Annotated in this window: 28 protein-coding genes (1 of these 28 running past the window's edge); 11 read left to right on the top strand and 17 right to left on the bottom strand. The window is 51.9% G+C overall.

The window, feature by feature from the left end:
- Positions 1-219: 219 nt before the first annotated feature.
- On the bottom strand, positions 220-3,831 hold the full coding sequence (gene smc / locus RC85_RS06730; RefSeq protein ID WP_068260244.1) for a chromosome segregation protein SMC: 3,612 nt from the start codon (positions 3,829-3,831) through the stop codon (positions 220-222).
- Positions 3,832-4,131: 300 nt separating this feature from the next.
- Here smc and RC85_RS06735 point away from each other — a divergent pair, with 300 nt between their 5' ends.
- On the top strand, positions 4,132-5,172 hold the full coding sequence (locus RC85_RS06735; RefSeq protein WP_068260247.1) for a nucleoside monophosphate kinase: 1,041 nt from the start codon (positions 4,132-4,134) through the stop codon (positions 5,170-5,172).
- 64 nt (positions 5,173-5,236) lie between these two features.
- Here RC85_RS06735 and RC85_RS06740 read toward each other — a convergent pair whose 3' ends face one another.
- The 9 genes from RC85_RS06740 to RC85_RS06780 form a co-directional block, all read right to left on the bottom strand.
- The gene (locus tag RC85_RS06740) at positions 5,237-6,436 is read right to left on the bottom strand and encodes a glycosyltransferase family protein (protein WP_068260250.1); all 1,200 of its coding nucleotides are present in this window, start codon (positions 6,434-6,436) and stop codon (positions 5,237-5,239) included.
- A 551-nt stretch (positions 6,437-6,987) separates the two neighbouring features.
- Complete coding sequence (ribH, locus tag RC85_RS06745) at positions 6,988-7,488, bottom strand: 6,7-dimethyl-8-ribityllumazine synthase (RefSeq protein ID WP_068260252.1); 501 nt, start codon at positions 7,486-7,488, stop codon at positions 6,988-6,990.
- A complete protein-coding gene (rho, locus tag RC85_RS06750; RefSeq protein ID WP_084422411.1) occupies positions 7,478-9,067 on the bottom strand; it encodes a transcription termination factor Rho in 1,590 nt (529 codons plus the stop codon). Before rho ends, ribH begins: the two co-directional genes overlap by 11 nt.
- A gap of 102 nt (positions 9,068-9,169) precedes the next feature.
- Complete coding sequence (gene coaE, locus RC85_RS06755) at positions 9,170-9,805, bottom strand: dephospho-CoA kinase (protein ID WP_068260254.1); 636 nt, start codon at positions 9,803-9,805, stop codon at positions 9,170-9,172.
- Positions 9,806-9,844: 39 nt separating this feature from the next.
- Positions 9,845-10,570, bottom strand: coding sequence for a zinc ribbon domain-containing protein (locus RC85_RS06760; protein ID WP_068260256.1), 726 nt, complete (start codon positions 10,568-10,570; stop codon positions 9,845-9,847).
- 145 nt (positions 10,571-10,715) lie between these two features.
- A complete protein-coding gene (locus RC85_RS06765; protein ID WP_068260259.1) occupies positions 10,716-12,050 on the bottom strand; it encodes a hypothetical protein in 1,335 nt (444 codons plus the stop codon).
- Positions 12,051-12,055: 5 nt separating this feature from the next.
- Positions 12,056-13,444, bottom strand: a complete 1,389-nt coding sequence (locus RC85_RS06770; RefSeq protein WP_068260260.1) for a hypothetical protein — start codon at positions 13,442-13,444, stop codon at positions 12,056-12,058.
- 3 nt (positions 13,445-13,447) lie between these two features.
- The gene (locus RC85_RS06775; protein WP_068260262.1) at positions 13,448-14,245 is read right to left on the bottom strand and encodes an SDR family oxidoreductase; all 798 of its coding nucleotides are present in this window, start codon (positions 14,243-14,245) and stop codon (positions 13,448-13,450) included.
- 69 nt (positions 14,246-14,314) lie between these two features.
- Positions 14,315-23,212, bottom strand: a complete 8,898-nt coding sequence (locus RC85_RS06780) for a type I polyketide synthase (RefSeq protein WP_068260263.1) — start codon at positions 23,210-23,212, stop codon at positions 14,315-14,317.
- 378 nt (positions 23,213-23,590) lie between these two features.
- Here RC85_RS06780 and RC85_RS06785 point away from each other — a divergent pair, with 378 nt between their 5' ends.
- The 7 genes from RC85_RS06785 (at position 23,591) to RC85_RS06820 (ending at position 33,776) form a co-directional block, all read left to right on the top strand.
- Positions 23,591-25,342, top strand: coding sequence for a B12-binding domain-containing radical SAM protein (locus RC85_RS06785; RefSeq protein ID WP_068260266.1), 1,752 nt, complete (start codon positions 23,591-23,593; stop codon positions 25,340-25,342).
- Between the two features lie 846 nt (positions 25,343-26,188).
- Positions 26,189-27,238: a glycosyltransferase gene (locus RC85_RS06795; protein ID WP_068260273.1), complete on the top strand. Its 1,050-nt coding sequence runs from the start codon at positions 26,189-26,191 to the stop codon at positions 27,236-27,238.
- A gap of 208 nt (positions 27,239-27,446) precedes the next feature.
- Positions 27,447-28,655 (top strand): O-antigen ligase family protein, encoded by a 1,209-nt coding sequence (locus tag RC85_RS06800; RefSeq protein WP_068260276.1) that lies wholly within the window; start codon positions 27,447-27,449, stop codon positions 28,653-28,655.
- 177 nt (positions 28,656-28,832) lie between these two features.
- Entirely contained in the window at positions 28,833-29,924 is a 1,092-nt protein-coding gene (locus tag RC85_RS06805; RefSeq protein ID WP_068260278.1) for a glycosyltransferase family 4 protein, read from the top strand.
- A gap of 368 nt (positions 29,925-30,292) precedes the next feature.
- On the top strand, positions 30,293-31,063 hold the full coding sequence (locus tag RC85_RS06810; protein WP_068260279.1) for a hypothetical protein: 771 nt from the start codon (positions 30,293-30,295) through the stop codon (positions 31,061-31,063).
- Positions 31,064-31,522: 459 nt separating this feature from the next.
- A complete protein-coding gene (locus tag RC85_RS06815; protein WP_238383099.1) occupies positions 31,523-32,770 on the top strand; it encodes a lipopolysaccharide biosynthesis protein in 1,248 nt (415 codons plus the stop codon).
- 52 nt (positions 32,771-32,822) lie between these two features.
- Positions 32,823-33,776 (top strand): glycosyltransferase family 2 protein, encoded by a 954-nt coding sequence (locus tag RC85_RS06820; protein WP_149752664.1) that lies wholly within the window; start codon positions 32,823-32,825, stop codon positions 33,774-33,776.
- Between the two features lie 30 nt (positions 33,777-33,806).
- On the opposite strand, the gene RC85_RS06825 is transcribed toward RC85_RS06820, so the two are convergent.
- Both RC85_RS06825 and RC85_RS06830 read right to left on the bottom strand, forming a co-directional pair.
- On the bottom strand, positions 33,807-40,439 hold the full coding sequence (locus tag RC85_RS06825) for a malectin domain-containing carbohydrate-binding protein (protein WP_162273178.1): 6,633 nt from the start codon (positions 40,437-40,439) through the stop codon (positions 33,807-33,809).
- 512 nt (positions 40,440-40,951) lie between these two features.
- Positions 40,952-42,346, bottom strand: coding sequence for an O-antigen ligase family protein (locus tag RC85_RS06830; protein ID WP_068260287.1), 1,395 nt, complete (start codon positions 42,344-42,346; stop codon positions 40,952-40,954).
- Between the two features lie 833 nt (positions 42,347-43,179).
- On the opposite strand from RC85_RS06830, the gene RC85_RS06840 reads away from it, so the two are divergent.
- Positions 43,180-44,481, top strand: coding sequence for a lipopolysaccharide biosynthesis protein (locus RC85_RS06840; RefSeq protein ID WP_338060571.1), 1,302 nt, complete (start codon positions 43,180-43,182; stop codon positions 44,479-44,481).
- A gap of 271 nt (positions 44,482-44,752) precedes the next feature.
- Positions 44,753-46,018, top strand: a complete 1,266-nt coding sequence (locus tag RC85_RS06845; RefSeq protein WP_162273179.1) for a cellulase family glycosylhydrolase — start codon at positions 44,753-44,755, stop codon at positions 46,016-46,018.
- Between the two features lie 315 nt (positions 46,019-46,333).
- Here the strand turns inward: RC85_RS06845 and RC85_RS06850 are convergent, their stop codons facing one another.
- The 3 genes from RC85_RS06850 to RC85_RS06860 are packed head-to-tail and all read right to left on the bottom strand — an operon-like array spanning position 46,334 to position 51,284.
- Positions 46,334-48,385 (bottom strand): hybrid nucleoside-diphosphate sugar epimerase/sugar transferase, encoded by a 2,052-nt coding sequence (locus RC85_RS06850; protein WP_068260298.1) that lies wholly within the window; start codon positions 48,383-48,385, stop codon positions 46,334-46,336.
- 37 nt (positions 48,386-48,422) lie between these two features.
- Positions 48,423-50,336 carry a UDP-N-acetylglucosamine 4,6-dehydratase family protein gene (locus tag RC85_RS28395; RefSeq protein ID WP_160148082.1) on the bottom strand — a complete coding sequence of 638 codons (1,914 nt, stop codon included), beginning with the start codon at positions 50,334-50,336 and terminating at the stop codon, positions 48,423-48,425.
- Between the two features lie 51 nt (positions 50,337-50,387).
- A complete protein-coding gene (locus tag RC85_RS06860) occupies positions 50,388-51,284 on the bottom strand; it encodes a sulfotransferase family protein (protein WP_068260300.1) in 897 nt (298 codons plus the stop codon).
- Between the two features lie 569 nt (positions 51,285-51,853).
- On the opposite strand from RC85_RS06860, the gene RC85_RS06865 reads away from it, so the two are divergent.
- Complete coding sequence (locus RC85_RS06865) at positions 51,854-55,528, top strand: right-handed parallel beta-helix repeat-containing protein (RefSeq protein WP_068260301.1); 3,675 nt, start codon at positions 51,854-51,856, stop codon at positions 55,526-55,528.
- Positions 55,529-55,883: 355 nt separating this feature from the next.
- On the opposite strand, the gene RC85_RS06870 is transcribed toward RC85_RS06865, so the two are convergent.
- Together RC85_RS06870 and RC85_RS06875 are read right to left on the bottom strand one after the other, a co-directional pair.
- Positions 55,884-56,888, bottom strand: coding sequence for an NAD-dependent epimerase/dehydratase family protein (locus RC85_RS06870; protein WP_084422417.1), 1,005 nt, complete (start codon positions 56,886-56,888; stop codon positions 55,884-55,886).
- Positions 56,840-57,671: the 3' portion of a sulfotransferase family protein gene (locus RC85_RS06875; RefSeq protein WP_338060570.1), read on the bottom strand. It continues 158 nt past the right edge of the window; the window shows 832 of its 990 coding nt (coding positions 159-990); its start codon lies off the right edge, out of view; the stop codon is at positions 56,840-56,842. The genes RC85_RS06870 and RC85_RS06875 overlap by 49 nt, the downstream gene beginning before the upstream one ends.

Consider the following 57,671-nt stretch of genomic DNA (forward strand, 5'->3'; position numbering starts at 1 on the left):
GGGATTTACATCCCCGGCAGAGAGCTTCCGTCCCTCCCGGGACTATTCACCAACGTTATGATCGCGGATCGATCAAAGACAATTTGCATTGATTTGTTCGACTTCCCTCGGGATGAGTGACGACACCAATCCGGCAGTAATTAATACGACGTCCCCCGCGAAAGTAGCGAATCCGCTGCTTTCGCGGAGCGAAAGGCGACTATAAAAAGTCGCACGTGCCTAAGCGGCTTCGCCGTCACTGATTTCGCCGTCGTCGCTGACGTCTTCAAAACGGATCGAAACCCGTTTGCTGACGCCCGATTCTTGCATCGTGACGCCGTACAGTGTTGTCGCGGCGGTCATCGTTTTCTTGCTGTGGGTGACGACGACGAATTTACTGTGGTCTAGGAATTCGTTTAGCACGGTGACGAAGCGGCCAATGTTGGCTTCGTCAAACGGTGCGTCCACTTCGTCCAGAACACAAAACGGACTTGGACGATATTTGAAAATCGACATCAACAGCGCAACGGCGGTCAATGCTTTTTCACCACCGGACAACAGTGAATTATTGAAACTCGGTTTGCCAGGCGGCGTGGCAACAATCTCTACGCCTGCTTCCAACGGATCGTCGGATTCTTCTAGCACCAAATCAGCGTGTCCACCGCCAAACGACTTGCGATAAAGCTGTTGAAAATTAACTCGAATCGCTTCGAGCGTATCCATGAACAATCGTCGGCTGTCCGCATTGATCCGGCCGATAATCCGCTGCAACGAATCCTTGGCCGCTGTCAAATCTTGGTACTGACCGTGCAGTTCGTCGTAACGTGATTGCAGTTCTTCCAATTCCTCCAACGCTTCCATGTTGATGCTGGTCGTTCGCTGCAATTGAGACCGCAAAGTATTGATTTCAGTTTCAATCTCATCGCGACTTTCGGGTTCCTGGAAATCCTCGGGCGGTTCCGACGCCTGCAGGTCGATTTCGTAATCTTCCAGCAACCGCGTCACCAACGTTTCGCGGCGGAGTTTGGCATTGTCGTGCCGAGCGGTGATTGCATGAACGGCTTCGCTGGCGGCGGCGGCATCCTTGATCGCCCGTTCGCTGGCCTTCAAAATGTCACGATTGCTTCGACGCACTTCCGCCGCCGCCTGAGCCAACTCACCGAGCGATCGATCACACTGCTCGGCGTCCCAATTCAGCGAAGCCAATCGGTTGGACGCGTCCAACATTCGCGTTTTCAAATCCGCGATTCGCGACCGACCGTGATCGGCTTGCTCGCGAACCTCAGCAACCGCCGCTTCGCGTTGACTCTGATCGCGGCGTTGTTGCTGCATCGCTGCGGACAGTGCTTCAAATTTTTGTTCCGCTCGGGCAAGTTCGACGCTGATCGACATCACGCCAGCGGTCGCGGTTTGCAATGCGTCCTGAGTCTCGGAAAGCATTTCGTCAGCTTCGGCCGTTTCCAGTTCCAACCGTTCGACTTCTTGTTTCCCAGAATGAATTGTTGACGCCAGTTGATTGTTTTCGGCGGTGGCCGCTTCGCGAAGCCCCGTCGATGCAGCGATCTCGGCATTGATTTCATCGCAGGCCGCTGACTGAGATTGCAGCCGCTCGTCGCAGTGGCGGCGTTCGGCTTCGGCAGCAGCCCGATCGGTGATCAGTCCGCGGTGCGTTTGTTCGGCACGGCCAAGCATCGCGGCTTCTTCATCGACGCGAAGACTCAATCGTTCGGTTTCCGCTTCCGCTTCTTGCAGTTGATACTGATAGTGTTTGATCTCGTCGCCAGCGGCCAACAACTCGCTTCGACGGCTGACCAATCCGGTCGCTGCCGCAGCAGGACCAACGACCGTCGAACCGTCGTTTTCAAGCAACTCGCAAGCCGAACTGACAAACCGCAACCCGGCACCGCTGAGCTTGCGAAGGCCGAGTGCCGTTTCCAGCGAATCAACCAACCAAGTATTACTAAGCAGATGGCGAACCAATGGCTCGAACTTCTCGTCACACTTCACCATGCGGTCGCCACGTCCGACGACGCCACGAAGCCCATCCAAGCGGATGCGATCACCAGGCCGACGGGCCGGCAATTCGTCGATGCGGATCAGCCCGACACGATGACTCAGTTTCAATGAACCGCCGACGATCGCCTTTTGAACTTCGCCACCGGTAACGATTAGATACTGACTCTTTTCGCCCAAAGCGGCATCGATCAGCGGAGCGACGTTGACGTCAACATCAAAGCAGTCGGCTACGATTCCATGAACGTGTTTCGAGACAATAGAACTCGATCGGTCGGCCCCCGGTTGATTGATCTGTTTCAGGATCGCTTGAACGCCGCCGGAAATTCCGTCCTGACGACGCTGCAAATCATCCAGCACCTTTTGTCGCTCGGTAACGCCTTGCAGTCGGATCTTCAGCGCAGAAACTTCTTCGCGGCGACGAGCCAATGTTCGGCGGCTTTCGGCCAGCTTGGCATCCGCTAATTCAACTTCCTTCGCGGCCGCTGCAATCGATTCATCCAGCTCGGTAACTTTGGTGCGACCGGTTTCGGCTTCGGCGGTCGCCTCGGCAAGCGACGTTTGCGCGGTTGCAATTCGACGAGACAGATTCGCCATCGTTCGGGCAACTTCGGCGAGTCGTTGTTCCGTCCGTTGCCGCTTCGCTTCCGCATCGGCAACGCGGCGAACACCGGCCAAATGCTTCTGGCCCAATTCGTCACGCAGACGCCGAACTTCGCTCGCCTCGGCCTGAATTTTGTCTCGATTGGATTCCGCTTCTTCGCTTCTGCCTCGAACGGCTTTCAATTCAGATTCATAGGCCTCTAATTTCTCGTTCGCACCCCGCAGTTCAGCCGCCGCCGATCCCGCCTGGGTTTGCAGCAATCGCATTCGGCGCAGAGAAGATGCAACACTCTTGCGAAGGTCCACGATCGAAGCTTCGTCAGCATCACGGCGTCCTTCCAAGCTGGCGATTTGACTGAGGTGACCGCTGCGAGTCTCTTCGATCGACCGCGCGTCATCGGCGATCTGTTGCAACTGAGCGTCAGCAGCCTGACGCTTTTCGGTCATTTCACTGCGAAGCTTTTCCAGCTCGGTTTGATTCTTCAGCGCCGTCGCAAGTTCTGATTCCGAGTTTTCCAATTCAGATGAAAACGATCGCCAATCAGTCCAAGCAATCTGTAAACGCAGCTCCTTCATCCGCTCGCTTGCTTGGCGATAACGTTCCGCCTTGCTGGCTTGGCTGCGAAGACTTTTCAGCCGCGAAGCAACTTCGTCAACGATGTCGCCCAAACGAGTTAGGTTTGACTGAACACGAGCCAGCCGTCGTTCGGCTTCGATCTTTTTCGCTTTGAAACGGCTGATACCTGCCGCTTCTTCAAAGATCGCACGCCGATCTTTGGCGCTGGCGTTTAGCATCTTATCGACCTTGCCCTGTTCGATCAGGCTGTAAGCGTCGATACCAATGCCGGTGCCGCGGATCAGGTTTTTCAGATCCTTCAGCCGCACGGCTTGGTTGTTGATCAGGTATTCGCCTTCACCGCTGCGATAGACCCGCCGCGTCACATGGACTTCGGGAGCATCGACCGGCAATTCGCCGCCGGAATTGTCGAAGATGATTGTGACTTCGGCCGAACCCGCTGGCCCGCGAGTCTGCGACCCCTTGAAGATCACATCCGACATGTCTTTGCCACGAAGGCTCTTGGCACTCTGGGATCCAAGCACCCACTTCATCGCATCGACGATGTTGGACTTTCCGGATCCATTGGGGCCGACAACGACGGTGATGCCGTCGGGAAAGTCAAAGCGTGTGCGATCGGCAAAGCTTTTGAAACCGGCCAGCTCGAGTGCTTTTAGCATGCGATAGGTCTGTGATCGGTTTCAGAGTGAGGAAAAAACGTCAGAATGGGTCCGTAGCTGGACTTTCCAGAGTAAATAAAACCGATAACGGAGCCTAGCGTGATTCCGAAATTTAGCAAAACACGTAAATCACGCGGTTTGCGGGGTCTTTTCGGCCGTAATTGGCAGTAAAAATCGCCATTTGGCCCTGTTGAACCGCGCGAAACGCGGCTTTTTGCGAGTTGCCGTGTGTCGCACAGCTCCACACGGCCTACTTTCTGATTTTTGCCAGCTCCGCCCAAATAGCGATAGAAACCACTTATGACCGAAACCAATCCACTGCGAACCAATACTTTTTACATCACGGTTTCTGGATCCGGTCTACCCGAGGTGGATGGGCTGTTTGTTCCGTCAACCGCACCGCCCGCGAAGTCTGAATCCGGGACCATTTCAAGTCTCGGATATTGGAACGGCAAAATGGCCTGGGATCGGGCGGATGGTAAAAGCGAGCGAAGCCCGGCATTGTCCTATTCCAACACCTACAAGTCGTGGCGAATTTGTCGGCTGGATGGTCACCTGGCTTATGACATTACCAGCGACGACGAAATGCCGCCGACGGAAAGTCAGTGGCATGTCTACAAGAAAGGCGTCGCGCCGGCACCCAAGGTCACGATTCATCACTATGACCCGCGGCAACCCTGCCCGCCGCCCAATGTTGTCTTCGTGCTCGGCGGACCAGGTGCGGGGAAGGGAACGATGTGTGAACTTGCCCAATCGCAGCTCGGCTGGACTCATTTGTCGATCGGCGAATTGTTGCGAGCCGAACGCGAAACAGGCGGCCCGACGGGCGAAGCGATCGAAAAGATCATCGCCGCAGGACAACTTGTTCCCAACGAGATCACGGTCACGTTGTTGAAAGACACGATGGAGAAGTTGACCCGGACGACGGGAAAGAACAATTTCCTACTCGATGGTTTCCCACGCTCTCTGTCAAACTTGGAAGGCTGGTACGACGCATTCGGTCGAGACACGGAACTACCCAAGATGCTGTTCTTCGAATGCCCTTATCCAGTCTTGGAAAAGCGCATCATGGCTCGGTCCAAGTACACCGGACGCAGCGACGACAATGTCGAAAGTCTGAAACAAAGGTTCGACACGTTCAAGCAGGAAACTCTGCCGACAGTGGAATTGTTCCAAAGCAAAAACAAGTGCATCAAGATCGACACCAGCCAAGACCGTCAAACGGTTTTCGCCATCGTCCGCGACAATCTAGCCGAACACACCGACGAAGATTCCGCAGCAAAACCACTGACTGAACGAGCAGAGATGCTGCTCGGGTTAAGACCGTTTCCAAAGTCGTAGGCCGGAACAAGCAAAGCGCAGTTCCGGCAATTCAATACCGCATCATGCAATTGCCGGAACAGGATCAATTCGCGATGTCGCGTAGTCTTTGCGTCAGGTCCGGGAATGCTGCTCGTACGCGAGTCCAGTTTGGGATCGCGCCTGCACCGGATGGATCGTTACGGTACAGTTCTGCTGCGGTCGTCACACAATCGGCGAACGCGTCAATCGTTGTTTCTTCGGTGTGTCGATCGTATTGCAAATCGTTCACCAAAGCATCAGCAGCATATTGGCGGATACAGTTTTGTGCCGTCCGCAAATAGTTTGCACGCAGCGTGATAAAACTATCACTGCTCATGATCACGCCTTGGCTAGCCAAAGTCCGATAGATCGTTGTGATGATGTCGTTGGCCATCCGAATCAGGCCGGTGTTCTTTTCCTCCAATGACAACGCCTGGTGTTTGTGTTCGTACAGGCGACACAAATCGGTTTGGCAAACACGCTTCAAAGAAGTGTTCCGATAGACCTCCGCAAGCGTGCCGACTTCCAGTCCCCAATCACTCGGGATTCGATTCGTCCTGGCCAAATTACGAGTCAGTGAAAACTCGCCGGACAACGGATAACGAAAACTTGCCAAGAACCGAACGAACTCGCTGCTGGGATACATCAACCGCAGCGCTCGGACCAACGGATTGACCAATAGCCGCACGACTCGTCCATGCATGCGGTCGGTCACGCGAGCGTAATAGGCTTTGCAGAATTCAAAGTCGAGTGCCGGGTGAACCATCGGCAAACAAAGCCGCGTCAGCAAAAGCCGATCGTAATCGACGATGTCGCAATCGTGCAGCACAAACGTATCGATGCGTGGATCCGCCAAAAGATACCCAAACGCAGTCCACACGCTGCGGCCTTTGCCAGGAGTGGAAACCTGAATCCCGGCGTCGATCAGTTCGCTGTAGATCGATTGAACCTCGGGGCCATCGGTCCATAAAACTTTTGCACGATCGCCAAGCGGTGCGATTTTGGCAACCGTTTCGTCATAATCTTTTTGGTCAGGTGCAACACCAAGCGATACGCAGATCGTATCGATGTAGTCGGCATCAGCAAGTTCTTTTACGATCACGTCAAACGGTTCGGCACGCATGTCCGACGCGGTAACCGGCAATACTAACCCAATTCGGTTATCCTTGGCGGCGTCGCGAACCATCTCTTCCAAACGACTCTGTTGCCCCGTACGAAGGTCATGAATCGCGGTCACTAAATCATGCTGATAAAAGTCTGGCATTGCACAACTATCCTGGGCTATTGGTAGCGGGAATTAGAAACAATCGCCCGCCGGCGGTGCTGGATAATCTAGCCCAATGCGACGATCTCGGCTATCGGCGTGAACAAGTTGAATTGCCGTAACTCGCTTTACTCGCTACGGCCTACTTGTCAGTCGAGGTAGGCCGGAACAAGCGGAGCGAAGTTCCGGCAATTGCATTGACCAGCATTGCATTGCCGTAACTCGCTTTACTCGCTACGGCCTACCTACCAGTAGAAGTAGGCCGGAACAAGCGGAGCGAAGTTCCGGCAATTGCATTGACCAGCATTGCATTGCCGTAACTCGCTTTACTCGCTTCGGCCTACCTATCAGTAGAAGTAGGCCGGAACAAGCGGAGCGAAGTTCCGGCAATTGCATTGACCAGCATTGAATTGCCGTAACTCGCTTTACTCGCTACGGCCTACTTGTCATTAGAAGTAGGCCGGAACAAGCGGAGCGAAGTTCCGGCAATTGCATTGACCAGCGTTGAATTGCCGTAACTCGCTTTACTCGCTACGGCCTACTTTGTGGGTTTACGCTGGCAAGCATTCGTTCAACTTGGCTTCCAACCTCAGCAATTCCAAAATCGCTTCGGCGGATTCGTTTCCTTTGTTGCCGACCGTGCCACCGCTGCGTTGGATCGCTTGTTCCAAGGTGTTGCAGGTCAACAAACCGAAGGCGATTGGACGTCCCGTGCGAACTCCCATTTCCATCAACGACAGACTGACGCTGCGGTTGATGTGTTCATCGTGAGTCGTTTCGCCACGAATGACGCAGCCGAGTGCAATCGCGGCAATCGCATCCGCGTTTTGCAAACACCGATCAACAATCGATGGCAGTTCCCATGCACCGGGAACTCGAATCACCGGTGTTTGTGCCGACGCGTATCCAGCCGCCGATAGCGTTTCCAACGATCCGCTGACCAGTGAATCGCAGATCGCGGGATTGTACCTGCTGGCGACGATGACAATCTTCCCCGCTGGCAACGTTCCATCGATGCCAGAAATTTCCCCTTGGTTATTCTCAGTCGTCATCTTTCACACTCATTAAGTATTCAACATTGTTCTGTGATTTCCCGAGCCCTTTGACCAAGGTTCGCATCGCTTCGGCTGGCGATAGTTCGGCCAGATTGCGACGCAGTGCCGAGATCTTCACGTACTCTTCCGGATCAATCAACATCTCTTCGCGACGCGTTCCGCTGCGAGCGATGTCAACGGCCGGCCAAATTCGTCGATCAACCAGGTCGCGGTCCAGGATGATTTCTAGGTTACCGGTCCCTTTGAACTCTTCAAAGATGATGTCATCCATGCGGCTGCCGGTATCGACCAGTGCGGTTGCCAGAATCGTTAGCGAACCGCCTTCTTCTACCTTGCGTGCTGACCCAAAAAATGCCTTCGGTTTCTGCAACGCTCCCGCATCCAAGCCACCGGTCATTAGCTTTCCGGTCGATTCGCCTTCGCTATTATGAGCTCTTGCGAATCGCGTGATCGAATCGAGAAAGACGACGACATCGATGCCAGCTTCCACCATTCGCTTAGCCTTTTCGATCACCATTTGCGCGACTTGAATGTGTCGCTGGGCAGGTTCATCGAACGTGCTGCTAATCACTTCACATTGCGACCCGCGGACTTCACGTTCCATATCCGTGACTTCTTCAGGGCGTTCGTCAATCAACAAAACAAACACGTAGGCTTCGGGATAATTCTTTAGCACCGCCCGCGCCATCTGCTGCATCAAAATTGTCTTTCCAGCACGTGGTGGACTGACGATCAATCCCCGTTGGCCGAAACCGATCGGCGTCAACATGTCGATCACTCGTGTCGAAAGCTCGCCCGATTCGTGCTCCATGATGATGCGGCGATCCGGGTGCAGCGGCGTCAACTCATCGAACGGAACCAGCTTCTTGCGAGACGATGGATCGCGACGATTGATCGCCTCAATCCTAAGCAGCGCAAAGTATCGCTCGTTTTCCTTCGGTGGGCGAATCTGTCCGGCGACGTGGCTGCCAGTCTGCAATCCAAAACGCCGTATCTGACTTGGCGAAACGTAGATGTCATCGGGACATGACAGATAGTGATAGGTGGACGATCGCAAGAATCCAAAACCGTCCGGCAGGATCTCCAGCGTTCCCTCGCCATACATCAGCCCGCCCGCTTTCATGCGAGCTTTCAGAATCTGAAAAATCAAATCCTGTTTCCGCGTGTCCGGGTTTACATCAATCTCAAACTTTGTCGCCAGCAAACGCAGCGATTCTAAATTGGATTGCTGCAAGTCCGAGATGTTCCAGGACGCATCGGTACTGGTGACATCTTTGGCACTGGGAATCCCAACGCGTTGGCCGGCCTTGCTGGCCTCGCTGACGATTTCTTCGGGAAGTGATAAAGGATCACGTTCCGCATCAAGTTCTCGGACCCGCTTGTCCACATCTTCGTCAGGATGACGAGGTCCGGAATTGCGGTTTCGATAGTCACGGTATTCACTTTGCCCGCTGCGACGTCGGCCGCCGGAGTTGCGGTCACTGGAACTGCGGTCACTGGAACTGCGGTCATTGCCGCCATTGGGTTTCCCAGATCCGCTAGGATCGCCAGGGGATGGCTTTCGAGGAGATGGCATGATTCATCAGGATTCGATGTGGAGGAGATTGCCATGCGATCGTTGCGTGGCAGGCGGGAAGAGAAGAGAGGAGGATGGGTTGATCAGAAAAGGAGGAGAGGTCTATCGACAATGGGTGTCAGAATCTGTCTCGACGTTCTTAGTCAACAAAGACTGCCAATGTTGATCGACTCGTTGGTGGAGTTCTTCCATCGATCCATTGTTTTGGATGACACGATTACTGAGCTGAATCTTGGTTGCGATCGGAAGTTGGCGTTGTTCTCGTTTGACAATTTCGTCTGGATGCCAACCACGGTTCGCAGCACGGGCAGCACGGATTTCTGGATCAGCATCAATGCACCAGACTTCGTCACAGCACCGATCCCAACCCGATTCAAACAACAGTGGTACGTCCAACAAGCTTACTTGGACGCCGCTGCTTGCGTTCGATTTCAGCTTTTGCAAAACCTGATTTCGGACAATCGGATGGACGATTGATTCAAGGTACCGCAATTCCGCTTGGCTTGCTTGGTCATTCCCAAAAACAATCGATCCTATTTCGGCACGATCGATGCCACCGCCGGCGTTTAAAACCTGATTGCCAAAACGAAGCACCAATTTTTCCTTCACGTCGGCAAGATCGAGTGACTGCTTGGCCAGCGAGTCGGCATCGATCCAGGCGGCCCCAGATTCCTGTAGGTAGCGTGCAACGGTCGATTTGCCGCCCGCGATGCTTCCGACAATTCCCAAAACAATCATGCTGCCGCAACGATCATGGCGATGGAACGATCATTTGACTTACCCATTTGCCGGTAAGTAAAGAAACGCATCGCAATTGGGGCAGCGAACCAGGTTAGACATCCGCAGGCCCTCGATGAACTGCGTCGTCAAACGCTGATTGCAAGCCGTACATGATTCGTCTTCGACGGCTGCCAAGCCTTCTTCGCCTTTTGCATCCGTGATTCGCTTGTAATCACCTTTGACGACGGACGGCAGTTCAGTTTCCGCTTGCAGAAGTTCACCCTCAACGCGATCCAAGCTTTCTTGAACGACTTTCTGACGAGCTTCAATTTCGCCGATTCGCAAATTGTTGTCCTCTTGTTCATTAGCCAAGGTCGCTTCGGCAACGGCTAGTTTTTCATTGATCCCGTCAATCAGTTCAAAAACTTCCAGCACCTCGTCACTCTGCACTTCATTGGCTTTCTTGTCCGCCGCAATTTGTTCTTGAAGCGTGGAGAACTCGCGATTGCTGGCCGCTGTATTCAACTTTGTTTCCAGGTCGCTGATCCGAGCTTCTCTTTCCTTCAACTGAAGCTCTTTCTGATCGCAAACCATCTTGGCAGCTTTCTTTTTCGCCTTGATCGCATCGACTTCCGCCGATGCCGCTGAAATCCGAGCTTGACTGGCTTTGATTTGAATCGGGGCTCGATCTCGTTGAGTTCTAAGGTCAGCCAATTGTCGATGCAGACGATGCAGCGTCCGCAAGAGTTCAGCGCTAAGCTGTATTTTAGTATCGACCGCCATCAAAATGCCAAGGTTAGGATAAGTGTCAAAGAGAATAGCTACTCAATAAGCTAGCAGCGTGATACTTATCATATCCAATTCAGCCCTATTTGCGTAAGCCAACGCGAACGATGAAAAAAGCAAAATCGTTTTGGAATTCCGACAATTATTCTGCCAATCCAGTCATCATCTTTTCCTTGACGGTGCTGCCAGCTTCCAAGACCGGATCAATGCTTCTTCTACGATTCTCGATGCGATCGAGCACGCTGGGACGCTTTCCGGATACCAGTTCCGGTACGCCTGAAAGAACACCAAATTGATCCAAGACCTCGGTCACCGATAGCGATTGTGTCGTTCCGTCATCCGATTTGGTTTCGCTGGTCATGCGACCAATCATTTCCATGGATACGACACCCTCGCTGCGATATCGCATTCCGGTCACGACGGGATCAGAAGGATACATTCCCATCAAAATCGTTTTTTCAAAACGGACGTCAGCGGATATGGTTGGCATCGGTGAATTCAATCGTTCGCCACGAGTATTCAAGCGGTGCAACGTTTTTCGATCATCGCTGGTAATAAAAAGCTGAATTTCCGGGTTATCGACCGTTGATCCCGCTGGGATATGCAGCAGCATCAACTCGGTCGCAAACCGACTTCGATCCGACGCAAAAGCAGTGGTTGATTCTGCTTTTTCAAATTGGAATGCCATCGCAAGCGTTCGCCCCAACACGCCAAGCGAATTCAAGGAACCGACTTCAGCCCCAGCGATACTGCCAGCCCCAACGACGCCGAGGGCGCGGAACCGTCCGACCGAGGATTCGATCATTGGCTCTGCTTTCACGGTCAGTCCAGGACTATCGATTTCAAAGAAGGCGGCTTGGCAATCGGTACCAAAATAAAGCTGCCCCTGATTGTCATAGTAAAGAACCGGTTGAACGGACAAGCGATGCTTTGCCAAATAGTTATCAACTTGACGCCGAATCATGGCGGGTAACTTTGATCGTCCACCGGCGTCAAGTTCTAACCCGATCGTCATCGCCGACATGCGTCCAAAGGTGCCCGCACTGCCCGTCAGCGATGACGAACGTGGCGGCGAAACCGAAGCACCAGGAATAAGCATTCGACATGCTCTCGATTCAGAATCTCGATATGCTCTGCGGACAAGTGTTTCTTTGATCGGTAAGCTATCGATCATCGTGACTTCGTTTCGATTCGGAGTCGAGCCAATCACGCCCACGCGAAGCGTCAATTTGTTGACAGGCTTGCCGCTGCCTGTTTCATCCCGCGATCCTTGATCTGTTGATTGCGTTCCAAACGACCCCAGCGACAGGTCTTCAAGTGATACCGGTTCTTTACCCGCTTCCGATTTAGAATCAGCTTCCGTGGCGGATGTCGCCCGAGGCTCGCCTGGACGCATCGCACTAAACGCTAGCAGTCCAACGACAAAGACAACCATCAAGGCACTGATGGTCTTTAGAAAGGCCTGATTGTTTAGCATCGTGACTACTCGCTTAAAAACGTATCGACTACTTGTTCAATTTCTTGGGCGATGACCGAGTCTATCGCCCCCAGTTTCCTCTTCGCAGGACCTCTAAAAGAGAGCGTCAGCCCGCTGCCGGTGTCCCACATTGTGATCGAAAGCTGACCTCGTGACTGCAACGGTCCCAAAATCCGCACCCCTTTTACAGTCGCATCGCCAACTCGGTAGCTTTGCGCACGCTGGAACGATTGCGATGACGGTTGCTGTATCGTATCGCATGGTTCTGTGCATTTTTCTGGTCGAAGCTCCGTCTGCAATCCGGTCCGTTTTCCAAATTTCAGGCTTGATAAACAGGTCACGCTGGCCGTTGGAACAAACCAACCCAAACGATCAATCACTGGCAATCCACCAGGAATCCGCTCTGCAATTTCGATCCCCTGCGATAATTCACCTGCGATACCGCTGGACCGAACATATTTCATCTGATCCGAAACACTGCTCAGCGTTTCACTGATCGACGATAGCTGATCATGCCGGCGGCGGATGAACGCAAAACCAATGTGATTGCGAGTGCAGTGTCGTTGGTTCCAAGCCCGAGTTTGAACTGGGTTCATTATAGACAGGTAACGACCTCTGCCCGGATCCGTGATTGCGGCAAGCGCCTGCAGCACCACGGCGACACCAAAGTCATTGACGGCCATGTTCCGTCTTCGCAACGTCTCTCGAATCTGATCGGAACGTTCGCCCCCCAGTTCCAGGAAAGCCAAAGTAGCGTCAGCAGTCGATGGTTGAGTTCCCCCTAACCTGAATCGCTTGGTCGCATGCCGATCAAGTCGAACATTCCGCCCGCGCACCGTGGCCCAGAAATTTCTAAGTTCTGGCAGGGCAACTGTCTTGACCGCTTTTGTTGAATCCTGACTTACGGCCTGCGCTTCGGCTTTTCGGGGAGCCCGCGGGTTTCTGTCATGGTATCGCTGCATCGTTTGATAGATGACTCGTGCCGCACCAACACCATCACATGCCGCATGGTGAAAAGAGAATTTCAATCGGAACGAGCGAAGTTTGATTGCCGTTACTTCAGGATTTGTTGAATCCGATGTTGGAATCAAAGACAGACGAGCACTGATGCCTCGCCGAACGTTCAGGCTCGTATCATCATTCGGTTTCACTTCAAAAAGATCGGTCGAGAACGGCACGCTTTTCCAAGTTTGATTCTTGCCACGACCCCGCAAACAGAAATACATTTGCGGACTTTTAATAATCGAATCTTGCCAAGCTTCGGTAAGTCGCTTGAGATCGATCTGACCTTCCAGAGAAATGCTGACGTCAAAGACCATTCCATCGTCGTGATCCGACCTCGCCAAGTATCGCTCGACCGCCGTCGTTTGAATCGATTCGCTTAGATTCGGCATAGTTTAGATTCGAATGCTAACGCCGCCATCGACAACAATCGTTTGGCCTTGGATCAAATCACTAGCACCATCGCAGAGAAATGCGACCACCGACGCAACATCTTGTTCGCACAATCTACGATTGCCAACCATCATTCGTTCGGTCGCCGCGTCGACCAAGGATTCAGCACCCGGCATGCTGGCGATCGCATCCGTCGGAATGATCCCCGGCAGTACACAATTAAAATTGACCCCGCGGTCACCAAACTCCAACGCCAAGTGTCGCACAAAACTTTCCAATGCCGCCTTGGATGCCCCGATCGCTCCATAATGCGGAACAGCCCACTGCGAACCGTGGCTGCTAACCGCGACGACTTTGCCATGATGCGGTTCAGCAGCCAATGATTCAGCGGCGGCTTGCGCCAACCAAACAACAGGAGCCGAATTGTTGCGCAACGTGGCTTCTAGGTTTACTGGTGTTAGGTCATTCAAATCACGGAATCCGCCCGCTGCTGCGTTGCTGACGATGGTGTCTAATCCGCCAAATTTATCTTGGACTTCTGCGACCATCGCTTGCACATCGTCACGAATCGAAACGTTGGCTTTGACCAGCATCACCTGACTGCCCATGGCGTCGATATCTTTGGCAACCGCCACCGCATCGTCTTGCGAATTCAAAAAATTGACCGCAACACTGGCACCTTGGCGGGCGAGCTCCAATGCGATCGATCGCCCGATCCCACGGCTGGCACCGGTCACCAAAGCGCACCGCCCCGTCAAGGGACGAGCTTTCGTTGTATCAGTGTTTTCGTCCAAAGTCATCAATTACCTTCGTTCGCTTGATTCAAACAGAAACGTTTACTGCCGGCCTACCATACACGCAAACGACTTTTACCCAAGCCAACCGACTTGATATCCGATTAATCGCAAGACAATCTGTCGGTTCAGCCCTACAAGAGTCGCCGTCATTTCGCCGCCATTGTCGTGATCGCCTTCCCAGACGACGCAAACTTCTAGCGGCTCGCCGGGCACCGGCAGTCTTCCAAATTCAATTCTATCAAACCCAATCGGCAAGCTTGGCCGACCGCCAACACGATAAGCAAGCATCCCAGCAGCATAAAGGACCGCGTCCATCGTCGCCGGTGAAAGCTTCCATCCGGCCAAGGGACGTGATTCGCCAGCCAAATGTGCCGGACTGGGCGCGACAATTGTCCCAACCGCCATCGCTGATTCACCGTCTCGAAAACCGATATTGCGCAAACATTGTAGCGATGGACCGTGATACACCGGCGCATCCGATTCCAGATACTCGATCGGATGACGAACGATGTCCGACGCGTCCATTGCATCACTTGGCAAGATCAACTCAGGCTTTTGTTCGCCAAGTTCAATCTCCGCGGTAAAGTGCTGTCGTGCAGCTTCGACCAAACGACCATCACGCCGGCGCAAATCGCTAACCAGAATCCATGAATCATCCTGACGAACGATTTCAATCGCAAACGCATCGTCGGCCAGGCACTTCAACGGACGAATCGCGCGAACGTTTCGGCATGCGACTACCTTTTCCGGGCCTCCGCTTAATTGCGAAGCCGTGGAAGCCGCTTCGGCCAACATTTCAATCGCCATCACGAATGGCAGCGTCGGACGGCCGCCAACCAAGTGCTCTTTCAAGAAAAGATCAGTCGTCGGATTCAATGTAACTTTGAACCCAGATGTATCGACGGCCAATTGATCCAATCCGTTCTCCGACGGATCTAGCATTGGACTTTGGATGCGACCAGGACTTTTGTTGCAGTCCATCGAATCATCGGGAAAGAACTTTCGGACGTAACGCCTGTCCGTGATCAGGACTTCGGTTTCGCTGCCACCATGTTCGATCTCGTTTAGGAAATGCTGCAAGCCTTCATGGGCTGGCATGAATTCCATTCCGATCATGTCCAGGGCCAATTTGGCTTCCGGTTTGGTAGCCATGCCGATGTCGCCCCACGCATGCCAATGAAATGTAAAGCAACGTGTGGCTGGACGTTGAACGGAAAGACGACCAATCATCTTGGACAACATGTCGTTGGCCGCCGAGTAATCGGTATGCCCGTTCGCGCCAAATCGCCCGCTGATCGATCCGAATCCAATGAAGAATTCCAGTGGATCATTCACCGTTGCTGATGCCAACGCAGCACAGCCATCAATTTTGGCTTGCAGACATTGCTGAACTTTCTCAGGACGTTTGCGATCAAACCGAGCGTCTTGACCAGACCCCGCACCCTGAATCACACCGTGAATCGGCCCATCAACTTGACGGATCTGATCCAGGATTCTGGCAACTTCATGTGCATCAGAAACATCGACACTGTGATACGTTGCCCGAATCCCCAGGCGACTACACTCGTCGAGCGTCTGATCAATCTCGATCGCTTTTTCGTAATTGCGCCAATGCTTGACGGGGTTTTCACCTTGGCTTTGGATCTTGGCCATCGTCTGCCGGCGCAGTGCTGGCCGATCAGCCTTCGCCGCTGCCCGTGTTTCAGGATCAATGGCTTGAGCCTTGGCCATGCCCAGCATGTGAAGTTTTAAACCATGACGCTTGGCCAATTCCATTGCCGTCATCGCGGTGATACCGCGGCCACCTCCGGCGACAATCCAAGTTCCGCCTGCGGTGATTTCGTTCGCGTTGGCGAAGTCTTCAATCGGAGCATACCGAACACAGGTTGCCAGCCGATCTTCACCCGACACAGCGACCTCTTCTTCGTAGGACGGCACGGCAAGCTCACGCCAAACTCCGTCGGCAACTTCACCTGCCGAAGCCCGATCGATGGCGTCAATCACCAACATTGGCGTGTCACGAAAGCCTCGCATCCAAGCTTCGATCAGCATTGCCTTCGTCATGCCCGCAATGCCGCCCGACTCGGACGAACCGCTGCTGAGTTCGGGGCTCCAATCGAAACCGAAGTTTCCGGTTCCGTTGACGACTGATACCAACGTTGATTGGTCCATCACATCGTCGTCAATCGTTTGTTGCATCCAGCGTTGACAAATTCGGTAGGGAACCGACAGTGCTGGTTGACTTCGGTCTTCCCAAGCATCGGCATCGGTGGTCAACCAATTGGCGTCTTTGTCGTGCGGAGTCGTGATGAAGACATGCCGTGAAATACCGTCCTGCCAAATCTGATCCAACACCGCATCAATGTCATCGATCGGTTTCTTGGTCTTGATTTGATGAATCGGAAAACCGGATTCTTTGAACCGAGCCATGATGGCCTTGGCGACCGGATTGCTGCCGATGACTAATCCCGGACCATGAAAAACGGGTTCGGTCGGCATGCCATCCAACCGCGGCGCGGCCCGCATTCGCATCACAAACCGATGCGTCCCTTGGCTGGGCGCGTCTCGGTAACCAATCTCCTTAGTGCTGGAATTTGGTTCTAGCGGTGAATGCTTTTTTTTTTCGCTTACCTCAATCGAATCAAAACGATCGGTGGCTAAATCATCGCCGACACTGTGTTCGCTTTGCAGATGTTCCAGCACGTAGGCGTGAATCGAAGCCAGGGTTGGGAAGTCAGACAAACGTAGATTTTGATCTCGCAGCGATTGCAGTTGGTAAGTGGTTTCCAGTTCACCAAGCAATTGAGCTCGTTTGATGCTATCGACGCCCAACTCGCCTTCCAGATCCGCATCCATGTCAATGATGTCTTCGTCGTAACCGGTTTGGTCAACAACTAAGTCGATGATCATTCGCTGCAAGGAATCCGAAACATCGACGTTGTCAGAAACTTCGCACTCCGCTGCCGCAACCACCGCAGTCGCAGCTTCTTCGTTGTTGTGATCGCTGTTGTGATCGCTGTTGTCATCGCTGATCAATCCTAGAATGTCTTCAAGCGACGCGAACTGAGCCAATCGCATCGACTGTAGATCAACATCCAGATTGCCCCATTGCACAATCTCGCCGATAAGTTGTGCCTTCTTGATACTATCGACACCCAATTCACCTTCAAGATCGGCATCAAATTCAATGATGTCCGGATCGTAGCCGGTTAGGTCAACGACAAGATCAAACAAAAACGCCTTGGCAGAATCTCGCATCCCAACCGTCGAAGGTGATGCCTTGGTCGCGACGGGTTGGGTGGCGACGGGTTGGGCCGAAGCCATCGCAGGCGACGTCGAAACGGACTTCGTCATTGCAGTGGCGGGTTTTGCGACTGGACCGATCGTTCCCACCGTGCGTTTTCGCTTCGTTACATCAACCACCTCAAACGCAGAGTTGGTTGTGGCCGGTGCGACCGCATTGACGCGACCGTTGGTTGGCTTAACAACCTCACTCGCCGAATCCGTTGTTGCCAATGTGGTTGCTGTGGTTGCTGTGCCCAGTGATGAATTACCCTGTGATGAACTACCCTGGAACGCTTCGATCGCCAGGTCCACCAGCCGATTTTGTTGATCGTGGTCACGATTCAAATCGTCCGTGGACAGACAAATGGCTCGACCGGTCGTCGAAGCGGTTGCCAACCGTGTCATCACATCGCTTGGACCGACTTCGACCATTAAACCGCATCCATCGGCGGCCAATCGGTCAATCGCCGGTGCAAAACAGACTGGTTTGGTCAGTTGATCAATCAGGTTTTCTAAAACGTCGCGAGGTTCCGCCAAGTAGCGAACCGAGATGGCCGACAGGTAACCAAACTTGGCGGGGCGAACGGATTGATTCTCGAATTTCGCCGCCAACAGATCTCTGGCGGGCTGCATGCCTGGTGTATGGAATGTCGCTGGCACAGGAATCACGACCGACGCCAAACCGGCTGCCGACAACGCTTTCTTTGCCGCCGCAATGGAATCCGATGATCCCGCAATCACAGTCTGCTCGGGTGCATTGTGGTGCGTGATCGAGTAGACAATCGATTCGTTTTGCAGGGTTGCCTTGACCATCGTGGGTGATGACCGAATCGAAAGCAATTCGCCTTCTTGTCTCGCACAGGTGACCACGGAATCGCTGCGATACTTTGCGAACTGAATCGCTTGCAGCGTGGACATCACTCCGGCGGACCATGCTGCCGTGCATTCACCAAAGCTGTGTCCAAGGACGACATCCGGCCGATGGCCACGTCGCAGCAACGAATCAGTCATGGTGGCACCCACGGCCAAAACCCACAACTGAGTCCACCAAACGTCGCGGCCAAGCATACGATCAGGATCATGCAGGCGATCGCTAACGCCAGCCAAACCTAGCGATTGCAACTGGGCATCAAAATCATTCAAGAAGCGGATCGCTTGCGGATCTTTTTGTAGCAGCGCGGGAACTTCTGGGTATTGCGAACCCTGTCCTGGGAACAACCAAGCCGTCTTGTCGCGGTCACTCGGGAAACGAATCCAGCCAAGCCCTCGCCTGAGCGCGGTCGTTTGACCGTCGGCGAAAGGCCCATCAAAAATGTCACCAGCGACTCGTTGAAGATCGTCCGACGTCGCGCCAACGATCCCGACTTGATGCAAACCGCTGCTATCAGTTGCAAATTCTTTGACGATGGACGTACCGCCACCCGAAATGCCGTTTTGCTGAATGCTGCGAAGCGTTTGACCAAGTTCTTCACGACTCGATGATTCGATCCGCAAACAAACCGGCGCATCACCCTGCGATCGAACCGAATCAATCGCAACAGCAGCCACTTTATTGCTGGGTCGGGCAATCGGCTGGTTGTTAGTGTGAGCTGTCATGTTCCGGGCTGACATCAAGTTGTCGGTCTGTTTGGGAGTCGAGGAGTGAGCTGAGATTTGATATTCGATTTGATAACCGTCGTCAGCGGTTTCCAAAATGGTGCAGGGTCCGTTTGACCCGGCGGAATCGGAACCAATGGTCGATGCGATTGTTCGGACAAGCCCTTGCGCTCCGCCAAAATGCCCCAACTGATTGACTAGTTGGTGAGCTGAAAAAGTGTCCTGAGACTCGGATTGTTGATAAGCTTCGCTTCGCGACTGGGCGACGTCATCGGCCCAGCTTTCGCTGATTCCATCGATCACGCCAAGGATATTACGGCCTTGTTTGACGGCATCGTCAAGTCGTTGTAACAGAATGCTTGCCACCCCTTCGCCTGGGAAGATCTGACTTCCATCTTTGGGTGAATCATTCGCATCACTAGCGTCGGCAAGCTGATTTTTTCGATACAACTGTTCAAATGCAACCAAATCCATGGCTCGATGGGTCGCACCGCAGATCACCAAATCGACGTCACCGGCGTTCAAACGCTCGATCCCGGACAAGATCGCCAAGCCACCCGACGCTTCTTCGGAATCAACCGCGTAGGCTCCGCCCATCAAATTGAAAATCCGAGCGATCGCGGAAGCCAACGTGCTGGCGGTGAATCCACCCGTTTCATCCAACAACGCCGGATAACGCTCCATCACAACATCGCGGAACTGTTCCGCGAATTGATCCATCTCCGATGGCCGAACGCCAGCCGCTCGGGCATGTTGGCGAAGATGCTGTTCCAGTTCGGGCAACCGCAATCCAACCTGCAGTTCATTACTGAACTGGCCGCCAAAGATCGTGCCGACTGAAACGCCGACTCGCTGGCGATCAACGGTCCAGTTTTTGGGGTCAAATTCTTTGTCAAACTCATTCAGCGATTGTCGAACGGCCTCGATCAGCATCAATTGCGCCGGGTTGGCGTTGCGAACCAACTTTGGCGGTATGCGATAGGATTGAGCGTCGAACTTGAAATCTTGAACGTAACCGCCGCGGCAATGGGGAACTCGAAACGCACCTTCACCGATACCAACCAACTTTGATCGATCGGTCGGATCGACAAGCCAACGGCCAGCGGGCGGCTGCGAAATTTGCTTCGCACCGCTTTTCAGAACGTTTTCGAGCGACTGCACGCTGTCGCAGCCTGGTAACACGACGCCGCGGCCGACAATCGCAATCGGAGCGAACTTGCTGGCTGATTTCACGGCACTTTTCGCCTTCGCAGGGACGGTCGCTTTGCCTTCCTGGGCAATTATGGCATGGGCATTCAAACCGCCAATGCCAAACGCGTTGACGCCCGCGACGCGAGCGCCGCCTTGTTTCTTGGCCCAAGCTGTTTTCTTAGCAACGACTTGCACCGGAGATTCTTTCCAGTCGTACAAGTCCGTCGGTTCAGAAAAATTGATCGACGGTGGAATCTCGCCGCGGCCCATCGCCAACAAGCACTTCACCATTCCGACCAACCCTGCTGCTTCTAGCAGGTGACCAAGATTACTCTTGACGCTGCCAATCAACAGACGTGATTCACTCGCGTTTTTCTTTGATGCATCCTCGTTCGTGTTTTCAGACAGAATCGAGGTCAGGCTTTCCAATTCGGTTGCGTCACCGACTTGCGTACTGGTGGCGTGGCATTCCAGGTAATCCACTTGCAGCGGTTTGCCCAGGTGTTTCGACGCACGCTTCATTGCCAACTGTTGGCCTTCGCTTCGCGGTGCCCACAAGCCCTTGCCTTTTCCATCGGACGCCACACCAACGCCCTGCACGACAGCTAAAATTGGCAAGCCAAGTTCACTGGCGACACGACGTCGGACCAGAACGACGCTAACGTATCCTTCGCTGCTGATCAGACCGCTGGCGCGTGAATCGAATGGATGCGAATTGTCGTCGCTGCATGCACCGGACTGGGAAAACAACGCAAGGTTGTCCACGTTGTTGAATGTCGCACCGCCGACTAAAGCAATGTCCATGCGATCTTGAGCGATTGCCAATGACGCGTGTTGAAGTGCGATCAATGATGATGAACAGGCAGCATCAATGACTTCGCGGCGACCTTGGATTCCCGTCAACCGAGCAGCCAACGAGGCAGCCGAATAAGCATTCAGTTCCGGTCCGCCATCGTCGGTTCGCTTTGGTCGCGTCGAGCGAATCGAGTCGGTCATCGAATCGATTAGGTTGAGTTTGGATGGTTGATCCAGCGCGGATCCGATTTCGGTTTGATCGATCAGGCTGGATGCTGCTTCGGCCATCGTCGCCATCGCCAATGGGCCGCCGGATTGCGTGCCGCCGCTGTGTCCAACGAACACACCGGCGCGGCCGACGTCAATTCCGTCGATTTGGTTTAACTGATCAACGCCAAAGGTTGCACGAAAAGCGTCCGTGGCCACCTGAGCAAATTGACGGTGCGTTAGGTCAAAGTCACCCAGCTTTTTGATTTCTTTTTCGACACGCTTGCTGAGTGGTTTTGGGTCAACGCAACCGCCCATTTCAGTGTAGGTTTTGCCAGGAATTCCTCGTCGCGAATCAAAGTAGAGCGACCGGTCCAGGCGATCAGCCGGCATCTTGGCGATCGCGGATATACCGCCGAATAGCAGTTTCTCGAAGTCGCCTGCGTCGTTGACTCCGCCAGGTAAGCGGACGGCATAGCCGCAAATGACCACGTCGTCAGGATTGTTCGCTTCTTCCGCTTGCTCTTGTGAGCCGCTGGCCGTAAGGCCTCGGGCAACGTCGGGAGTAACGTCGTCAGCCCGGCCGCTTACGCGTCGCGGCTCACTTGGGGATGGGGTGCTGACAGCCCGGTCGCTTACGCGTCGCGGTTCAGTTTTGGGCTGGGCGCTTCGCTTGGATGGCATCGGGGCTGACCAGTTTTGAATCATATCCAACAACTGGTCTTGGCCGATCGATGGCGTTGGGTCCAAGTCGGTGGTGGCGATCACATGATCGATGTTGGTGCGATCAAAAGTCGGGTCGTCGCGGAAGTACGGCAGAAACGTTCGCACGAACGGGTCCGCCATTTGGTCGATCTCTTGCTTGACGTTCTCTGGTATCGATTGCGGTTTTGGTGAACTGCGTTTTGGACTAACGCGACGTCCGCTAAGCCACTGTTCCGTTGCAATGCGAAATGCAGCATCGAGTGTTTCGATCGAGGTGCCGTCGGTGGTCGTCAAGTGATGCGTGACACCGTGATGACGCGGGTCGTCAATGATGGTCGCAATCGCTCTGGCGATCCAATCGACGTCAATCAAGTTCTTTCGTTCGTCGCCCGCGAATCCCAGATTGCGAAACCAGACGCCATCTTCGGGCAATCCAAAACGAGACGCCAGCATCTGATACATCGAGTAAGCACCATAGATCGTTCGGTCGCCTGAAACGGGGGCCAGCCCCGTGCGATCAATCACGATCGACGGACGGTAGGCGGTCAACGATTTTGATCCGAACGCATCCTCCACCATCGACTCGGCAATCGTCTTGCTGCGTTCGTAATCGTTGGCGAACTCTTGGCCAACGTTGGACTCGCTTTCCAAAACGCGACCGCTGCGGATACCGCAAACGTAGGCCGTCGAAATGTGGTGTAGTGATTCAATGCCAACCTTGCCGCAGAACTTGATCAGGTTCTCTGTGCCGTCCACATTGGTTCGATAGGGTTCGTTCTCTGGACTTTCCGACGCGGGAGCAAAGCTCAAGCTGGCAGCGCTATGCAGCACCCGATCACATGATTTGCGGATCAGCTTGGAATCAGCTTTGCCGAGCCCAAGTCCGGGTTGCAGCAAATCGCCCTGCATCACGATCGGGCGAGGCAACGCGTGGCCCCAATGATTCTCGAACTTGGAAAGGATCGCATCGATCCGATCAGCCGCCGACAACTTGCCTTTTCCTCTGGCAATCGCAAGCAGTTTGCCTTTGCTTCCTGATTCTTTGTTTCTGCGCAGCAATTCCGCAATCACATACGAACCGACCATGCCCGTGGCACCGGTGACCAATAACGCCTGTGGCATCGGTTGTGATTTGCGTTTAGCGTTCAAGACGTCCTTTCGATGTTTGTGGTCTGCGGATGGCTTGATCATGGGCACAGTCGTAACGGGTGGTTTGGATCGCGAGAGACTGCTTGGGGTCTCACGTCGCTAGTGTATTTTGATTTTGTGGTCGATAAACCCCGGCGATCCGTCCTCTATGACTCCAGCGACAGTCCCTACGCCGCCGGTTCCTCGGGTCTGCGGGCATAACCGCCATTACTCATCCTGATTCGCCAAACCTCCCACCCTAAAAGCAAGAAAGCCAAGTTTCTCACTTTATTATCAAATCCGGCAGTTAAAATCGGGTCACAGAACGGGGAAAGGCCCTAACCGTTACGATCGGTACCGGCGGGGAATTCCATTGGAATCGGCTCTCGGGTTGATCCGACGTTGAACTCGCAGCAAGCACGACACCCACCTGGATCACTGATGGTCGCTCAATCATTCGCAGCAAACCAAAATCTATCTCACCAATCTTCAATTGCTGACGGCCCAGATGGGCCGATTCGGTGTTTGTTGATTCAGCCAGCTTTTGAACAAACCAACTATTGGAACTTTGTTGAAAGTGCCAAAGCCATTGGTGCCAAGGCGACCGCGCCTCCGCTTGGGTTGATGACCGTGGCAGCTTTGCTTCCCGAAGACTGGGAAATCCGGCTCGCCGATTTGAACGTTCAGCCAATCAACGAAGGCGACTGGCAATGGGCTGATGTGATCTGCACCGGCGGAATGCTGCCGCAGCAACCAGGCATTCTGGAACTGATCGAGCGATCAAAAGCGGATGGAAAATTTGTAGCCGTGGGCGGCCCCGATCCGACCAGCCAACCGCAAATCTACAGCGACGCCGATGCAGTCGTGATGGGCGAAGGCGAGTTGACAATCCCGATGTGGTTGGACGCGTGGCGCGAAGGCAATCCGAAAGGCGTGTTTGAATCGAAGTTAAAACCAGACGTTACAACGACTCCGACGCCACGTTTCGATTTGATCGACTTTAACGATTATTTGCACGTTGGCGTTCAGTCATCGCGCGGATGTCCTTACAACTGCGAATTCTGCGACATCATTGAACTCTTTGGTCGGCGTCCCCGAGTCAAGAAACCTGAGCAATTCCTTGCCGAATTGCAGAGTCTGTATGATCTTGGATATCGCGGCTGGGTTGATTTCACGGATGACAATTTCATCGGGAATCGAAAACTAATCAAACCGTTATTGGTGGCACTGAAACAATGGAACGAAGATCACAACTATCCGTTCGTGTTCTCCACCGAGGCCAGCGTCAACCTGGCTGATGACGAAGAATTGTTGCAATTAATGCAGGACGTTCAGTTCCGATACGTCTTTTTGGGAATCGAATCACCCGATGAAGAAACACTGATCCACACGCAAAAACGAATCAACACGGTTCATCCGTTGATTGAACGCGTGCGAAAAATATATTCCTACGGTATCTCAGTCGCCGCGGGCCTGATCATTGGCTTTGATACAGATAAACCGGGGACAGATGGGCCGATGATCAAGTTCATTCAAGAAAGCGGTATTTCGTTGTCGATGGTGGGGTTGCTGAGTGCTTTGCCCAACACGCAATTAACCCGCAGATTGACCAAAGAACGACGCTTGATCGATGCAGACCACAACTGGATCAGTGACGCCAAGGCGACTTACGAGCTTCGCAGTACGGAATCCAAAGATCAAACGATCAGCGGTCTGAATTTTGTGACGACGCGTGATCGAGTTGAAATTTACAAGGAACTTCGCAACATTATCGAAGCGGTTTATTCCCCCGAGGCTTTTATGGGCCGCGTGATGGACACCACTGGGCGAATGAATATCCAAAACAAGCACGTTCCCAATGGCTGGGAATTTCGTCGAATGTTCAAGGGTTTCCGCACGATCGCATGGCGATTATTGGCCGATCGCCGAACCCGATGGCTTTACTCAAAGAACTTTGTCCGTGCCGCGATGATGGGACCAACCAAATTCGAGTACGCTCACACCATCATGGGAAGCTTCCTGCACTTCGATTTGCAAACACGTCGAATCCTAGAATCGCTTGACCTATCGATCGACTTCGCAGAAAACCAAGCGACGTATCCTCGCAGCGTTGCGGACATGCCACCAGCCGATGCTGACAGCTTCACCAAGATTGAGTTGCCGATGGTGTCCGCGCAAGCAAGCGATTGCTGAGACGGATTGTTTCCTTGGAAACGGACTCGCATTGGACACCTACCATCGCCTCAATTGCACGGCCAACGCTAGCACTTATTGCAAGCAGCGAAAATTCTCGCTCTCGGCAATCTCCGGCAAATTGTATTGAAACTCCGCGATCCATCGGAGCTACGGTTGTGGGGTTACGGTTATAACGAATCCTCCAATGCTACTGAGACCGTGGGGGGTGTCTTAACCTTCGTCCGTTGACATTCTGTTGTAAAACTGTTTGTGCCTTACATAATCGTCTCGAGCGCTTAATGAAAAAGTTTCTTGCGTTGGCGGGTATCGGTTCAATTAAACTTGACGAGCAGCGTCACCCAACGCCGTGAAGATTTTTGGTTTCGGAAAACACGGATCAGTTTGTTTAACCGCGTGGGCATCGCCCCGCGCGTTTCGTTTAGCGTGGACGCGCGGGGCGATGCCCACGCGGTTAAACGGTTTGGAAACCCTTTACGGCGTTGAGCGTCACCCGAGCGCGCATTCGCTGCTTGTCACGAACGCGCGGAGCATTGATACGGCAGTTTTCGACAAGCTGACTGTCAAAATTGCCATTAAGTTACCAATCAAGCCGATGTTGCAAATACACTGTGCCCCCACGAGCATCCGGCGCAAAAACGCATCTAGCTAAGCTGGATCAGAATGTGAACTATTCAGCGTAAAACGTTTGCGCCATTACCCCTAATCGATTTAGAGTGAACCAAGACAGTGACTTACGCGGCCTTTGCTCTACTACTCGTAATCTTTTACGTCTACGTCGGATATCCCGTACTTCTAAAGCTCGCTTCTACAAGACGGCCCAGTAGTTTCGGTGAAGAATCAAGCATGACCTCGGACACAGACTGGCCATCTGTTTCGGTCGTTGTAACCGCTCACAATGCCGCACATCTTGTTGCGGGGAAATTGGACAATCTATCAGCGGTGGAGTACCCGGGAGAGCTTGATGTTAATTTTGTGCTCGATGGTTGCACTGATGGAACGTCCAACGCAATCAGCGAAAATCTGAGCCAAGTTTCTTGGGATGTTCACGTCGTTGAAACGGACGTGCGAAATGGCAAAGAGGCAGCAATTCGACATGCGCTACCGCGTCTTAGCGGGGAAGTGTTAATGTTTTCGGATGCTGATGCCGAAATGCAGCCAGACACCGTGTTGGAGTTGGTAAAAAAGCTGAAGGAGCCAGGTGTTGGCGTTGCTTGCGGACGCGAATGGCACCTCAGTCGCAACAAAGGTAGTGCGGGAGAGGGTCAAGGTTTATTTTATCGCTATGAAGACTTAATCAAGCAAATGCAAGAAAAGTGCACGTCACTTTGCTACGTGCAAGGTGGTGTTTTTGCGATGTGGAAGAACCTTTACCCGGACGAGATACCCGTTGGCTGCACCCAAGATGGAGTGATTGCATTTGATGTTGTGCTGCAGGGTAAACGCGTGGCGTTTCAACCGAGCGCTGTTTCGCAGGAGTATTACGACCTCGGAATGCAAGCCGATTTCGCGCGCAGAATCCGAACCGTCAGTCGCGCTTTTTACTCAGCTTGGTGCAGACGCCAGGTTTTTAACCCCGCACGAACTGGATGGTATGGAGTCCATGTCTTGAGCGCTCGGGTGCTTCGATGGATGGTCTTCCCTCTCGCACTTACGTCACTTGCGATGTTAATTGCAACCTCCATCATGGGTGATCGCCTTGCAATGACCGTGCTCCTCTGTTTCTGCGTTTGGGCGATTGCCACTTTTCTTGGCTTTCTAACGGAAGTCTCAGGCAAAAGAATTTCAATTCTCTACTTGCCATTCTATTTTACCTACATTCACCTCGCTGCCATGCTAGGAGTGCTCCGAGTGCTCTTTGGTAAACGGACAACAACGTGGACGCCAACGCGTTAAAATACCGCGGAAGCGGCCGGCGCGACGACGCGCGGATCGTTAATCGTAAAACAGATACTTCCAACCTAATCGGACACTGAAGCAGACATTTCTATGAGCAAGCACCTGGGCCAACTCCTGCATTTCAGCTCCACAGAGCACGGCAAATTGACGCGTAATCGCCGTGATCAGATTCGCCCACTTTCCTTAATCCGAGCTTGAGTCTTCCATGGCTTTCCGCATACTCCATCCGTTGATTGCTGCATTGTTTGCCTTTGGGCCTCTGTTCTTTGCGATGTTCGCAAATTCGGTTGTGGCACAAGCATATCTTGGTTCGGCAATTGCACTTTCCAGCCTGATCATTCTTGAAAGAGTTTTTAACAGATCACTGCCTACTTGGACACTGTTTCTGCTAATGGCTGCTAGCGTCGTCATGATTTGTTACTGGGCACTGCTATTGGCGTCCGGGTCCGGTGTTGATTCTGCTGATACCTTCAAGGTGCTGGGACGTTTAAGCATCATGCCACTGGTACTATGTGCCGCCGGACTGATTGATTGGAGACGCCCAAGTGTTATTCGTTGCGTCTCAATCACTGCGATCGTCTTGCTAAGCCTGTTTACATTGGTGCACTTAAATAATGGAATGACGACTGGGCTCATCTTCTTGGAGCTCCACAGTAATTTCCTGGGTATCATTGGCGGCTTTGCCATTATTTTCGCTTTCTACTTTCGGCGTATAGGGCGTTCCTCGATCCTAAATATACTGCTCGCAGCTGTCGGATTAATTGCCTGTGTGTGTTCGGTCAGTCGAACCTCTTATGCCGTCGTGATACTGTTTTTTGGAATCTATTTCATTTACTGCTTGATTGGAGTTCGACCAATCACCGCGTTACCTGCCGTCGTCCTAACGATAGCGGCGGCGATAACTCTGTCGCTGTCTTGGCCCAATTGGATTGAACATCCTACGGTGCAGCGTGCAAGCGAAGTATCGATGGAGCATTTAGGAAAGCGTTTAGGCGGAGGGCGAGCGCTTATGTGGCAAAAAGGTAAAATGCGTTTTGAAAAGAATCCTTGGATCGGCACTGGCACTGAAGCACATGCAGATTGGACAGTGATAAAGAAAAACGGCGAGGTATTAAAATTGTCAATTCATAATTATTATTATGCTGTGCTTCATGAGAGCGGAATAATCGGTCTAGCAATTATCACAGCGTACATCATGGCGATTACCTGGGTACTCAGCACCGGCCACAACATGGATTCAATGACGCTGGGGATTGCGTTTCTGCTAGTGCTGCTGATCCATCAAATCACCGAAGTTTCTTTAACCACAGGATCTTTCATGGTCGGAATAGCGATGTGGACTGGGCTTGGCGCAATGCTTTCGGGGTCCAGGTCCATACCTGTCGATCCTAGGCGTGCTGTCAGTCTATGGTGAATCCGTCCTTCGTCAGTTCGAATAGCTGGACAGCGTTGCTTCGGATTGATTTTCTCATAATTGGATGGCGTAATTTTCGTCGATCAATGTAATTCGTTTTTCAATATGCATTTAAAGCCTTCTGTATTAGTAGTCGCTCCTGAGTTTCCGAAGTATTCCGAAACATGGATGACTCGCATGACCGAAATGCTTGCACCGAATGTCCAATTCGCAGCAATGTCAGGACGACAGGGCTACTCATGGGACGCCGTTGATTCATGCGCATTAACTCACGCGAACTTTCGAGGTATTCGAGGGCGTTTGAATCGCCAAATCTACATGAAGTCCGTTAACGGACAGCTTGTCAAAATTGTCAACGAGATGGGCCCTCAATCGGTTATTCTCATTCACTATTTGACCGCAGCCGTTCAACTTTCAGAGATGCTCTCTCTGGTGCCCAATCCTGTTTTTGTCCATTGCCATGGGCATGATGTTACCTGGAACAGAAGATCAGAGTTCTTGCCTTTCTTACCCGCACACGGATACGGCTACGTTTCTAAGGTAAAGGCAATCATGCCCAGAATTACGCCAATCGCTAATTCCAATGCCACCCGAGCAAAGCTAGCTGATATCGGCTTTGATCCAGATAGAACACCGGTAAAGTATCTGGGGGTGGAAGTTCCCGATGATATGCCTGCTGACCACCTAGAACCTACCTCTGAAAAGACGATTTTGTATTTAGGCAGGCTAACCGATTTCAAAGGTCCAGTAGAGACAATTAAGGCTTTTACACTGGCTTGCGAACGAGGATTAAATGCAAGACTGGTGATGGCCGGTGGCGGACACCAACAGAGTGCTTGCGAATCAGCACGAAAAGATAGTTCTGTTTCAGAAAAAATCGATTTGCTTGGCCCGGTGAATTCGCGAGAAGTCAAAGATTTAATGAGGGACGCAGTTCTATTCACCGCGCACAACAAGACATCTCCGCTAACCGGTCAAGAGGAAGCCTTTGGCGTTACGGTCATCGAAGCGATGGCACTTGGACTACCCGTTGTTACCGGTAGGAGCGGCGGGGTCTGCGAAACTATTGTTCATGAAGAAACTGGAATTCTTTTCTCTCCGGGTGACATCGAGGCACATGCAGATGCGCTTCTCAGGCTTTGTAACTGCCCTGAAGAAAGAGCGAGAATGGGACGTGCTGCACACAAGCGTGCAAAGTCATTGTTTAGTACAGAGAAAGAGAAACAACGACTGGACGAGATTCTTTTTAGTCTTTCGGCTGTGAACTGAATTTCGACTCCGTAGTCATCTCATCTCAACACAAGACCGAAACGCCCCTTCTTTCTATTTCGATTAAAAACCTGCAATACAAATGAATGCTGCTGCAATGTTTAATCGCTTTTTAAGAACTGCGAATTAGAATCTGAATAGCAAGCTCAGGAACGAGCCGGAAATTAGTGTCGCCTTTCGCTCCGCGAAAGTAGCGAATCCGCTGCTTTCGCGGATCGAAAGGCGACTATAAAAAGTCGCATGTTCCTTAGGTCGCCCCGCTTAGAAACCTGAGTTCCTAACTATCCTTCCCACAGTCGGTCATTCTCAACCGATTTCGCATCACGCTGTATCAGTTCTGCGTTCCCTATTTTTTGAAACATGCAACGATGATTGAAAGGCAGAGTAAAAAGCGATTTATTGTCTTAGCGACTCAGCGTTCGGGCTCCGTGTTTTTGGAAAAGTACTTGAACTCTCACCCCAAGATTGGCTGTTTTGGGGAAGTCTTGTTAGGCATGGGCAGTCCACAAACTCCATGGATTCCCGAATGGCTCACTCGCTATCGACGCCCACGTCTCGCCTGGTACTACGCACTGAGCGGAGCAATGCTCAATCCAAATGGAGCTGTTCAAAAAGTTTTCGATCAGGATCACGAGCGAGTTGGCTTCCGAGGAATGTACGACCAATTGGATGGCAGCCGCGTCCTAAAGCTCCTTGAAAAGGATACGGATGTTTCTGTCATTCACTTGACGCGAGAGAATGTGCTCAAGCAGTATGTATCTCGATACATCATGCGACGCCACCGTCGTCTGGGGCGAATTCGCGCTCACACGACTAAAGAATTGACGCCGGTCAAAGTTGCGATTTCCCCACAACTCGCTGAGAAAGATGTCCTTGAGCTCTTGTCTCAACGGAGCAGACTTGAAGAAGCATTTGAAGGTCACCGGAAAATTGAGCTGGTCTACGAAGAGATGATCCAAGGCAATCAAATTACGCCGAGTTCGGTAAATTCAATCTGCGAACTCCTGGAGGTGTCAAATGAATTTGCCGAGCCTGAGTTGAGGAAGATGAATCCGTCAACTCTCTCGTCGATGCTAACCAACTTTGACGAATGGCAATCACACTTCGAGGGCACCCAATTTGAGGAGCTTCTTGGATAACCAGCTTTCACTGAATCAACGTTCCTCTTTCACCAGACATTGCTTGGGACCGATAAACGCAGGAAAGCTTGGACACAGATTTCGAGGTATTCGTTGTTTTCTTGATGAAGATAGGGTGCGGATGCCAATCCATTAAAACCATACGGCCGACTTCCCAAAATCGTCTTTCCCAAGATGTTCCGAGGTGTGAACGGACACTAACTAACTATAGTTTTGGGTTATATCGATGATCTATCAATCATTTAATTCATCGTCTGCAGCCTGCCGGACGCCATTGGCGATTGAGACCGAACTTCTGAATACGAAATGAATAGCCCAGCGTCCGTGCGATCACTAAGGATTCCAGCCGTACTACGAACCGACATTGGTCGATTGGTAGCAAAGGGTGGCATGGCGTTAGCGATAAAAGTTTTTGGCGCTGGTTTTTCGTTCTTGATGTTTGTGCTTTTGGCGCGAACGATGACTTCCGATGAATTCGGACGACTTGGCTTTGCTTTCAGCGCGGCGACGTTTCTTGCGATCTTCGCAAGTTTCGGTCATTTCACGCTCTTGCTTCGATTTGTTCCGGTCTATCTCGAGCACCAAGATCGCGTCAAGTTGAGGCAGTTGTTGGTCTATTCGCTGCGAACGGTTGCACTTGGAATAGCCGGAACCGCTCTGATGGTTGTGTTGGCGACTTGTATTTCCAGCGGCACCCAGGAGTTTGCCTATGCATCGGTGACTGCTCTTTTGGTGCTAGCCTTCGTGATGGCAGACTACACCCTGAACCTGCTTCGCTCGATTGGTGGTGTCGTTAATGCGATTGCCCCTCGGGTGTTGGTATGGCGGGTCGCGATGGTCGCGATCGCTGGTGCGTGCCTTTGGATGTCGATTGAATTAGATGCCGAATCTGGTGTCTCTCTTTTGGCGATTTCACTTATCACCATCGCTTCACTTCAAGCATTGGTCGCACTTGGAAAGGTGCGTCGTTTCACCAATAAGCCATCCGCTGAAGTCGATACGGACGACTCACCTGAACTTGACCAATTTGACGTGACGTTAGTCGATCAATGGCGACGATCGGCTCGTTGGTTTTGGGGCGTCGCCGTAACTCAGGCAACGATGCAGAACATTGGCGTCGTCATTGTCGGCCTGATTTTGACAGCAGCAGAAACAGGAAAATTCTTTGTCGTGGTGAAGATTGCGATGGTTCTGGGAATGCCATTGATGGCAGTCAGTGTCGTTATCCCGCCTTTGATTTCAAAACACTATGCGGCGAAACAGTATAGCTCGATTCAAACGCTCTCTTCATCAATGGCCGGCATCGCATCGCTATTGATTCTGATTGGCGTTCTGATTTTGGTTTTCATTGGCGATACCGTTATCGCTCAATTCAACGAGAACTATCGAGATGGGTACTTAGCGCTACTGATTGCATGCTCTGGAATTCTGATCGATGCCTGCTTTGGGCCAACCGGATTTATCATGTTAATGACAGGCCACGAGAAACGTTTTCTTGCATTCGTTGCCGGATCGAACATCATCGCCTTGATTGCGTTGTGCATCCTGACAACCATGTTCGGTGTCGTCGGTGCGGCGACGTCGCTTCTGCTTGGTTCTGTGATGTGGAATTCATTGACGTGGTATTGGAGTCGAAAACACTTGGGGATCGATCCAACAATCCTTGGATTGATTCCGGCTCTCCGCCCCGAACCACGCCTTCAATAGTTCTTTGATTCCATACGAGCAACGTCAGATTATCAGCCCCGGTTCAACCAACATGAACGCTCCTAAAATTTCTGTGATAACGCCTGTTCTGAATGGAGAACGGTTCCTCTATTCAGCCATCGAGTCAATTCTAAATCAAACATTTGGTGACTTTGAAGTGTTGATCATTGACGATGGATCAACTGACGCTACTCCTGATGTCATTGAACAATTGAAGAAAGCGGACGGTAGAATCCGAAGCTTTCGGACGACAGGATTGGGGGTCGCACCAGCTTCAAACCTGGGGATTCAGGATGCGAAAGGTGAGTTTATTGCAAAGGTGGATGCGGACGACATCACAATGCCGGATCGCTTTGAAAAACAGATTCGTTTTTTCACTGAAAATCCTGACCATGTGGTTGTCGGCGGGCAGTGTGAGCTAATCGATGACGTTGGGCGTCCCCTCGGGCCAATGCACTTGCCAACCGATCACGAAGCGATTGATGCGTTGTTAATGGGGGGGCGAGGATCTGCAATTCTTCAACCCTGTGCAATGTTTCGCGCCGATGCGATACGTCGTGTGGGGATGTATGATCCGACACTCTTTTTAGCTGAGGATCATGATCTATTCTTGAAACTCGGAGAGATTGGCAAACTCGCCAATCTTCCAGATATCCTCGTACACTTTCGGAAGCACCCAACAAGCATCACCGGACTGGAACCCCTGCGGGTTGCCGCTCCGAGGACAGCTAAAGTACTCGCCAACGCGTTCAAAAGACGTGGCGTCGCAAACGAAGGGGTGACGATCAGGAATTACTTCCGCCCGGAAACCTACCATTCTCTATTCTTCAAATGGGGGATTCGAGCGTTAAGACATGGACACCTAACGACCAGCGCGCATTACTTATTTAAAGGTCTGACAGAATCAATCCTGCACCCCGTCATCGCGGTTAAAGAGATCAGGCGCTTTTTGTTTGACCGAAAAGACTTTCACTTTTCGGACGACGGATCAGCATTGCGTCAATGAACCTCTTTGTTGATGGTTGGACAGCTAGTGTTAGAACAGAGATGAAATGGCAGCGTCGGCAAACTCGTTTGCAATCAGCGTTTGATCTTCGTCATCAGCTTGTGGGAGTGTTGCTGATTGTTCAGTTTCCAAAGCCTGGCTGCCTCGGTTGATTCGACTCAGGTAATTGATGACTTGCAATGCATCCAAAGCCGTTGTCCTACCATCACCATTGACGTCTGTTGTTAGATTGCTGTCGGACTTGGTGCTGAAGACCTTCTCACCTTCGCCCGCGCCGGGAGAGCTAATCGAGTTCATCACCATCAAAGCATCAAGAGCGGTGACATTAAGATCGTCATTGACATCGAAGCTCGCAAACGTCGCTGGCCCGCTGTTGCCACCTTCCCGATCAGACTCGGGAACATTGGTCTTCTTGGCTGCATTTTCTGTCGTTAACTCGGTGTTTACCAACACTACCCGGTCGATGCGGAAATCTTTCGAGCGACCGCCGATCGAAAACGTGTGCATTCCAGGTTCCAGCGTGTAAGAAGCATCTGGGTTTGTGCCGGTTTGATCAAACTTAGTGTTCCAAGTCCATTGTCCTTGCACGCTTGAGTAGATCTTCTTCCAATTTCCTGAGTCCATCTTGACCCACACATCATTCGAGTCAGTCCCGGTACCATCATCGCGATGGCTACGAACCCGAAGTTGATAAGTTCCGGGATTCGTAATTAGTACACGGTATTCCAGCACTCCCAACGATCCTGCTTGGTCTTGGTCGTAAAGGTTTGGCCCATCCCAGCGGTAATACCCACTGCCAGTGAAGTCGGTGATGGACGCTTCACTTTCCCAATCGTCTGTAGCGGCACGGGATTCAACCTCCATGACCACGACGCCGTCCACTTCGATGAACGCTGGATTGTTGTCCGGATCGACGGATGGCTCATCAAGTTGAACCACCAATACCGGCGACACGTCGCTGGTGCGACCGTCGGCCTCCTGAACGACCGCAAGGAAATGGAAAATGCCTCCGTTGCTATCGCTTTGTGCCAGCGTTAGGGGAACGTCAACATTGCCACTCGCACCAATCGTCGCATTGAAGTGATCAACCGCAATCACACTGTTTGCCTCAAATGGATCAACATCAAAAACCGCAGTGGTGGGATCGAGTTGCCCTTCGGCGACCATCAGCCGTACCTGCTGACCAGGTTGCCCAGTCACGCGAATCGTTTGACTGGAGCTATTGATCGTTGTGGGTGTTGAAGCAACTCCCAACAATTCAATCCCCGGGGCTGCCGGTGCGTCAACCGCTGCAATCGAACTGCTCTCGCCGTCGGTGTTACCAGTGGCGAATACCGTTGAGGTCATCGTCGAACCGTCGCTGAAAGTGACAGTCATCGTGGCACCGGAAATTTCCAGTCCTGAGATGCTGCCTGCCCAGTCCGAACCTTGGCCATCGCTGGGGAGTCCCTTGATCGTTGTGGGGTCAATGTCGACACCAAATTCAATCGTCTCGCCAGGACCAAAATCCGTGAAGACCATCGACATTTGATAGAAACCATCCTGATGAGGCACCGAGAACGGATCACTGTTGGGTTTGTTGGGAACCACGAATCCTGTTTCTGGAACACCGCTGCTGGGGATCAATCCACGGGAAACAATGTCACCTGCTGTGCCTTGTGGATCAAAAACCACGTCGGGAAGGAACGTGGTGCTAAGATCAAAAGTTACCTCTGTGATCAGAGGCCCATCGGACTCTGATGCATTCGTCAGCTTTATCGAGTTCGTGTTGTACGTGCTAGCGTTGATACTGCCGTTTTGATTGACGATCAAGGATGCGGAACCCGGGACGTTGCTGGTTGGTGGTGCAGCCTCGACACCGAGGAAGTCCCAGGTCACCGGCACTTCACTGTTGGGAGTGGAGTCAGTGCTGATGACACCAATGGCCATATTAGCGTTGATCCAGCTTGCAGGAATCTGAGTGGTTTGTGGCAACGTGACTCTTTGGCCAAGATTACCGCCCACCGAAGCTTGATAAATAGCCTGGACAACGTTCGTGTCAGGATCGACACGTAAGTCAAGCTCGACGAAATCGACGTTCGCCACTGGCAGATTCGCTGTGCCGATGACACTTGCGTTGCCACCGACCTCTTTCAGGAATTTAACCTGCCCACCGTTGGCTCCCGTCACGACCAGCGACACGTAATTGTCCTGGTCGCCCGTGCCCAGGTAGAACCCCATTTCGGTATTGGGTTCAGGCGACAGTCCCGAAAACGGGCCGACAACGCTGGTCTTGCCAACGAACGCTTCAGACGTTGATCCGGCATTGAAGCCGAACTGGAGTGCTTGCTCTTGATCATTGGATGCCCCCAGTGCGGTGCCCGAGCCTGCAGCATCAATGGTCAAAACACCCGCCGCGCCGCCTGCGGTGACTGCACCGGCGTCGAACTGATCCAGATAATCATCTGAACCGTTCTTCATCAGGCCGGTGAAGTTTAAGTTCAACAGGCCACCTGAATTCGTTCCATTTTCCCAGGTGTAAATCGTTCCGATCGGCGTCTGACTTCCGTTGAATGCATCGATCGCGAACGCATCATCGATGTCTAGGACGGAATCGTTGTCATCGTCGTCATCCAACAGGTCAGAGGTGAAGTCACCGTCGTTGTCCGCTGGGAAGTCTGCGGCATTTGCAGGATCGGTTTCGTTGGCAAGCTCATCAGAATCGCTGTACATGTCACAGTCTTGGTCGCCGGGACACACGCTGTTGCCCCCATCGCTAGGCTCAAAGATGACGATTGAGTTGTTGACGTAGTCGGCGATCCAGATAGAACCAGCAAACACGTCGGAATCACCTTGGGTCGTGATATCCAAGGGAATTGCACCGACCGAACTGAACAGATTCGTCGTCGATAAGTCATCGTTTCCGGCACCATTGAGTTGAATGCGTTTCACATCATTGCCATAACTAACGGCCAGCAAATCACCTTTCAATTGGCCACCGAAATTAGACGCGGTGTACTCCGTCAAACCGTTGGTCGAATTATTGAACTGCACGAACGAGCCGTTCTTTCCTGGATAGCCACTGTTTGCAACGGAGGGCTCGAAAAAACTCTCCTGCGGATTTCCAATTGAGACCGGTGACTGAGGATTCGATGGGTTGAATTTGTTGTTCGTGCTAGCGCGGGTTGGGTTGGGGTGACCGGCGTAGTAGCCTTGCGAGTCAATGAGGTGCAAACCGTCGAGCATGGTTTTGCCGGGCTCGTTCACCTGGTTTGTTGCATAGTCATCGCTGGAGTTCCCCGGCGTCCCATTGTTATTGATGATGGGAATGTCTCCCCATCCGCTATTAGATCCGTTGTCGATCGAATACAGCTTGCCGGATTCCGTCAGTACGATGTCATAGGGATTCCGCCAGCCCGGTGAGTGAACTTGAACGGGGCCACCAGGAACCAACTTGGCTTGATTCTTTCCGTTATTTCCACCAAACGGGTCATTCAAATCGTTTGTACCTGGCCGATCCTGGTCATTGAGCGTGGGAAGGTCGTAGGTCGATTCACCAATCGCATCCAAATCAACGGAAAGAATGGCGGCAGACAATGCATATTCGGGTAGAAGGGCGAAGTTATTCGATGGCGCACCCATGTTGGTGTTGCCGCCCGCAGTCACGAACAATGTGTTCGAGGATTCGTCGAGCACAAGACCGTTGAGGCTGTGATTTTCTTCGCTGCGAGGCAACCCACGCACTAGGTCAAGCTTTGACCAAGACGAACCTGTCTTAGTTAGGCGGCTAATCACACCCGAATTCGTATCGAGGTTTAGATCGGTTCCCGAGGGGCCAGCTCCGATTCGTGGATCAGACGAGCCCGCGTAAATGACTGGTTGGCTGGCCGTACCAACAACCAATAGCCCCGTCAGCAACCGCGTATTTTCATTCGGGTTGGGGCTGCCATCGTCGTTGTGGTTTGGAATGTTCTTGATCTGGTTGATCGTTTCAACCGCAGTGACCGAATAGTCGGTTGGACCATTGCGTTGGATCGTCAAAGCCTTAATCGTTCCGTCTTGCTGCCCCACGTAAAGGCGTCCGTCAGGACCAAACTGCAGGGTTGTCGGATTGTTGACTCCGGCGTTGTTGAGCGTTGATTTCGAAAAATTAATCGGGCTGTTACCGCTGGTTCCCGAAAGCGGAATGGAAATCGGACCGCCGGTGCCGGAATGCTGGATCGTCAGGGTGCCGATTGAAGTTTGATCTCCAGTCGGGCTGTACTGAACGGGAACATTCAGAGCCTGTCCCGGAGCAAGAACAATCGGCAAAGATCCACTCTGCATGGTAGAGAACACCGCCGCACCACTGGTATTGATCGATGAAATCGTGATCGAAGGATCGCCGCTGGCACCGCCATTGGTCAGTGTCACGCTGGCTGTCTGACTGGATCCAGATGTGACATTCCCAAATGCTAATTCCGTGGGTGAAACCAGCAACGTGTTTGGGGGTGAAGGCAAGCTAATCACCTCAATCCCTTTGACGGCTGGGCTCTGTTTGACATGCCCAAAGTCAATGTTCAAAACGCTGTCGGAGCTAACGATGAACGACTTCATTACCCCCGTATATCCGCCGACGTCCGCGTAAACGTCATAGTCATCTAAGACGGTTTGTCCTTCAATCGAAACGTCGAAGATTCGCGCCCCGATGGACTGGGTCCCGGTAAATGTTTCAGCAAAGAATAAACGAACCTCATAGGGGCCGCTGGTGACAGGGAACTCCCATTTCATATCAGGATCGGCACCTTGATCCCAGCGTTCGGTTTGAAAAAGTGCCTGTGGCGTCCCCGAAGGAATCGATGGATCTGATAGATCAATCGGCTGCGTCGTTGACGCAAGCGTGTTACCTATCGCAGCAGCATTCAGATAGGGTGACCAAGTAACCTTTGTATCGGTGGTCCAATCGGGGGTGGACGCCAGATTTGGTCCGCCTGCATTGACTCGATATAGCGGACCGTCACCGGAATTTACGCCGCCAACATTGATGGTAAACGCTTCGGAATCCGACAATGCTGGCGAACCGTTGTCCGTCGCCGTGACCTGACCAGAGTACGTGCCGCTGCTGCCGACCGGTGGCGCAATCGTTATCAATCCACTGCCATTCCCATTGTCTTGCAACGTCACGAAAGAGGGGAAACCCGATTCAGACAAAGTTAGAATGTCGCCACCATCAGCATCCTGCGCTGACACGGGAACGCTGACCTGCGATCCAGGTGCAACCGTGATGTCGGAGATCGCGGACAATACCGGTGCCGAGTTTCCGCCGCCTGAGGTTAACTGCAAAATCTCGATCGCACTGATCATCGGATTTTCTGTCACACGTCCGAAATCGATATCAAGCACCGAATCCGACGTTACCGTGAACGACTTCATCACACCTTTATCTGCGCCAACATCGGCGAACACGTCATAGTCAATGAGCACCAACTGGTTTTCGATCGATACGTTGAACACCCGCTCTCCAACCGCTTGATTGCCGGAGAATATCTCGGCGAAAAACAGCCGTACTTCATAATCGCCCGCTGAAACCGGAAATTCCCACTCAAGCTCCGGTGCATCACCCGGATCCCAGCGGCCTTTTTGAAAGATCGCTTGAGGTGTTCCCGAGGGAATCGAAGGATCGGAAAGGTCAATCGACTGAATCGTCGAACTGATTCGATTGCCCGTTGCAACGGCGTTCGAATACGTCGATGGCAGTGACTTAGAATCTGAATCCCAGCCCAGCCCGTCGGCAACGCTTGGTCCACCTGCGTTGACTCGATACAGCGAACTACTACTGAAGGTCCCGCCACTGACATTGATCGAAAACGCTTCGGAATCCGACAATGCTGGCGAACCGTTGTCCGTCGCCGTGACCTGACCAGAGTACGTGCCGCTGCTGCCGACCGGTGGCGCAATCGTTATCAATCCACTGCCATTCCCATTGTCTTGCAACGTCACGAAAGAGGGGAAACCCGATTCAGACAAAGTTAGAATGTCGCCACCATCAGCATCCTGCGCTGACACGGGAACGCTGACCTGCGATCCAGGTGCAACCGTGATGTCGGAGATCGCGGACAATACCGGTGCCGAGTTTCCGCCGCCTGAGGTTAACTGCAAAATCTCGATCGCACTGATCATCGGATTTTCTGTCACACGTCCGAAATCGATATCAAGCACCGAATCCGACGTTACCGTGAACGACTTCATCACACCTTTATCTGCGCCAACATCGGCGAACACGTCATAATCGTTGAGCACCAACTGGTTTTCGATCGATACGTCGAACACCCGCTCTCCAACCGCTTGATTGCCGGAGAATATCTCGGCGAAAAACAGCCGTACTTCATAATCGCCCGCTGAAACCGGAAATTCCCACTCCATCTCCGGTGCATCACCCGGATCCCAGCGGCCTTTTTGAAAGATCGCTTGAGGTGTTCCTGAGGGAATCGAAGGATCGGAGAGGTCAATCGACTGAATCGTCGAACTGATTCGATTGCCCGTCGCATCAGCATTCACGTAGGCTGATGGGAGGGACTTGCTGTCAGCGGTCCAATCGCTAACGTCGTCAACGAGACCTCCACCCGCATTCACGCGAAATACCGTCGCCGCCATCAAGTGCCGAGGCTCAAGCTTCTCTACCAAAACTCTTCGACGACGGAGCATTCTCGCCCGCCTTCGATACGAACCCGCACCCCCGTTAGATCGAACTTGATTGCCTGACGATAAATACATAACGGCCTCAACGGGCAAGGTGTGTGGGGGCGGGCGAGGGGAGTACCGAAAAATCTCGCAAAGGCAGGACATCCTGCGCATCCTGCATAATCGCCGCAGTTTATCGCTGCTGAATCTGAATAGTCAATCACCATTCGAGAGACTAGGCTCTTTGGGGGAATTGACCCGCCTCAATCAATAAACAGCGGATGGCTCAACGGAAACAGGAGTTCCGTTGAACTCACAAAGCCAAGTGTCGCCGAAGTTTCGCCGAAGCGTCGCTGTTTCCTGTTTAATCAGTGACGCCGAAACGATGCGGTCACGATGCTCGAGGAGTGCCGCCTGACTGGCTTGAAAGCTCGCTCGCTTATAGAAAGCAGGCTGGCGGCAGGAGCTTGCCAGATTACGAAGCAATTTTTTTTGGTGAGAATGGCTTGCAGCCGTTGGTCAACTGAACAAGTTTCTCATTCGATGGAATTCACAGTTGAAACACTTGTAAATGCCGAGACGATCCCGATCGTAAAGAGCAACAAAAAAGAGAAATCAGGATCCAAATAAACCGAAGTCATTTCCAGCGAAACACCAAACAATATCGCCGAGAATGTGAGACAGGAGAGTTTTTCGCACGGATAAAGGTAGGTTGATGCCCGTCTAGCAAACGAGGCTGCTTGTGCAATTGCGACTAACAGTATCCCCACGAACAATGAGAGCCCGACCAGACCAAGACGAAGACCAACATTGAGGTAAGAGTTGTCAATGATCGCAACTTGATTTCTGGCTTTGGGGTCGCTGGGTAATCCCGGTATATTTGCTGGTGGAAAACCTTCGCTTGCCGCCGTTCCGTAACCCGTCATCCCACCCTTCATGATGATGGGAGCATAGAGCTTCAGCACGGTTAACCGATTTCGAGTTCCAGATTGAATAATTGGCTCTGATGACTCATCCAATTGAACGATTCTTTTGTTGTTGGTCTTCTCGATGCCTTGGTTGAAATATCGAAGCGAAGCCTCAAAATTGTTCCACAACAAAAAACACGCAATGAGGCCAGCAGGAATCAGAACAAACCGTGCCAATCGACTTTGAATGGTGATTACAAAACCGATCGACATCGCCAAAAACAGCAGCGGCCCCCGTGACACCGTCGCAAAAATACCGATCGTGGCGGTCGCGAGACTCAAAAATCCTTGTACGAGAGATCGAGCTTCAGACTTCAAAGTCTCGATCCTTGCGATCTGCCAAGGTAGCAAAAGCATTAAAATCACGGCTAAGAATATCGGATGCCTAACATTGCCGCTGGCACGATGAAAATACCCGTAACGAATTTGATCGCCAATCGTGACTTCATCGTCAATCTGCGAAACGACGGATGACCAAACGTTGCTAGCTGCAAAGCACTCGAAGATCGCCAGCAATGCAATTAACAGCCCAACAGTTGCAAACCAGGGTGCCAAATCGCTCAGCGAGCGGCGGCTGACGATCGCATAGCGTCCCGTGGCATAAGGCAACATCCATTCGCCGTAGGCTTGGCATGCTGTCCCGAAAAACTCAGCTCCCTTTGAAACATCAACGACGATGTGCCATACCAGGATCGCCGTAATCAGAACATCCAGCGCTGTCACGGTAATGAAAAACTTTCGGCCGGAGTGAAAGCAGAATGCCGTCAGCAAAACAATGGCGGTCGCGATCCGGACATTGATGGGTGTACCCAGAAATTCAATTTCAAACCAGCTAGCCCCCAGGAACGCCATCGCCATTCCCACACCAAGGATCATCTCTTTTCCCTTGGTTCGGCCGACCCAGAATGCGACTCCAACCGATAGCGTCAACCAAAGATAGAAGGCAAACTGATTGGAAAGCATTGAATCAAAGGGGGCTGGAGTCTGATCTTGGATGGGCGTTATCGACGCAATGCCCGCTAGATTTATTCAAGTTGGCATTCATGACAAAAATTCTCTCCCCGGCAAAATGCTGGCTTTAATTCTAATTGCCCGAGAATTTGAGACCCCCAACATTCCAAGAGTAATTGTCAAATGTTGTGTTCTGAGATGATTGAATCAGGCGGCGGTTTCAACCTGCATGATCCCGTCCTCGAAGGAACGTCCTTCGATAACGACGGTAATTTTTTCGTGGCAGTTAAGCCGTCTCTATTTTCGCCAATACTCTGCTCCACTGCGGCAATTGCTCTTCTCGCGGCGCGTGGCAAGGCTCTCGTAGATTGGGACAGGTTAGTTTTAGGGTAGTGGGTGCAGGCACGCTAATCGGCAAACATTTTTGTAAGCCTTAACGAGTAGAGCGAATTTCGGCATTTTGCAGCCCTGCCGTAACTCGCTTCGCTCGCTGCGGCCTACTTTTGGGGCTGCCCCGAAACAACTTCCCGTTTTCCCATTCGGAACGGCTCATTAAATCGACAAGCCCGTAAGCGAGGGATTTTGTTTGACGCGAAGATCCCTTGCTTACGCGTTTGAGTTGGGGTTGGGGTTGGGGTTTCGTCGAATCAAATCTCATTAAGTTATTTCGTGACCATTCCTTCCGGCCTCCGGCCGATTAGCTTGCAACAGCCCGGCTCTAGTTATACTGCTTACCCAGTCTAGCGGAATGTCTCCAAGAGTGAGTAAACCTAGGATCTTTGCAGTTGGGGTCTTTGCAGTCGTAATGAGGTTGAGTTGCAATTTTTAGTTTACTGAAGCGAATCATCTTGACTGCGTTTTGTCGCGGTCTTTCGGCTGCCGGTACGTTTGGCTTGAATGTGGTGCTGGCACGTCAATTGCCTTTGGCCGACTACGGTAATTTGGCTGTTTGCCTGACCGCTGTTTTGGCACTCGCAATCTTCTCGCGATTTGGATTCGAGACCTCGCTGTTGCGTTTTGGTGGCGCGGCGTGGCACGATGACAACCTCAATGCGTTTCGCCGAGTGGTCAACATTGCGCTGAAAGTCGTCACCTCCATCAGCGTCGTGGTGGCAATCGTGATCGGATTGTTGCTGTGGGTTTCGCCTTTCGATTGGGCTGCGGGCGAATTACTGCGAACCGTTTTGATCGCCGTTCCTTTTCTTGCGATCAGCAGCATTGTTGCATCCGGTTTTAAAGCAGCTCATCGCCCCGAGGCTGGGGCGTTGTTTGAAGTCGGTGGAGTCAGCTTGTTGGCTTGCTGCTTGGTCTTGGTTTTACCGTCTTTAGGGTACGCAGTAACGGCGCAGTCGGCTGCAATTATTTACGTCGGATCGTCCATTGCTTTTTGTGCGATTGGTCTTCTTTCATTGACACTCTTAAAACGCTACGCCAAGCCAACCAATGATCTTACGCAAGCTGATTCACCGGACGGCGATTTCAAGGACAGCAACGTCAAGTACAAAGAAGTTTCACTGAAGGAATACCTGACAACATCAAGTGACTTCTTGATCGTTGCGGGCACACAGTTCTTGGGAAATTGGAGTGGTGTTTTCTTTGTCGAGTACTTCCAGGACGAAACCGCGGCGGCACTGTTTTCTGCGGCTCGTCGAACATCGCTTCTTCCGCTGCTGTTGTTAAGCGTTGTCGTTGCTATCTGTTCGCCGAAGTTAGCTGGACTCTTTCAGGCGTCTGAGCCGGAACGCTTTCAGGCCCTGGTTCATCGATCTTCGCTAATCGTCTGTGCCGTGAACGTCCCCATCTTGCTGGTCATGGCAATCGGGGCACCGTGGTGGATGAACCTGTTCGGAAGCGACTATCAATCTCATTGGATTTTATTGACGGTTATGTCTTGCGGCCAACTCGTCGGTGCGGTGACGGGGATCGCGACCGGCGTGATGGGAATGACGGGACAGCAGCAATTGCTTCGGCGGATTTCAATCGTGTCTGCGGTTGCTGCCGTGATCTTGTCCGCGGTTTTGTCCGCAACCATGGGCGTGCTTGGTGCGGCCATCGCGGGTGCGTTCTATGCCGCTGGCCAGTCGTTGGCAGTCACATTTGCGGTCCGAAAGCAGCTCGGGTATTTCCCGACGCCTCGCTTGCGGTAAGGAACGTCCAACTTCTTATAGTCGCCTTTCGCTCCGCGAAAGCAGAGGATTCGCTACTATCGCGGAGCGAAAGGCGACACTAATTTCCCGCTCATTCCTAGGCAAAGGTAGATCACGAACGATTATTGTGGTGTGCAAGAGTCCCCCAATGATTAGAATCGCGTAGCAATTCGGATATTCAGCCGTAACTCAAGATCTCCAATTTTGTGGGGAATGAAACTTTATGCTGCCCTTTGGACTTATCGTGCTTAGCTTGTTAAACCAGCTATTGATGCTTTTGGCTTTTGCCGATGCAACGCTTCCGCCGGGCGATCCGCCGCGTGTGATCGTCCGTGATATGTCATTGGGCAAAACCGTCGTTGGCTCGCAAGGCGAACTCCTTCGCGGCGCGACGGTTGCCTACTTTAAGTTCCGCAGAGAAACCGTCGGACAACCCGGCTATCCAGCAATTGACTATGCAACCGATCCAGCGTTTTGGGATCGAATGAGCGAAACCGGCATCAATGCCGTACGCCTTGTTTTCTTTGACGGCTGGCAACGTTCGCATGGTGACCCTAATGTTGATCCATTCAGGCCGTTTCCCTTCACATCACTTTCGCCAGCGGACGCTTTACTGCAAGGTGCCGCGACGCAAGCCGAAGCAAACGAGATCTCGCGATCCGATCGCCGCAACATGCTCCGTGACTTTGATACCATCGTCAATTTGGCGGCTGAGCGAAATATTTATCTGATGATCAATTATCACGATACAACCGGCTACAAGGATCCGAACTTCATTACCGGATTGCAGCCAGGGCAAAGAAAGTTCTCTTATACCGAGGGCCAATCTTATCTTTATCAATTCTGGAATCGTATTGCACCGCGATACGCCAATCGAACGCACGTGTTTTATGAATTGATGAACGAACCAGTTGGCTTTCATCCCAACAACTACACCGCCGACGATGTGTTTCAGATGAGTCGTCTGTTCAAGCGAGTTCGCTTGCTGGCACCGGACACGCACTTATCGCTGGCGACATTCACGACCCCGGCGTCGTTCAACAATCGAACCATGTTGCGTATCGCGGTCGAACTGGATCAAAGCGGAGTTGACTTCACAAATGCGTCAATTGCTTTTCATCCCTACGACATCAGCAATCTGCCGCATGTCGTCCAGCCGATCGCTCAAACGATGCGACGTTATCCAGTCATCAATACCGAACAAGGATTGCCTGCCAGTCTGAAATTGAGTGAGGAAGAACCGGACGCACCAGGGTATTTCTATCATTTGCTTGGATCGCGAACCATGGAAAGGATGAACGTCAGTTGGTTCGCGTGGAACACGTTCGAAACGGATCAATTTGAAAATGTATGGACTGACATCTTCCAAGCCGACGCGATTCTAAAAAATTACTATTGGGGCACCGAATTGATGCTCGCCGAAGCAATGAGTCGCTTAGAAAACTCTATGAATCCCGAAGCTCAAGCAGCCTACATGATGGCAAAGCCACTGTTCGACCTCTACACCAACGATCCCAACGCAGAGTTGCCGGAATAGGTCGATGATGTCAAATACACTAGACAAGAAAGTAGCTAGGAACCGACGCTGCGGATACTCAGTCCGAAAGCCCTAACACTTGGCCGCCCGCGGCTGCAAGTCATGTAAACCACTGTGAAACAACAACTTCCTTATCTCTCAAAATGCCAACTTGCTCACCAGCGGATTACTGTTCTTTCCTAAGAACTAAGGAACGAGCGGGAAATTAGTGTCGCCTTTCGCTCCGCGAAAGTAGCGAATCCGCTGCTTTCGCGGAGCGAAAGGCGACTATAAAAAGTCGCACGTTCCTAAGACACCTCAGGCTCATCGACTGAACTACTCGAAGTCTCGCAATCTACAACTCAGATGCATTCGCATTGATCCATCAATCTGTTGATCGCTGAAACAACCCCGGCGGCTATCCTCTATTTCGACTCGATTCAAGCAGGGGAGACGATTTGCGATTTGTTGAGGGCAACAAAATTTGTCCAGTTTCTCCAAGAGTTTTTTAGGCATGATCAATAAGACTCGTCCATACTGTTCTGCCGCAAGATCCTGAATCAAATCGGGCAGCGACTCGGACTTGCGAAGTGAGTGAATTGAAACTTCCCAGCCCAAAGTCGCGACGGCATCGGAAACCAACAATGCGGACTCTGGGTCGGTGATGATCGTCTTGGTTCGATCGGCCGATTGTTGCAGGGTCTGCCACGCTGAGATTCCGTCGGCCTCGTCGGCGGACCGGACACCCTTGCCAACGAACGCTTGTAATCCAGTCGCAAAGATGATTTTGATGTCTTCGATAATGCTTCGACGCAGCAAGTATTGCTGATCGTAGACGACCTTTTCGGGCAATGATAAATCATCGCGACCGTTGATTTGCGCCCAGCCTGTGATGCCTGGTTTCAGACGCGACACGCCCGCCCGGTCGCGCATTGCGATTAGGTCATCTTGATTGAACAGAGCGGGGCGGGGCCCCACAAATGACATGTCACCTTTCAGCACTGACAAGAGTTGCGGCAGTTCGTCCAAACTGGTTTTTCGCAATAGGTTTCCGATCGGCGTTAACCACTTTGCCGAATCGCCAAGCAAATGCGTTGCGACTTGCGGTGTATCGATCCGCATCGTTCGGAACTTTGGCATTGGGAACAGTTGATTGTTCTTCCCGACTCGATCGGAGTAGTAAACGACCGGCCCGGGCGATGTCAATTTAACCAGCAACGCAACGATCATCATCGGAATTGAAAACGCAACTAGCAAAGCCGCCGCAAGTCCGAAATCGAAGACTCGTTTGGCAAGCCTCCGCCGAAACAAGTCTTGCCGATGGATTCGGTACCATCTTGCTTGACGGCCGACACCCGTTGCCAAATCCACCGATGGGGTAAAGCCAAAACGCTGCTGAAATCCTGAACCATCATAAGCGTCATCACGCGACCACTTGTCGAGCGTCGAAACAATTTTCCTGGCGACCGATCTGATGACCGGCAAGTTGCTAAGCGTTTGAAAGGGAAGCCGAACGCAAACCATCGGGATACGGATAAATGCCTCGGATTTCCCTAGTCCAATGCGAATGTCACGATAGACATCTCGCATCAGTCGTGGCTCACCCGCGACGTTAAAAACTACCGTCCCGGTTGTTTGCTTTGCTCGAAAATCCTGGGCAACCTTCAAACATGCCGCCGCTGCGTCCTGAACATGAACCAAACTCTTTCGGTTCTTCCCCGCACCAAAAAACGGAATCACACCGCGGTCGATTCCCTCGATCAACCTTTGAACGTTGCCGCGATCGTGTTCGCCATAAAGAGTCGCCATGCGCAGGATGGTCAGCGTCATGCCGTATCGACCGCAGACTTCCTGGGCAGCTTTTTCGCCATCGAACTTACTGACCGCGTAAAAACCTTCGGGATGGCAATTTGCTTTCTCTGACCGTACGCCTTCGCCTTCACCGTAGACACCCACCGAACTGATCAAGATGAAATGCTTGGTGCCAGCTTGACCAGCGGCCTCAGCAACACGGTTCACCGCACCGACGTTGACTTGCTGAAATCGTTCGCGATCATTTCCAAGCTTGCCAAACTGATGCGCGAGCCCAGCAACATGCAGAACCTGATCGCAGCCGTCTAGCAAATCCGCGGATAGTTCATCCGACGCCAAATCAATCTGGGAAAACTTCAAGGTTTCGTTTTGCTCGCCTTGAATTAGAGATCTCCCAACGGCATGGACTCTTTGCCCATCAAGCATTGCTTGTCGGAGGATTTCTGAGCCCAAAAAACCGGTCGCTCCCGTTATGAAAAGCATGGGCTTCGACACCGACGTCTCTTCAAGGGATGACGTCGATTGGTACTCGAGAGAAACGGAGCTTGATTTCGTCTGCGGGTCGGTTGAATCCATGGTAGAGCGAGCCTAACGATGACACGTGACCGTGTCCTTAGCTTTTGGTGACAGCTTTGGAAGGAGTATCGTGCCGAAGTGGACGGCGATACTCAGGGATCAATTCTTTGAGTTGATCTTTGAGCTCTTCGTTTGAAACCGTCCCACGCTGCTGCAAGACTTCATCAAGCACATCGTCAATCGCGGTCCCTTCATAAGGACGTTGATAAGCCGCACGTACTTTTTCGTGATCGGTTTCGATGGTCGCTTCTTCGTCGAAGTAAAGTTCTTCGTAAAGCTTTTCGCCTGTCCTCGCGCCCATGAACTCAATTTCAATGCTGTCCTGGGGCAAACCAGAAAGATGAATCAGGTCTTTGGCTAGGTCCACGATCCGCATTGGCTTGCCCATGTCCAAACAGAACACTTCGCCGCCGGTACACATCGATCCAGCTTGCAGCACCAGTTGGGATGCTTCTGGAATCGACATAAAGTAGCGAGTCATGTTTGGGTCGGTGATGGTAATCGGTCCACCGTTTCGAATCTGTTCTTGGAAAATCGGAATCACGCTGCCGTTGGATCCCAGCACGTTTCCGAAACGAACAACGCCAAAGATCGTATCGCTGGACAGGGCCCGCGAATGAATGACTCGTTCGGCTAATTGTTTGCTGCAGCCCATCACGCTGGTTGGGTTAACGGCTTTATCGGTACTGATCAGAACGAAACGTTCCACACCGAATTCGATTGCCAAGTCGGCGGTCACACGGGTTCCGTGTGCATTGTTGGTGATCGCCTCAGCGACATGTCCTTCCATCAAGAAAACGTGTTTGTGTGCGGCTGCGTGAAAGACGAGTTCGGGGTCATGCTTTTCAAACACGCCCCGCATGGACACTTTGTTCGTCACATCCGCGATAGCGGTCGTTAGCTTTGTTGAACCAGCCTTGCCCGAAAGTTCTTGGTTGATCGCAAAGATTCGATTTTCTCCACGGCCAAGTAGAACGATTTCATGGGGATTAAATTTCAGTAATTGGCGACAGATTTCCGAACCGATGCTTCCACCGGCTCCTGTCACCAAAATTCGTTTGCCGCGAACTGTATTGCCGATTCGCTTCTCGTCCAATTGAGCTGGTTCACGTCGCAATAGGTCGCTGATATTCAATTCTCTCAGCGGAATCTTTTTGGCACCCTGCATCACCTCGTCCATCTGCGGCAGGATCCGCACTTGCAAACCATGCTCGGCACAAAGATCGTTCAGTTGACGAAGCTGTGTTCCGCTGAGCGTATTGTTTGAAACAAGCACGTGCGTGCAGTTGTGTTTCAGTGCAATCGAATGAACCTTGTCCATCGACCCTCGAACACGCAAATTCCCGAGCCGCGATCCGCGTCGAAATTCGCCAACTGCGACCAAGGCCTTGATCCGTATACCCGATGTTTTCTGGGAATTGATCTGATGCGCTAATTTCCCATCTTGTGGCGACGTTCCGACCATCAGTGCGTTATTGATGTGGTTATTGCTAAACGTCAGCAACGTCCGTTCGTCGTAAAGCCGCCAAACCGATCGGAGTAAACCGGTTGCGCAAATCGTCAACAGAAAGTCCAACAAAATTACGGTTCGTGGAAGAGGTTGTTGGAACACAAAGTAGTCGAGTGCCGCCACCGCTAACATCGCCAACAACGCGGCTCGACCGAGCGCCAACACATCTGAAAACGAAACGTACCGATACCAGCCGTGAAAGTGTCCGGCTAAGTAAAAGACAACAATTTTGACGGAAACGATTGCAGCGACGCTTGTCCTGAATCGATCCATCATGTGCGCAGGGATCTGGAAATCAAAACGCAATAGCATTGCCAACCAAAGCAGGCCAACAAACAAAACGGTGTGCATCACCAGCAGAATGATCAGCCGGACCCCCGTATGTTCAATCAAATCACGCAATCCTTGTTTTGAATTCCGTGTTGTAATACTTTCAGCCATCGACATGTTTCTATGGTTCGACATAAAGGTTTAGTGACAAAACAAGTTTTGTTACTTCTGGTAGTTCCAGAGGCTACGGACGTCTCTTCCAGTCATCTCGGCCAATCGGTCAAGATCTTGATAAAAATACGGTTTCAACTGTTCGCGAGTTTCCTCGCTTAGCTTTGGTTTTTCGCCTTCGGCAAATGGCCGGAAAATCAGCTTGGACAATCCCGAGTGCTTGACTTTGGAAACGATGTCGGGGTATCCAAGCTTCCTGGTCAGAACAGCGGCACTAACGACTGCACGGGATAGCAATCGGCTTCGCGCAGCCGATGCCCCGAGAACACGCTCCGACGCATCGCTTTGATACAGCCCAGGGTCTACGCCTAAGAATTGGAACACTGATTCAGCATAGGATACAGGATCGCTTCGGAGGTCATCGTAGAACAAACCAAGTCGCTTGGACTCATCAAAGTGTTTGTGGTAAGACTCCAAGTGCTCGGAGTATTTGCCTCGCGTCAGCAGGTCAGGCCGAACTTCAACCGCTTCCTCGAATGAGCAACTGAGTTCACCGTTGCGACAGAGAAAAAGGTAATGCGAGAAAGCGCGATCGATCGGATCACGCAAGTTGTAGATGATCTTCGCGTCGGGCAATTCTTTGGCGATGCGAGCAGCGACGTCCCGATCAAAGATGTAGGTGTTGGAGACTTCACCGATCGCAAATGGTCGCGGTGTGTTGGATGGGACTTTGAAAAACTTCAAGTACCAACTGAAATCTTTGGCATTGTAATCAGAGAAGTACAACGTTTCCTTGGCAGTCGAAACGCAGACCTGCGGATGGTTGTTCAGGGCTTGATAAAGCCAAGTCGTGCCGCACTTTCCCGGACCAATGCCAACAAAGTTTGGCAGCATGGTCCCAGTCTCGGACGAATGAGTCGGTACCGCGCTCGTCAGCTCAATCGCCATGGATGGATCTAGAAATAAAAAGAGAAGAGTAGACGGGTTCCCATTTTTGAAACAAAAACCCGCGAAGCCGTTGTGGGAGGTTCAACCGTTTGGTTCGTTACCCGCCGTCCATGCCATGCGACGATTATAGTTTTGCCCATCGAATGAGCAATCCTAACGGCACTCGTTTGACCAATCCTTTCAAGCTGATTGTCGATCGTAGTGAATTTATGGACAGTAAAGTTTGGGACCATTACTCAACGGCTTGAACGCACAACGGGCCAAGTTTCCCCTGTAAAACCGCCTCTTGTTGTGTTGCGTGCCAAAGCGTGCCGTAGCTTGTAACCTCAAGTGAGCAAAACACTTCAAAAGCTTCCGTTTGAGAAGCAGGAAACATTTGTACAAAATTCTTGCTTTTGATCTCCGATAGCGGTGCTGCAGGCCGCTGGGCGAAACGTGTCTGATCTAAACGTCCAGCGAAGACGATCTGAGAAACCCTGGTGAGTTAGTTGTGTGCGATCATCCGGGGGGGTAAAACATCGGTATTTTCGCTCCAGTCTGCTAACGCGATCCACCTTCAAGAGCTTCGAATGTTCTCCACACTGTCTCGTCATCTGCCATCGATTCGCAAGTCGGTTAGCCAACGATGCTCCAAAACAACTCGCCGCTTCCAATTGCGATCGGAACTGCTTGAATCGCGTCAGTTGCTGGCCGGTGACTTTGGGATCACCTTGAGATATGAACCGATTCCGTTCGATTCGTTTGAGACCTTTTCTGCGACCAATGCCGCTCCGCAGGTGAACGATATCTACGTTGATGTGCTCCAGGATTCAACTTTCCTGTTCGATCCCCTCGACTTCATCACTGCGTTTAGTGATTCAGATGGTGATAGCCTTGGGTCGGCGACAATCCTGGAACTGCCGAGTTCGGGAACGCTTCAAACGAGCAGTGGTGCGGTAGCGGCCGGGGAAGTATTGACACTTCCACTTTTATCGACTCTGACCTATCAACCCGATCCTGGATTCAATGGCCAGGATTCGGCGTTGTTCAGCGTGACCGACGATGCGGTCCTTCGTGGTGATGCACCAGCGACCAGCAACGAAGCCAGTGTGTTCATCAACGTCATTGGTGACAACCAACCACCATCGGTTGAAGACCTGTTCATCGATACCGAAGTCAACGTGACCTACCAGTTCGACCCGATTGATTTCGAGGATGCCTTCAGCGATCCAGAAGGCGACGGGTTGTCGTTCGTAACGTTTGGAGTCTTCCCGTCAAACGGCACGCTTCAATTAAATGGTATCGAACTAGTTCCAGGTCAAGAGGTTTCGATCGAGGATCTTAGTGATTTGGCTTATCAGCCGAGCGTGGGTTTCTCCGGCAGCGATTTGCTGACATTTGCGGTAGCCGACGATGCTGATTTGCGAGGATCGATTTCTGAAGTAAGTCAATCGGCGACTGCCTTCATCAGCGTTGCTGCGGTCAATGATCCACCCATCATCGGTGCTGCGATCACCGAAGGTGCGGTTGTCGAACGCACGGAAACAGAAGACGCGTTCGACTTTGTCACCCTAACAGCAGAAGGCACGCTTGAATTCTCAGACAGTGACATTGACGACACCCATCGCGTCAACGTCTCGTTTCAAGAGAGTTCAGATGGCAACGAGTATGGTTCTTTCAGCGCTGACATCCTGAGTCCCACAACCGGCACCGGCGAAGGCGGGCTTGTGCAGTGGGAATACGTCGTCGGCGATAGCGATATAAGTTTTTTGGCCCCCGGTGAAATCGTGACTCATACCTATCTCGTCGAGATCGAAGACGATGCGATGGGGATTGATAGCAGCCAAATCACGATCACGCTTACTGGTGCAGTCAATAACTTCGTCGTTGACACCGTTGCCGATACGGTCGATCCAACCGACGGTAAAACTTCGTTACGCGAGGCAATTATCGAAAGCAATGCGGTTGCCAACGATGGTTCGCCTAACGCGATTCAGTTTTTACTTTCGTTTCGCGAACGAAACGAGTTCACGGAGGATTACGAAATCCTGCTTCAGGAAGCCCTGCCAACAATTACCCGTCCAGTCACCGTCGTAGGTTATCTGTCGCTTCGAGGGGATATTGTGATTGATGGTTCAGATTTAACTGGCCCAGGCGATGATGGAATTCGCGTGCGATCTGATGACGTTCAACTACGTCGGCTTTCCGTTCGCAACTTCAGTGGTGATGGAGTTCAGTTTCAAGATTCAGCAAATGCTGTCCTTCATACGCTGAACGTTTCAGAAAACGACCGCAACGGAATCTTCTTCGTTGACACAAGCGATTCGCTGGTCGCAAACAGTATCATTCATGCAAACGCCGGTTCAGGAATTGAAGTTCGCGGCGATGCAACCACCGGCGGCGACAATGAATTTGAATTCAATTTAATTGGCGTCGAGCCAGTACTGGCAAGTATTCCAGTGGCGGCGTTCAACGAGAACTTTGATGGTCCCACCGAAGGAATGATTGCTGAATTCGAGCAAGCTTCACCGAACGGACGCTACGGGGTTCTGCTGCGAACGTCCGGCAATGACGTTTTCGACAGTATCATCTCTGGAAACATGCTTGATGGCATTGCGATTGTCGGCGGTTCTGATGTCATCGACAATAACGTCGAGGGCAACTTGATTGGAACCGATTCAAGCGGATCCGTTGCCATTGGCAACGGCCGGTTCGGCGTGTTGCTGAATTCCAAAAATAGTATCGTCGGCGGTTTTGGTTTACCAAACTTGATTTCTGGAAACGTCAGTCACGGCGTTGTCATTGCTGGCAGCGGAACGACCGAAAACGTTGTCAGCGGTAACACGATTGGACTCAACCTTCAAGGCAATTCACCAGTTCCCAACGGGGGCCATGGAGTATTCGTCAACAACGCCAGTTCAAATGCGATCGGCGGAGGAGGGATTATCGGCTTTGGAAATCTGATCTCTGGAAACACAGCATCGGGAATCAGCGTTACGGGCGAAAGTGACTCGACCTTCGTATGGGACAATCGCATCGGTGTGGATGCGACCGGGACCATTGCAATCGGGAACGGACAGCACGGTCTTCAGATATCAGGCGGCAGCACCAACAGCGTGGTTGATGGAAACACAATTGCCGGCAACGTCACAAGCCAAGTTCAGTTGAAGGATTCCGGCACCGAGAATAACACGATATCGAAAAACTTGATTGGAGTTTCCCAAACCCTATCGGGATTGCAAAGGATCGACGGCGGCTTTTATGCCATGCGTCTTTTCGCGTCAAACAACACCGTGGGCGGAAGTTCAATCGAGGACGCGAATGTGATTAGCGGTTCACAAAACGGAATTTTGCTGGGCACAGCCAATGCATCCGGAAACATCATTTCCAACAACGTTATTGGAGGCGATGGAGTTTCCAACGATGCTTCGTTTGGAATGACCGTCGGAATCAACCTAGCCAGCGACTCTTTCAATAACACCATTTCAAAGAACACCATCGCCAACATTGCTGGCGATGCCATCCGCAGCGTGAACGGTGGAACGGGCAACTTGGTTTCGCAAAACACGTTCTTGAACACGAACACCGAAATCGATCTCGGCCAGAATGGGCCTAACCCGAACGATTTAGGTGACATAGATACAGGACCAAACAATCTTCAAAACAAACCAGTGATCCAAGGTGTCACCGCCAATCCAGTTGACGGCGGACTTGAAATCGACGTGACATTCTCAGTGGATTCTGCAAACTATCCCGTGATGGTTGAGTTCTATCGTTCGAATGGCGACGCTCCGGAACAGATCACCTATCTAGGTTCGATTGAGGTCAGCGATTCAACAACGACTTTGTTTGAAACCTTCATTGATGAACCTGCCAGCTTAGACGCTGGCGAAATCTTGGCAACGGCAACTGATCCATCAAACAGCACCTCGGAATTCAGCTTCACTTCACCGTTAGATGTCAGCGGCGACGGGATTCTAAATTCGCTCGATTCCTTGATGGTTGTCAATTTCATCGCTCGCCAAACAGTTGCGTCTGGTGAATGGATCGAATCAAACCAGGCTTTTTCAAGCGGCGTTGATACAGAGCGTTACGACACTAACCGCGACGGCAAGGTATCCGCACTCGACGCATTGCTGATCATCAACGAATTAAGCCGATCGGCACGTCAGATTGAACCAACATCGCATGATGACATATTCGCTTCACTAGAAGACGACGAAGATTTTCTTCTGGAACCGATCAGCGAAGCGTTGTTATTTTAGGAATTGTCCCGAAATCATTTCATGAGATTCAATTCCCCAAAATCCCAACCCGAACGCGTCAGCGAGGGACTACGCCCAACGCCGTGAAGAGATTTGGTCCCGGAAAAAACGTGTTAACTCGTTTAGCCGCGTGGGCATCGCCCCGCGCGTTCGGGCCAGCACAACGCGCGGGGCGATGCCCACGCGGTTAAACAATTCAGAAACTCTTCACGGCGCGGGGCGATGCCCACGCGGTTAAACAATTCAGAAACCCTTCACGGCGTTGGACTACGCCTTGAATGAGATCCCTCGCTTACGCGTTCGGGTTGGGAAATTGGGAAGCCTTTTCGGGACTGTTCCTCAAGGGCTGATTTGTTCAAGTCGACTTTTTCTCTCGAAATGCTCTCAGCACTGCATGTGCTTTTGAAGTTTCAAGCGTCAAGTTGCCGGTCACATGATCAAACGCGGATCGCTTGCCCGCCAATGTCATCAATGCGCGCACAAATGAAAACGGAATCGGTAAGTGCCGGACTTTTTGCCCCGACAAAGATGCGATTTCGTCAATGATGCCTGGCAAAGTATGCTCAACTTCTTCGCCGACCAAGTAGACACCATTTTCGATGGGTCCAGATTTAATTGCGGCGACGACAAAATCACAGAGCGTTGTCAGGTGAACGATAGGATAAGGTGAGCGTATCGCACCGAATGGTGAAACGCCGGCTCTGATGCAAAGGTTTGCCATGGAGTAAAAGGTGCCTTGGGTGCCTTCGCCAACCACCATTGGCGGACGAACATGAATCCAACCAACCGGAGTTCCCGCGAAAGCATCTTCGATGGCGAGTTCACCGGCATACTTGGATTCAGGATAAATGCCATCGATCGAAACAGGAGTTTCGGTAGTGATCAAAGTATTTTTACTTGAAGCACCATAAAGTGACATCGAACTGAGGTAGATGAACTGATTTACGTTCGCCAAGACAGCGTTTTCGGCCAACACTTTTGTCAGGTCTCGATTGACCCGCATCATTGCCGTGTTTCCCTGATCTTCAGATTCAATTTCAGGGGGCGGTGAAATGATCCCCGCCACGTGAACGATCGAATCAACTTCGCGGAGTTCCTCGTTCCAATCTGGATAGTTCAGTGGGTCGGCAATCACCAGTTCACGAACGCCCGCTGGATGAGCCAAGCCGGTTGCCGAACGGACGGTAGCTATGACCTGCAACCCGGGCGTTTGAGAAAGGTTTTTTAGCAGGCTTCTTCCAATAAAACCGTTCGCCCCTGTCAACAATACTGTTTTTTGCCCGGCCCGATCCGATGCTGTTCTATTCGGTGTCAATGGATTGCTTTCGAGGAATCGGGGTTCGCAGTTGTCACCAGCCATCCACTTAGATCTCGACCAACTAGTTCGCCAAGCTTTTCAATGTCTGGGCGAAACTCGTTGATCAGCTTGTGTCGAAATTCATCCGAAAGAGGCTGTCGTTTCTGCTTCCTTGTCAACGCGGATTGCAGCATTCGTTTCATCGGACCATTGCTGCCGTAGTACCAATCTTTCAATCGATTAGCAGTTCCAGCAATCCAGGGTGGCGGATCGCTGCTTAACTTCGCAACCAATCGATTTCGAACGACCTTGGATGCATGGACTTGGGGGAATTCATGACGCTGATCATCCTCTAATCCCAAAAACGAAAGCACATCTTGGTAAATTCTCTGGGTATCTGAAACAAAGTCTTCATAGAAGATGATCTTCCGCGAATCCTCTGGGAACTGTTGCATCATCCGTTTAATTTGGTCGTGATAGCTTGCAACATCGCGGTATTGAAGCTGATGGGGGAATTTGCAATTCGGTGGCACACCTTCGCCTCGCTGCCTAGAACTTTGCAGGCTCCAAGCAATCTCGATTTGCTCTTGGTCTTCCATTCCATGGCGCAAAAGTTCGCCATGCATTGCAGCGACGACATCGATCGGATTCCGCAGCATCGCCAGTACTTTGGAATCTGGATTGAATTCTCGAATGCTCTGCAACGCGATTCTGGATTGAAGGTATGTCGTAGATCCCTCAGCGATGATCTGATACTTGGATTCGCTGGCGTCATCGAACAGACGTAAATAGTCATCAATGCCCTGCAATCGATGAACACTTTTACTTTCAACAAAGTCCCGACAC

Source organism: Rubripirellula obstinata, from assembly GCF_001642955.1.
Taxonomy (GTDB): Bacteria; Planctomycetota; Planctomycetia; order Pirellulales; family Pirellulaceae; genus Rubripirellula; species Rubripirellula obstinata.

Excerpts from the sequence above, each read along its gene's own strand:
- RC85_RS06765 (WP_068260259.1), bottom strand. The coding sequence starts at position 12,050 with ATGCTAAACAATCAGGCCTTTCTAAAGACCATCAGTGCCTTGATGGTT.
- RC85_RS06760 (WP_068260256.1), bottom strand. The coding sequence starts at position 10,570 with ATGGCGGTCGATACTAAAATACAGCTTAGCGCTGAACTCTTGCGGACG.
- RC85_RS06810 (WP_068260279.1), top strand. The coding sequence starts at position 30,293 with ATGATTGAAAGGCAGAGTAAAAAGCGATTTATTGTCTTAGCGACTCAG.
- RC85_RS06795 (WP_068260273.1), top strand. The coding sequence starts at position 26,189 with ATGACCTCGGACACAGACTGGCCATCTGTTTCGGTCGTTGTAACCGCT.
- RC85_RS06865 (WP_068260301.1), top strand. The coding sequence starts at position 51,854 with ATGTTCTCCACACTGTCTCGTCATCTGCCATCGATTCGCAAGTCGGTT.
- RC85_RS06860 (WP_068260300.1), bottom strand. The coding sequence starts at position 51,284 with ATGGCGATTGAGCTGACGAGCGCGGTACCGACTCATTCGTCCGAGACT.
- RC85_RS06845 (WP_162273179.1), top strand. The coding sequence starts at position 44,753 with ATGCTTTTGGCTTTTGCCGATGCAACGCTTCCGCCGGGCGATCCGCCG.
- RC85_RS06815 (WP_238383099.1), top strand. The coding sequence starts at position 31,523 with ATGACTTCCGATGAATTCGGACGACTTGGCTTTGCTTTCAGCGCGGCG.
- RC85_RS06820 (WP_149752664.1), top strand. The coding sequence starts at position 32,823 with ATGAACGCTCCTAAAATTTCTGTGATAACGCCTGTTCTGAATGGAGAA.
- RC85_RS06735 (WP_068260247.1), top strand. The coding sequence starts at position 4,132 with ATGACCGAAACCAATCCACTGCGAACCAATACTTTTTACATCACGGTT.
- RC85_RS06870 (WP_084422417.1), bottom strand. The coding sequence starts at position 56,888 with ATGGCTGGTGACAACTGCGAACCCCGATTCCTCGAAAGCAATCCATTG.
- RC85_RS28395 (WP_160148082.1), bottom strand. The coding sequence starts at position 50,336 with ATGGCTGAAAGTATTACAACACGGAATTCAAAACAAGGATTGCGTGAT.
- RC85_RS06775 (WP_068260262.1), bottom strand. The coding sequence starts at position 14,245 with ATGACTTTGGACGAAAACACTGATACAACGAAAGCTCGTCCCTTGACG.
- RC85_RS06785 (WP_068260266.1), top strand. The coding sequence starts at position 23,591 with ATGGTCGCTCAATCATTCGCAGCAAACCAAAATCTATCTCACCAATCT.
- RC85_RS06770 (WP_068260260.1), bottom strand. The coding sequence starts at position 13,444 with ATGCCGAATCTAAGCGAATCGATTCAAACGACGGCGGTCGAGCGATAC.
- RC85_RS06825 (WP_162273178.1), bottom strand. The coding sequence starts at position 40,439 with ATGCTCCGTCGTCGAAGAGTTTTGGTAGAGAAGCTTGAGCCTCGGCAC.
- smc (WP_068260244.1), bottom strand. The coding sequence starts at position 3,831 with ATGCTAAAAGCACTCGAGCTGGCCGGTTTCAAAAGCTTTGCCGATCGC.
- RC85_RS06805 (WP_068260278.1), top strand. The coding sequence starts at position 28,833 with ATGACCGAAATGCTTGCACCGAATGTCCAATTCGCAGCAATGTCAGGA.
- ribH (WP_068260252.1), bottom strand. The coding sequence starts at position 7,488 with ATGACGACTGAGAATAACCAAGGGGAAATTTCTGGCATCGATGGAACG.
- RC85_RS06830 (WP_068260287.1), bottom strand. The coding sequence starts at position 42,346 with ATGCTTTCCAATCAGTTTGCCTTCTATCTTTGGTTGACGCTATCGGTT.
- coaE (WP_068260254.1), bottom strand. The coding sequence starts at position 9,805 with ATGATTGTTTTGGGAATTGTCGGAAGCATCGCGGGCGGCAAATCGACC.
- rho (WP_084422411.1), bottom strand. The coding sequence starts at position 9,067 with ATGCCATCTCCTCGAAAGCCATCCCCTGGCGATCCTAGCGGATCTGGG.
- RC85_RS06780 (WP_068260263.1), bottom strand. The coding sequence starts at position 23,212 with ATGATCAAGCCATCCGCAGACCACAAACATCGAAAGGACGTCTTGAAC.
- RC85_RS06740 (WP_068260250.1), bottom strand. The coding sequence starts at position 6,436 with ATGCCAGACTTTTATCAGCATGATTTAGTGACCGCGATTCATGACCTT.
- RC85_RS06800 (WP_068260276.1), top strand. The coding sequence starts at position 27,447 with ATGGCTTTCCGCATACTCCATCCGTTGATTGCTGCATTGTTTGCCTTT.
- RC85_RS06850 (WP_068260298.1), bottom strand. The coding sequence starts at position 48,385 with ATGGATTCAACCGACCCGCAGACGAAATCAAGCTCCGTTTCTCTCGAG.